Source organism: Paenibacillus guangzhouensis (assembly GCF_009363075.1).
GTDB lineage: Bacteria > Bacillota > Bacilli > Paenibacillales > Paenibacillaceae > Paenibacillus_K > Paenibacillus_K guangzhouensis.
In genome coordinates, this window is record NZ_CP045293.1 from 4,892,501 (window position 1) to 4,950,171 (window position 57,671).

The 57,671-nt window shown below is 43.6% G+C and carries 46 protein-coding genes (2 of these 46 running past the window's edge); 10 read left to right on the forward strand and 36 right to left on the reverse strand.

The window, feature by feature from the left end:
- On the reverse strand, positions 1-841 hold the beginning of the coding sequence (locus GCU39_RS22045; RefSeq protein ID WP_152395444.1) for a glycoside hydrolase family 15 protein. It extends 1,121 nt beyond the left edge of the window; only the first 841 of its 1,962 coding nucleotides appear in the window; it begins with the start codon at positions 839-841; the stop codon falls past the left edge of the window.
- A gap of 5 nt (positions 842-846) precedes the next feature.
- A complete protein-coding gene (locus tag GCU39_RS22050; RefSeq protein WP_152395445.1) occupies positions 847-1,878 on the reverse strand; it encodes a LacI family DNA-binding transcriptional regulator in 1,032 nt (343 codons plus the stop codon).
- A 371-nt stretch (positions 1,879-2,249) separates the two neighbouring features.
- Between GCU39_RS22050 and GCU39_RS22055 the strand changes: the two genes are divergently transcribed.
- The 5 genes from GCU39_RS22055 (at position 2,250) to GCU39_RS22075 (ending at position 9,291) form a co-directional block, all read left to right on the forward strand.
- A complete protein-coding gene (locus GCU39_RS22055) occupies positions 2,250-3,548 on the forward strand; it encodes a sugar ABC transporter substrate-binding protein (RefSeq protein WP_152395446.1) in 1,299 nt (432 codons plus the stop codon).
- Positions 3,549-3,636: 88 nt separating this feature from the next.
- Complete coding sequence (locus GCU39_RS22060; RefSeq protein ID WP_152395447.1) at positions 3,637-4,950, forward strand: carbohydrate ABC transporter permease; 1,314 nt, start codon at positions 3,637-3,639, stop codon at positions 4,948-4,950.
- On the forward strand, positions 4,947-5,795 hold the full coding sequence (locus GCU39_RS22065) for a sugar ABC transporter permease (RefSeq protein ID WP_152395448.1): 849 nt from the start codon (positions 4,947-4,949) through the stop codon (positions 5,793-5,795). Before GCU39_RS22060 ends, GCU39_RS22065 begins: the two co-directional genes overlap by 4 nt.
- On the forward strand, positions 5,792-7,447 hold the full coding sequence (locus GCU39_RS22070; RefSeq protein WP_152395449.1) for an alpha-amylase family glycosyl hydrolase: 1,656 nt from the start codon (positions 5,792-5,794) through the stop codon (positions 7,445-7,447). The genes GCU39_RS22065 and GCU39_RS22070 overlap by 4 nt, the downstream gene beginning before the upstream one ends.
- A gap of 98 nt (positions 7,448-7,545) precedes the next feature.
- Positions 7,546-9,291: a glycoside hydrolase family 13 protein gene (locus GCU39_RS22075; protein ID WP_152397376.1), complete on the forward strand. Its 1,746-nt coding sequence runs from the start codon at positions 7,546-7,548 to the stop codon at positions 9,289-9,291.
- A gap of 80 nt (positions 9,292-9,371) precedes the next feature.
- On the opposite strand, the gene ligA is transcribed toward GCU39_RS22075, so the two are convergent.
- The 30 genes from ligA to GCU39_RS22220 form a co-directional block, all read right to left on the reverse strand.
- A complete protein-coding gene (ligA, locus tag GCU39_RS22080; RefSeq protein WP_407671721.1) occupies positions 9,372-11,366 on the reverse strand; it encodes an NAD-dependent DNA ligase LigA in 1,995 nt (664 codons plus the stop codon).
- A gap of 306 nt (positions 11,367-11,672) precedes the next feature.
- Complete coding sequence (gene pcrA / locus GCU39_RS22085; RefSeq protein ID WP_152395450.1) at positions 11,673-14,036, reverse strand: DNA helicase PcrA; 2,364 nt, start codon at positions 14,034-14,036, stop codon at positions 11,673-11,675.
- Positions 14,037-14,069: 33 nt separating this feature from the next.
- Positions 14,070-14,762 carry a heptaprenylglyceryl phosphate synthase gene (pcrB, locus tag GCU39_RS22090; RefSeq protein ID WP_456093958.1) on the reverse strand — a complete coding sequence of 231 codons (693 nt, stop codon included), beginning with the start codon at positions 14,760-14,762 and terminating at the stop codon, positions 14,070-14,072.
- A 221-nt stretch (positions 14,763-14,983) separates the two neighbouring features.
- Positions 14,984-15,811: an energy-coupling factor transporter transmembrane component T family protein gene (locus GCU39_RS22095; RefSeq protein ID WP_152395451.1), complete on the reverse strand. Its 828-nt coding sequence runs from the start codon at positions 15,809-15,811 to the stop codon at positions 14,984-14,986.
- Complete coding sequence (locus GCU39_RS22100) at positions 15,804-17,501, reverse strand: ABC transporter ATP-binding protein (protein WP_152395452.1); 1,698 nt, start codon at positions 17,499-17,501, stop codon at positions 15,804-15,806. Before GCU39_RS22100 ends, GCU39_RS22095 begins: the two co-directional genes overlap by 8 nt.
- 9 nt (positions 17,502-17,510) lie before the next feature.
- A complete protein-coding gene (locus GCU39_RS22105) occupies positions 17,511-18,059 on the reverse strand; it encodes an ECF-type riboflavin transporter substrate-binding protein (RefSeq protein ID WP_193727000.1) in 549 nt (182 codons plus the stop codon).
- 142 nt (positions 18,060-18,201) lie between these two features.
- Positions 18,202-18,327 carry a hypothetical protein gene (locus tag GCU39_RS32335; RefSeq protein WP_265333413.1) on the reverse strand — a complete coding sequence of 42 codons (126 nt, stop codon included), beginning with the start codon at positions 18,325-18,327 and terminating at the stop codon, positions 18,202-18,204.
- A gap of 50 nt (positions 18,328-18,377) precedes the next feature.
- A complete protein-coding gene (locus GCU39_RS22110; RefSeq protein ID WP_152395454.1) occupies positions 18,378-19,787 on the reverse strand; it encodes an undecaprenyl-phosphate glucose phosphotransferase in 1,410 nt (469 codons plus the stop codon).
- A gap of 38 nt (positions 19,788-19,825) precedes the next feature.
- Positions 19,826-20,686 (reverse strand): glycosyltransferase family 2 protein, encoded by an 861-nt coding sequence (locus tag GCU39_RS22115; protein WP_152395455.1) that lies wholly within the window; start codon positions 20,684-20,686, stop codon positions 19,826-19,828.
- 145 nt (positions 20,687-20,831) lie between these two features.
- Positions 20,832-21,671, reverse strand: a complete 840-nt coding sequence (gene rfbD / locus GCU39_RS22120) for a dTDP-4-dehydrorhamnose reductase (RefSeq protein ID WP_152395456.1) — start codon at positions 21,669-21,671, stop codon at positions 20,832-20,834.
- Between the two features lies 1 nt (position 21,672).
- Positions 21,673-22,692, reverse strand: a complete 1,020-nt coding sequence (gene rfbB, locus GCU39_RS22125) for a dTDP-glucose 4,6-dehydratase (protein WP_152395457.1) — start codon at positions 22,690-22,692, stop codon at positions 21,673-21,675.
- A gap of 12 nt (positions 22,693-22,704) precedes the next feature.
- Complete coding sequence (gene rfbC, locus GCU39_RS22130) at positions 22,705-23,253, reverse strand: dTDP-4-dehydrorhamnose 3,5-epimerase (protein WP_152395458.1); 549 nt, start codon at positions 23,251-23,253, stop codon at positions 22,705-22,707.
- Between the two features lie 12 nt (positions 23,254-23,265).
- The gene (locus tag GCU39_RS22135) at positions 23,266-24,009 is read right to left on the reverse strand and encodes a sugar phosphate nucleotidyltransferase (RefSeq protein ID WP_152395459.1); all 744 of its coding nucleotides are present in this window, start codon (positions 24,007-24,009) and stop codon (positions 23,266-23,268) included.
- Between the two features lie 38 nt (positions 24,010-24,047).
- Positions 24,048-24,419, reverse strand: coding sequence for a GtrA family protein (locus tag GCU39_RS22140; protein WP_152395460.1), 372 nt, complete (start codon positions 24,417-24,419; stop codon positions 24,048-24,050).
- A 25-nt stretch (positions 24,420-24,444) separates the two neighbouring features.
- On the reverse strand, positions 24,445-25,413 hold the full coding sequence (locus tag GCU39_RS22145) for a glycosyltransferase (protein ID WP_152395461.1): 969 nt from the start codon (positions 25,411-25,413) through the stop codon (positions 24,445-24,447).
- Positions 25,410-26,354, reverse strand: a complete 945-nt coding sequence (locus GCU39_RS22150) for an NAD-dependent epimerase/dehydratase family protein (protein ID WP_152395462.1) — start codon at positions 26,352-26,354, stop codon at positions 25,410-25,412. The genes GCU39_RS22145 and GCU39_RS22150 overlap by 4 nt, the downstream gene beginning before the upstream one ends.
- Before the next feature lie 11 nt (positions 26,355-26,365).
- Positions 26,366-28,135: a thiamine pyrophosphate-binding protein gene (locus GCU39_RS22155; RefSeq protein WP_152395463.1), complete on the reverse strand. Its 1,770-nt coding sequence runs from the start codon at positions 28,133-28,135 to the stop codon at positions 26,366-26,368.
- 19 nt (positions 28,136-28,154) lie between these two features.
- Positions 28,155-29,219 (reverse strand): CDP-glucose 4,6-dehydratase, encoded by a 1,065-nt coding sequence (rfbG, locus tag GCU39_RS22160; RefSeq protein WP_152395464.1) that lies wholly within the window; start codon positions 29,217-29,219, stop codon positions 28,155-28,157.
- A complete protein-coding gene (rfbF, locus tag GCU39_RS22165; RefSeq protein ID WP_152395465.1) occupies positions 29,216-30,010 on the reverse strand; it encodes a glucose-1-phosphate cytidylyltransferase in 795 nt (264 codons plus the stop codon). Before rfbF ends, rfbG begins: the two co-directional genes overlap by 4 nt.
- A gap of 30 nt (positions 30,011-30,040) precedes the next feature.
- On the reverse strand, positions 30,041-31,597 hold the full coding sequence (gene rfbH, locus GCU39_RS22170; RefSeq protein WP_227793297.1) for a lipopolysaccharide biosynthesis protein RfbH: 1,557 nt from the start codon (positions 31,595-31,597) through the stop codon (positions 30,041-30,043).
- 195 nt (positions 31,598-31,792) lie between these two features.
- Positions 31,793-33,745 (reverse strand): glycosyltransferase family 39 protein, encoded by a 1,953-nt coding sequence (locus GCU39_RS22175; RefSeq protein WP_193726580.1) that lies wholly within the window; start codon positions 33,743-33,745, stop codon positions 31,793-31,795.
- 92 nt (positions 33,746-33,837) lie between these two features.
- Positions 33,838-34,326 (reverse strand): D-glycero-alpha-D-manno-heptose-1,7-bisphosphate 7-phosphatase, encoded by a 489-nt coding sequence (locus GCU39_RS22180; RefSeq protein ID WP_152395468.1) that lies wholly within the window; start codon positions 34,324-34,326, stop codon positions 33,838-33,840.
- Entirely contained in the window at positions 34,319-35,014 is a 696-nt protein-coding gene (locus GCU39_RS22185; protein ID WP_152395469.1) for a nucleotidyltransferase family protein, read from the reverse strand. The genes GCU39_RS22180 and GCU39_RS22185 overlap by 8 nt, the downstream gene beginning before the upstream one ends.
- Position 35,015: 1 nt before the next feature.
- Positions 35,016-35,603, reverse strand: a complete 588-nt coding sequence (locus GCU39_RS22190) for a D-sedoheptulose 7-phosphate isomerase (protein WP_152395470.1) — start codon at positions 35,601-35,603, stop codon at positions 35,016-35,018.
- Positions 35,604-36,632 (reverse strand): GHMP family kinase ATP-binding protein, encoded by a 1,029-nt coding sequence (locus tag GCU39_RS22195; protein ID WP_152395471.1) that lies wholly within the window; start codon positions 36,630-36,632, stop codon positions 35,604-35,606.
- A 12-nt stretch (positions 36,633-36,644) separates the two neighbouring features.
- Positions 36,645-37,661, reverse strand: coding sequence for a GDP-mannose 4,6-dehydratase (locus GCU39_RS22200; protein WP_152395472.1), 1,017 nt, complete (start codon positions 37,659-37,661; stop codon positions 36,645-36,647).
- 29 nt (positions 37,662-37,690) lie between these two features.
- Entirely contained in the window at positions 37,691-38,545 is an 855-nt protein-coding gene (locus GCU39_RS22205; RefSeq protein WP_152395473.1) for an NAD-dependent epimerase/dehydratase family protein, read from the reverse strand.
- Between the two features lie 9 nt (positions 38,546-38,554).
- Positions 38,555-41,914: a glycosyltransferase gene (locus GCU39_RS22210; RefSeq protein WP_152395474.1), complete on the reverse strand. Its 3,360-nt coding sequence runs from the start codon at positions 41,912-41,914 to the stop codon at positions 38,555-38,557.
- Positions 41,915-41,923: 9 nt separating this feature from the next.
- A complete protein-coding gene (locus tag GCU39_RS22215) occupies positions 41,924-43,171 on the reverse strand; it encodes an ABC transporter ATP-binding protein (protein WP_321575598.1) in 1,248 nt (415 codons plus the stop codon).
- 33 nt (positions 43,172-43,204) lie between these two features.
- Positions 43,205-43,999, reverse strand: a complete 795-nt coding sequence (locus GCU39_RS22220) for an ABC transporter permease (protein ID WP_152395475.1) — start codon at positions 43,997-43,999, stop codon at positions 43,205-43,207.
- A 187-nt stretch (positions 44,000-44,186) separates the two neighbouring features.
- Between GCU39_RS22220 and GCU39_RS22225 the strand changes: the two genes are divergently transcribed.
- The gene (locus GCU39_RS22225; RefSeq protein ID WP_193726581.1) at positions 44,187-46,616 is read left to right on the forward strand and encodes an O-antigen ligase family protein; all 2,430 of its coding nucleotides are present in this window, start codon (positions 44,187-44,189) and stop codon (positions 46,614-46,616) included.
- Between the two features lie 164 nt (positions 46,617-46,780).
- Positions 46,781-47,883, forward strand: a protein-coding gene (locus GCU39_RS22230; RefSeq protein ID WP_407671722.1) for an IS3 family transposase whose coding sequence is annotated in 2 segments (ribosomal slippage) — positions 46,781-46,994 and positions 46,994-47,883 — 1,104 coding nt in all. Because the reading frame shifts where the segments join, the coding sequence is not laid out codon by codon here.
- 70 nt (positions 47,884-47,953) lie between these two features.
- Here the strand turns inward: GCU39_RS22230 and galU are convergent.
- The 4 genes from galU to GCU39_RS22250 all read right to left on the reverse strand — a co-directional run bounded on the left by galU (position 47,954) and on the right by GCU39_RS22250 (position 55,125).
- Positions 47,954-48,823, reverse strand: a complete 870-nt coding sequence (galU, locus tag GCU39_RS22235; protein WP_152395477.1) for a UTP--glucose-1-phosphate uridylyltransferase GalU — start codon at positions 48,821-48,823, stop codon at positions 47,954-47,956.
- Positions 48,824-48,949: 126 nt separating this feature from the next.
- On the reverse strand, positions 48,950-51,574 hold the full coding sequence (locus tag GCU39_RS22240; RefSeq protein ID WP_152395478.1) for a U32 family peptidase: 2,625 nt from the start codon (positions 51,572-51,574) through the stop codon (positions 48,950-48,952).
- 483 nt (positions 51,575-52,057) lie between these two features.
- Positions 52,058-53,953: a copper amine oxidase N-terminal domain-containing protein gene (locus tag GCU39_RS22245; protein WP_152395479.1), complete on the reverse strand. Its 1,896-nt coding sequence runs from the start codon at positions 53,951-53,953 to the stop codon at positions 52,058-52,060.
- 20 nt (positions 53,954-53,973) lie between these two features.
- Positions 53,974-55,125: a S1C family serine protease gene (locus GCU39_RS22250; RefSeq protein ID WP_227793298.1), complete on the reverse strand. Its 1,152-nt coding sequence runs from the start codon at positions 55,123-55,125 to the stop codon at positions 53,974-53,976.
- Positions 55,126-55,560: 435 nt separating this feature from the next.
- Between GCU39_RS22250 and GCU39_RS22255 the strand changes: the two genes are divergently transcribed.
- The 3 genes from GCU39_RS22255 to GCU39_RS22265 form a co-directional block, all read left to right on the forward strand.
- Positions 55,561-56,202 (forward strand): helix-turn-helix transcriptional regulator, encoded by a 642-nt coding sequence (locus tag GCU39_RS22255; protein WP_152395480.1) that lies wholly within the window; start codon positions 55,561-55,563, stop codon positions 56,200-56,202.
- Between the two features lie 91 nt (positions 56,203-56,293).
- Positions 56,294-57,391 (forward strand): alanine racemase, encoded by a 1,098-nt coding sequence (locus GCU39_RS22260; RefSeq protein WP_152395481.1) that lies wholly within the window; start codon positions 56,294-56,296, stop codon positions 57,389-57,391.
- A gap of 34 nt (positions 57,392-57,425) precedes the next feature.
- Positions 57,426-57,671, forward strand: partial view of an N-acyl-D-amino-acid deacylase family protein gene (locus GCU39_RS22265; protein ID WP_152395482.1) — the beginning only. Its footprint extends 1,359 nt past the window's final position; the window shows 246 of its 1,605 coding nt (coding positions 1-246); it begins with the start codon at positions 57,426-57,428; its stop codon lies beyond the right edge, outside the window.

Below are 57,671 nucleotides of genomic sequence, written 5' to 3' on the forward strand. Positions count from 1 at the left end.
TCATCGCAAGCAGCGAACGCTCATAGAGTTCAATGATACGCGGATCATCCATTGGGCAAGATTTAGCTGTTTTCAGAAATTCCATCCAATATTGCGTTGTTTCTGTCGTCCAGGCTTCTACAGGACGGTCCTTCGCTTGGCGCATGACATGCTTCGCTTCATCCAGTGTATGACCCGCTGTAATATAAACGGGAAGAGATACCGTCTCGCCAGGTGCTACATTCGAAAATGTCCACTCCATTGCCCCATCCGGCGCCATTTGAATCCGGTTGCCGTCAAGCGTACCCTGGTTCGCCTGATCCCAAGCATTTGCCGCCTGGAATTTTGTGCACACGTTTGCACTAGAAGCCATAAAAAAATAACGATGCCTAAAATGAACAAGCGAATCCGCTTCAACATCGAATTGTGTCGTATGGTAGTAAGGGCTTTCCGAGACGGTCATGGACGAGTAATGAACAAAATGGAATGTTGCCGGCTGCTCCCCTCGGTTCGTGAAATGGTAATCGAAGACGAGAATATCTTGACCCGGGACGGCAAACGAGACTTTTTCCACCTCAATTGGGCATTGATTGTGCTTCGCATTCACGCGAAACAGGTTCGTACGCGGTACATAAGCTGCTTCATGCTCCCAGCCGTGCTCATGCTCAGCGCTATCAAACCACGACGTTGCTGCACCTTCCATTCGAATACCGGTACGGATTACATCCACATGTTGCGGAAACCCGACGTTCGGCCACCATAAGCGTACCAAACGCCCAGTCTGAGTTAACGAAGCGAGAAATTTCGAATTGCCGATCACTGCATCAACAAGATAAGGTTTACGTTCCAAATGCGTCGTCATCCTGTTCAACTCCTTTTTGATTTCGTATATAGAGAAGATTCGCGAATCATCAACCGGTGCGGAACGATCGTTCTCGCTTGGGAGATGGTCTCCCCCTGGATCCGCTTAATTAATAACTGTGAGGCCATGTAACCGAGTTGGTAGATACCAATATCAATACTAGATAGCGGTGGGGTCGATAATTCAGTCAGCGAAATGTTATTAAACCCGATGATATTCAAATCTTCAGGCACGTTGTATCCCAATTCCGTTAACCCCCGCATAATACCGAAGGATACCACATCATCAATGACAACTAATGCTGTCGGACGTTCAGGTAAGCCCATGAAAAATGACATCGCCCGATAGCCGCTCTCCTGCAGAAACTCCCCTTCGACAATCCATTCCGGCTTCATGTCCAATTGGTGATCAATTAGTGCTTGTTTGTAGCCTTGAAGACGATCTTGGGAGACCGATAAGGATGGTGGCCCACTGACGAACCCAATCCGAGTGTGCCCTTGGGCAATTAAATGACTGGTTGCGTCAAATGCTGCCTGAATATTGTCGTTATCGACACAAAGCACGGTTGGATCGTCTTCGTATCGTCCGATAAGAACGAATGGGAACTGCTGCTCCTGTAAGAAAGCGATGATCGGATCGTATTTGCGCGATTGAAGCAGAATAATCCCATCCACCCTGCGACCCTTTACAAGACGTGTAATCGCTTCCATTTCGTCACTCTCGCTAGAACCCGTCGTCATCAATACATCATATCCATTCCGAGAAGCCTGTGTTGTAATCCCGCGAATGTTCTCTGCAAAGAAATGATTCTGGAACAATTCCTCTGCAGGGCGCGGCAAAATCATGCCTAACGTATATGTTTTATTCGAGACAAGACTACGGGCCATAATATTTGAATGATAGCCCATCTCATTCATAATCCCTTTCACTTTCAACGCCGTCTCTTTACTGATCCGAGGATGATTAGACAAGACGCGTGATACGGTTGAAGGAGAAACGCCAGCTTTCTTGGCAACATCTTTAATAGTAACTGCCATAATGCCCTCCACTTTGTGCAATCGTTTGAATTAATCTATGCCTAATGTTAGCGCAAATTGATGTACATGTAAACAGAATGAACGCATATCCCTGTCAAATTGATACGCTATCATAGATCATAAATAAGTTAGTAAATCAGAGGAATATGGAGATTTCCGAAGTTATCCCCCTGTTTTCTAAGCGAAAATGATTGTGCAAACGGTTTACCAAATTCCAGGTGTTGTGTATGATAGGGCTAATAAAAGCGTTTTCAGACGTCGTACAAACGGATCAAATCGCTATTTTTTTTCGGATTTTGTACAAACGTTTGCACATAAGCGCTTTTCATAAGAACTAGATATGTATCATACCAATTGGAGGGGTACTCACAATGAAAAAAATGTTGGTTCTCATGTTGACTTTGACGATGGTACTCGCAATCGCAGCATGCGGCGGGAAATCGAAAGAAGAATCCTCAACTGAAAAAACGCAACAACCTACCACGCAAACCGAAGAGGCTGCAACAACAGAAGAAGAATTCTTACCAGAGCCTGGTGCTAAATTGGTGGTATGGAGCAGTGGTACAGAGAAAGCGCTCGTTGACGAAGCAGCTAAAGCATTTAAAGAAAAATACGGTATCGATGTCGAGTTCCAAGAAGTTGGTCCAGATAAATCAATCGAGCGCATGACAACAGACGGCCCTGCCGGCGTAGGCGCTGACGTATTCCTTGCGGTTCATGACCGTATCGGTAGCGCGGTACAATCCGGTATTATTCTGCCGAACGACTATCATGAAGAAGAGACAAAAGCAAATAACAGCGAAAAAGCGATCGAAGCACTTACGATTGACAACATCCTATACGGATACCCGAACTCGGTCGAGACAACGGCTGTGTTCTACAACAAGGATCTAGTTCCTGAAGCTCCAAAAACATGGGACGATGTCATCAAGTTCGCAAAAACGTTCAATGATCCGAAAAAACAAAAATATGCTTACATGTGGGAAAACGGTAACGGCTACTGGAACTTCGGCTTCCTCGGCGGATATGGCGCTTATGTATTCGGTAAAGACGGTTCCGATCCATCCGATATCGGTCTGAACAACGAAGGCGGCGTAGAAGCAATGAAGTTCTTCCAATCCTTGAAAAGTTCCGTGCTTCCTCTAAAAACAGCTGATATCACTTCCGATATCAAGAAAAGCTTGTTCACCGAGGGCAAATTAGCAATGAACGTAAGCGGTCCATGGGATACGATCTCCCTTAAAGAAGCCGTTAAGAACCTTGGCGTGATGGAATACCCAACACTACCAAACGGCAAGCCAATGAAGCCATTCTCCGGCGTCAAAGCATTCTTGGTCAATGCAAACACGAAATATCCGAATGCAGCTAAATTATTCGCACAATTGATCACATCGGAAGAATTCCAAATTCGTGATTTCGAATTGCTCGGCAACCTTCCATCGAACAAAAAAGCAGCTGAGAACGATAAAATCAAAAACGATCCATTCGCATCGGTATTCTTGAAGCAGTTCGAGAACTCGGTTCCAATGCCTAAGATTCAACAAATGAATGCTTTCTGGAGCGTACATGAAGCAACCTTTACATCGATCTGGAACGATGGCGTAGATCCGAAAGTTGCACTAGACGACATGGTTAAGAAAATGCAAGATAGTATCGCATCCAGCAAATAATTGCTCAGCTTGATACACTCATATCGGTCTAATTCATCACCCGCCGTTCATCGGCGGGTGACACTGCTCATGGAAGGGATGGATCACATTGAATCGATATGCTAGAACAGCCGGTTGGTTATCTGTTCTGAGTATGGGATTGGGACAGCTCTATAATCGTCAGTGGTTGAAAGGCGCGCTGTTCTTACTCACTCATATCACAGGAATTACTTTAATAACTACAGTACTCAGCAAACATATTGCTGGATTCTTCACCCTTGGGGAACAAGGACAACATCTTGTCAAAGTCGGCAAGATCTATAAGAACGTACCTGGAGATCACTCGATCTTCATGATGATCTATGGCCTATTATCCATAATGGTCGTACTTATCTATCTGTTCATCTACTATATGAATGTTCGTGATGCCGTTGCGAATGGACGCATGCGCGAGAAAGGTCAGCCTACGAAGTCGTTCATCGATTCCATTCGATACGGTGTGAATAATAATTTCCCTTGGCTGATCCTAGCCATTCCAATTATCGGTGTATTGTTCTTTACGATTATGCCGATTCTGTTCATGATTTTTATGGCTTTCACCAACTACTCTGCACCTGAACATATCCCACCGAAGAACCTTGTCGATTGGATTGGACTGCAGACTTTCAAAGATCTATTCACCTTAAACGTCTGGAGCGATACCTTCTTCGGCGTACTAACTTGGACAATTATCTGGGCCATATTGGCGACAGTGACGTGTTATTTTGGCGGAATTCTGGTTGCGCTACTCATTAACCAACAAGGCATTAAGTTCAAAGGATTATGGAGAACATTGTTCATTATCCCTTATGCCATTCCACAGTTCGTCTCTCTGCTCGTTATGCGGAACATGTTAAATGATAAATTCGGACCGATTAACCAATATTTCCGTTTCTTTGGGCTCGATGGCCTGCCATGGCTAAGTGATCCTTTCTGGGCAAAAGTATCGGTTATTGTCGTAAATATGTGGATCGGGATTCCAGTCACCATGGTCCTTGTTATGGGCATTCTGACTTCGATTCCAAAAGATCTCTATGAAGCAGCTGAGGTAGATGGCGCTACACCTTGGGTGAAGTTCCGAAATATTACGATGCCTTTCGTGCTATTCTCAACCGCTCCGATTCTGATCACACAGTTCGCAGGAAACATTAACAACTTTAATGTCATTTTCCTGTTGACCAAAGGTGGTCCATCATCGATTGATTACAACATGGCGGGAAAAACAGACTTGCTCGTAACCTGGCTCTATAAGCTGACGCTAGAGAATAACAAGTATAATGTCGCTTCCGCTGTCGGTATTCTTATTTTCATCATCATCGCATCCGTATCGATCTTCAGCTACACGAGATCCAAATCGTACCGTGAGGAGGATATGATTCAATGAAAACGAAAAGATCGCTACGTCTTTTTTTCAGCTATCTCTTATTGATCTTTATCGGGATTGCTTCCATCTATCCGGCGCTCTGGACGATTATGTCCTCGTTCAAGGTCGGTGACTCGCTCTTCAGCGACACGTTCATCCCGAATCAATTCACACTTAAACACTATTCGGACCTGTTCCATCCTGAGAATATCGCTGGCAAGCAAGTCCCTTATGTGAAATGGTATTGGAACACGCTCAAAATCGCGACGATGAGTATGATCATCGGAACTATGATCCAGCTCTTAACGGCTTATGCTGTATCACGCTTCCGGTTCAAGGGGCGCAAAACATTGCTCTCCACCGTACTCGTCCTCGGGATGTTCCCTGGATTCATGAGTATGATCGCGATCTACGTCTTCCTCGTTCAATTGAACTTGCTGGATACGCCTTGGGCGCTTATTATCGTCTACTCTGCTGGAGCAGCGCTCGGATTGTTCGTTGCCAAAGGATTTTTCGATACGATTCCGAAAAGTCTAGAAGAAGCTGCACGGATTGACGGTGCGAATCATTTCCAGGTCTTCTCGAAAATTATTTTACCTTTATCACGACCGATCATTACGTATATTTCCTTAATGACGTTCACAGGAGCTTGGATGGATTTCATCTTCGCAGGATTGATTCTACGTTCCCGTGATCAATGGACGCTTGCGGTAGGATTGTTCAACCTCGTTGACTCTTACTCCAGTACTGCGTTCACCCTCTTCGCTGCTGGGGCTGTGCTCGTCGCCGTGCCGATTACGATTCTATTCGCATTCACGCAACGATTCCTCGTGGAAGGCTTAACTTCCGGAGCGAATAAAGGATGATGGATCGGGTGAAGTCCAAATGGTGGGTTCACAGTACGCTTGCTCTATTTCTTGTCATGTCCCTGGTTGTAACCGGATGTACCAGTGATCGCGGGTCGGAAAAAGAGGCTGTAGAGGCGGGGACAAAGGTTGCATCGGATAAAAAGACTACTCCTCCGGCAGTGCAGACAACTGACGCTGAGGTAGATGAGCAGCCTTCAAGAGTCTACTACGAAATTTTCGTAAGAAGCTTCTATGATAATGACGGGGATGGTATTGGTGATTTGAACGGTGTCACGGCTAAGCTGGACTACCTGAAAGATCTCGGGGTTGGCGGCATCTGGCTGATGCCGATCAATCCTTCCCCAAGCTATCACGGCTACGATGTCACCGACTATTATGGGATACAGAAGCAGTACGGCACGATGGAAGATTTCAAGAAACTGCTGGATGAAGCACATAAACGTGACATCAAAGTGATCATGGATTTGGTCGTCAATCATACGAGCAGTGAGCATCCTTGGTTCAAGGCCGCTGCCGCTGATGCTAAGAGTCCGTATCGCGACTGGTACACATGGGCGAAGCCTGGTGAGAGCCTCCCCTCGGATGGAGCAACCGGCGCCCAGCCATGGCACAAATCCGGGGATGACCAATATCTCGGGATCTTCTGGGAAGGGATGCCGGATCTTAATTTCGACAACCCAGACGTCCGCAAAGAGATGATCAAGGTAGGCCAATTCTGGCTGAAGCAAGGCGTCGACGGCTTCCGTCTCGATGCCGCGAAGCACATCTATGAGGATTTCAAATCGCAAGGAAATCTCCCTGCGACGAAAGAGAAGAACCAAGCATGGTGGCAAGAATTCCGCAAAGGGATCGAGGAGATCCACCCCGATGCATACCTCGTCGGTGAGGTATGGGATTCCACAGCGAAGATTGGTCCTTTCCTAGCGCAAGCCTTAGACTCTTGCTTCAACTTCGATCTGTCGAAGACGATTCTATCGACGGTTAGTTCGGAGAAAGCGACGGATATTGCTTTTAACCTGGAGCGAATCTACAGCTATTATGCCAAAAATTCAGATGGGAAGTTCGTCGATGCTCCCTTCTTAACGAATCACGACATGAATCGAACGATGTCTGAAGTGAAGGGCAATACGGATCATGCCAAAATGGCCGCTTCCATTCTGCTCACGCTACCGGGTAACCCATTCCTCTATTACGGTGAGGAAATCGGTATGCTCGGGATGAAGCCAGATGAGCAAATCCGAGAGCCTATGATCTGGTCTGCAGCGACTTCGGGTAGTGTAAAGGAACAGACCACTTGGGAGTCTCTTGTCTATAATAAAGACGCAAAACAAGGCGTTACTGAGCAAGAGAAGGACAACGAGTCGTTGTACAATCATTATAAGAAGCTGATTCAATGGCGGAATGACGAACCTGCGTTGCATGACGGCGGTATCGCTTCCTACAAGTTCGACAATGCCAGTGTTCTCGCTTATCAACGCGTGACGAAAGCGACAAAGGCGCTTGTCGTTCACAATCTCTCCAAAGAGACTCAAAAGGTCGTATTGCCGGATGATGCCTACAAGACGTTAGCTCTACAGAGCAAAGATAGTGCTGTATTGAACGGAAAGTCGCTTGAATTGCCGCCTTATAGCACAGTCATTCTTAAATAATTGTGTTCGTGTTGTAAGCTTCGCGCTGACTGAAGTCGGCGCGACAGCTTATTTGCGTTATATACTAAATTTAATGAGATGAAGGAGCTTGATGAATGATGTTGCTAGAAGCGATTTACCACCGGCCCAAGCAAAACTGGGCATACGCCTATGATCATAAAACGATTCATTTGCGTATCCGCACCAAACGTAATGATGTAGACCGCGCCGAAGTCGTCTATGGCGATAAATATTTGCCTTGGGATCAAATGATGACGAAGGATATGCGCATTGTCGGTCATGATGAGTTGTTCGACTATTGGCAGGTTGAAGTGCAGCCGACGTATCGTCGTCTTAGCTACGGCTTCAAACTGCATCAAGGCAAAGAAACGATCTGGTTGACCGAACGCCTTCTTGGCGAACAAGCCCCTACTGGGCATCTTGGGAATTTCGAATTCCCATTCCTTAATCCCGTCGATGTATTCACACCTCCAGCTTGGGTGAAGGATGCCGTCTTCTATCAAATCTTCCCAGAACGGTTCGCGAACGGCGACCCTTCCAATGATCCAGAGGGTGTAGAGCCGTGGGGCGGCAAGCCGACACCAAGCAACTTCTTCGGCGGTGATCTGCAAGGCGTCATCGATCATCTGGATTACATTCAGAAGCTCGGCATCAATGCGATTTACTTCACGCCGGTCTTCGAGGCAACAACGAACCATAAGTACGATACGCAAGATTACATGAAAGTCGACCCTCATTTCGGCACGAATGAGACATTGAAAGAGCTCGTGAAGCACTGCCATACGCGTGGTATTCGAGTCTTGCTCGATGCGGTCTTTAACCACAGCGGACGCACATTCGCTCCATTCCTGGATGTGGTGGAAAAAGGTGCAGATTCCCCTTATGCAGACTGGTTCTACGTACGAGAATATCCATTAACAGTCGTGAACGGTGTACCAACGTATGAGACATTCGCATTTGAACCGAAGATGCCGAAACTCAATACCGAGCATCCGGAAGTGAAGAAGTATCTGCTCGATGTCGCTAAGTATTGGATCGAAGAAGTTGGGATTGATGGATGGCGCTTGGATGTAGCCAATGAGGTGGACCATGCCTTCTGGCGAGAGTTCCGTAAGGTCGTGAAGAGCGTCAATCCGGAAGCGTATATCTTAGGAGAATTGTTCCACGAAGGGATGATGTGGCTGCAAGGTGATCAATTCGATGCGCTGATGAACTACCCGTTTACAGGCGCAGTCCTCGACTTCTTCGTGAACGAAAGCACGGATGGCGCACAGTTCGCCGGCAAAATGTACGGGCAACTGTTCCGTTACCCTCATCAGGCGAATGAAGTGACATTCAACTTGCTCGACAGCCACGATACAGAACGTTTATTGACTTTATGTAAGGGCGATATCCGGAAAATGAAGCTCGCGGCCCTCTTCCAATTCACGTTCCTCGGTACGCCATGTATCTATTATGGGGATGAGATTGGTTTAACAGGTACGCATGATCCGGACTGCCGCAAATGCATGCCTTGGGATGAGGCCGAATACGATATGGACTTGCTCGGATTCTACCAGCGTACAATTGCACTCCGTCATCAATACAGTGCACTTCGCAGTGGGGAATTCCGCTTCCTCTATGCCAAAGAAGGCGACTCGCGCATTGCGTATGAGCGCCGGGATGCAGATGCGACATTCGCGATCCTCATGAGTGTAGGCAAACGTGCGCGTACCATGACACTCGCGCTTCCAGCCGGTGAATGGCAGGATGAAGTGACTGGGGAACGATACACGTCGACAGGCAAGAATATGAAGTTCTCGCTCGCTGTCTATGGCGCATTGGTGTTACGAAAGATCGATTAAATAAAAGCCCACGGGCCGATCCAAGCATAGAATGTCTATGCTGTGGAAAGGCTCGTGGGCTTTTCGGTCATGCGAGTGATCTATTCACCCAACAATTGCAGTAATTCTTCTTCACTATCGATGATACGAATGCCGAGCTGCTGTGCCTTCGTTAGCTTACTACCCGCGCTCTCGCCGGCAATGACGAAGTCCGTCTTCTTCGAGACGCTGCCGGTTACTTTGGCGCCAACAGCCTCGAGCTTCTTCCCTGCTTCGTCGCGGCTCAAGTTAGGAAGCGTGCCAGTAAGTACAACTGTCTTACCAGTGAATACCGTCTCCCGCTTCGGCTCCGATGCCGTCGGCGCTGCTGCCGGGGATACCCCGAGCTCAAGCATCTTGCGAATGCTCTCTTGCATACGCGGATCCGCGAAGAAGGATACGATGCTGTCCGCAACAATCGCGCCAACGTCTGGAATTGTAATCAACTCTTCCGCCGTTGTCGCCATCAGCTTATCCAAGCTGCCGAAGTGATCGGCTAGCGCTTTGGTTGTCGTCTTCCCGGTATTCGGAATGCCAAGAGCGAATAAGAAGGATGATAAGTCGCATTGTTTGCTCTTCTCTAACGCCTCGAGCAGCTTATTGGCTTTCTTCTCGCCGAAGCGATCCAATCCGATCAATTGATCGAACGTTAGGCTGTATAGATCCGCCGGGTCACGAACGCCAACTTCATCATAGAGCTGTTCCGCTGTCATGACGCTGAACGCTTCAACATCCATCGCATCGCGTGATGCAAAGTGCGTAATCCGTCCGATCAGCTGCGGCTTGCAGCCAAGTCGATTGTTACAGAATAGGTGCGCGCCGCGCTGCTCGAGTTCCGAACCGCATGCAGGACAAATCGTCGGATAGACGATCTCTTCGCCGTCGTTCTCTTCTGTTGCTTTACCCAGAATCTCCGGAATCACATCGTTCGAACGACGGATAAAGACACGTGAGCCGAGTGCGAATTTAAGATTTTTGCGCTCTATATCGCCGATATTGTTCAGCGTGCAGTTCTGTACCGTCACCCCCGCCAATTCGACCGCCTCAACACGGGCGACTGGCGTTATTTTCCCTGTACGGCCAACTTCCCAAGATACGGACTCGAGCACGGTCGTCGTCTCTTCCGCTTCGAACTTGAAGGCCACTGCCCAGCGAGGGAATTTGTCTGTGTACCCCAGCACCTCTCGCGTGCGCATGTCTGTCAGCTTAATGACCGCCCCATCAATCAGATAATCCAGCTGATCGCGCTGCGCAACAATGTTAGCGAGCTCCTCGATGGTCCCCTCGATCGTATCGAAATAGGTTACATATGGATTAACCTTGAAATGATTCTCATGCAAGAAGCCAACCATCTCCTGATGATTGCCGAACTGGATCGCATCAGAATAACCTACGTTATAGAAGAAGGCATTCAGCTTGCGTTCCGCTGTGATCTTCGGATTCAAGTTCCGTAGTGCTCCTGCTGCTGCATTACGTGCATTCTTGAGCGGTTCTGCCGCCGTCTCGTTGTACTTGTGGAGTACGGACAAATTCATGATCCCTTCGCCCTGCACTTCAATCGTGCCTTCGCGATAAGGAATCGTGAGCGGCACGGAGCGAATCGTCTTCACTTGCGCCAGTATGCCCTCGCCGACTTCTCCATTCCCACGTGTCGAAGCTTGCACGAGCTTCCCGTCCGTATAAGTCAGGTTGAGTGTCAACCCGTCAAACTTCAGCTCCAGTACATACGATGGATCCGGCAGCGGACTGTCTGGGTTTTTCGTATTGTAGTCGTTGACAAGCTTCATGACACGTGTGTTCCACGTGCGAACGTCTTCGACGTTCTGCGCTTTGTCGAGACTCCAAAGCCTTGCCAGATGGCGATGCTCGGAGAACCCTTTGAGCAGCTCTCCGCCTACGCGTTGTGTTGGGGATTCAGGGAGGATTACGCCTGTCTCCCGCTCCATCGCAACAAGTTGATCATACAACGCATCGTATTCCTTGTCGCTCACGGTAGGCTGGTCTAACGTATAGTACTCATAGTTGTATCGGCTGAGCTGTGTGATCCATGCCTTCATCTGCGCTGCCGTCTCCTGACTGAGTGCTCCTGTACTCCCTTGAACTTCATTCATCCCTGTACGATCCGCCACGCTCGCATCTTCCACCTTTCTTGTTATGGGTTGGCATAAGATCACCGTATGCGCTGTATGCCGCTGCGAGAAATGCTCGACTCCCGGCCGCTGTTGTTCTTGGATTTCTTGAATGATAATGGGTTCGAAGATGAAATCCAATCACAAAGGCGGACGCTACGCTCCTACCGTTCGAGCATTCCTCTTCGCTCTCAGGCCGCTGACTTCCTCCATTCTTACGCCAACTTATCTTATTTATACTTTCGTTATAGGAGCAAATCCTGCAAGCAGACGCTTCACGCCGACCGGTGCCGGGAACGCGATCTGCAGCTCCATATCATTACCTGTTCCTTTGATCGCCACGATGACCCCTGTACCCCATTTGCCATGTGCGACTTTATCACCCGTCTGGAAGTTCTGCGCTCCACCTGTCCCGGTTGATGCAGCACTTGCTGTCGCCTTCGCTGCGTCCATGGAGGAAGTTACAGTTACGCGGCCGCTTGTACTTGTAACCCCGCCGCTGCGCTGACCAAATCCGCCTGCACTCGTTCCGTTACCGCCTAACCCTCCGCCGGATCGATTACCGAACCCGCTGCCACCCCGGCTGCCAAGTCCTGTTCCAAAGGTGGATACGTCCCGTCCGAACCGATCCCTCGACATCGAGGATGCATTCGATTCTTTAAGTTCGTCCGGAATTTCATTGAGAAATCTGGACGGCGCATTGCTCGTCGTCCGACCGAACAAGGTACGCATCCGTGCGCTGGTCAAGAAAAGTTGCTTCTCCGCCCGTGTAATTCCTACGTAAGCCAGTCTGCGCTCCTCTTCGAGCTCCTCGTTATCATTGAATGCACGGCTATGCGGGAAGACGCCTTCCTCAAGCCCGATAATAAAGACGGTCGGGAACTCCAAGCCCTTCGCGCTATGCATCGTCATCAGAACAACGGCATCCTTCACTTCTTCCTCTTCATCATCACCGAGTGAATCAATATCGGCGATCAACGCTAAGTCAGTCAGGAAGGCCACAAGGGACTTATCATCATTATTCTTCTCGAATTCTTGCGTGACAGACAGGAACTCGTCGATATTCTCCATACGTGCCCGGGATTCTAATGTGTTCTCCCGCTGCAGTTCCAGCTTGTACTCGGTCATCTCCAGTACTTTCTCCGTTAATTCGGTCACCGAAAGGAACTCTTGCATCCGGTTCAACTGCTCGATCATCGTGCGGAAATCCCGTAAGGTTCCTTTGGTGCGTACCGCGATGTCCACATCATCCATATTTTCAATGGTATCGTAGATGGACAGATCCTTAGATGCCGCCGCTACATCAAGCTTCGCCAGCGTCGTATCGCCAATCCCACGCTTTGGCACATTGATAATCCGATTCAAGCTGATATCATCGCTTGGGTTCGAGATGAGTCTGAGGTACGCGAGAATGTCCTTAATCTCTTTACGATCATAGAACTTCGTACCGCCGACGATCTGATAGGGAATGTCGGATTTGATCAGAATTTCCTCGATCACCCGGGATTGGGCATTCGTCCGATAGAGAATCGCATGGTTCTGGTATTGCTTGCCTTGATCATAGTTTTTCTTAATTTCACGCGTAATAAAATATCCTTCGTCATGCTCTGAATCCGCATTGTAATGCGTAATCTTCGCGCCTTCGCCTTGGCTCGTCCAGAGCTTCTTCGGCTTACGGCCGGTATTGTTGCCGATCACTTCGTTCGCCGCGTTCAGAATATTCGCTGTAGAGCGGTAATTCTGCTCGAGAAGAATCGATTGTGCATTCGGATAATCTTCTTCAAAGTTCAGGATATTCGTAATATCCGCCCCACGCCAACGATAGATCGACTGATCGCTATCCCCTACGACACAAATATTATGATGCGCATCCGCGAACATTTTACAGAGCATATATTGCGCACGGTTCGTATCTTGATACTCATCGACATGAATATATTTGAATTTCTTCTGATAGAAATCGAGCACTTCAGGCACTTCTTTGAACAATTGAATGGTCGTCATGATCAGATCATCGAAGTCGAGCGCATTGTTCGTGCGAAGTCTTTTCTGATACATGGTGTATACTTTGGCCACGATGCCTTCGAAATAATCCCCAATCTTCTGCTCGTACTGCTGCGGTGTAATCAATTCGTTCTTCGCGGTACTGATCATCGCTTGGACGGCCTTCGGTTCGAATTTCTTCGTATCGACATTCAATTCCTTCATACAATTGCGGATAACCGAAAGTTGGTCTGTCGAATCAAGGATAGAGAAGTTCGAGGTGAAACCGATACGTTCAATGTCTTTGCGCAAAATACGCACGCACATCGAGTGGAACGTCGATACCCAAATATCGCGTCCATCGGGACCTACGAGCTTCGATACCCGCTCCTGCATCTCCCGGGCTGCCTTGTTCGTAAACGTAATTGCTAGAATAGCCCACGGCGGCGCCTTGCGCGTCGCAATTAAATAGGCGATCCGGTGCGTCAACACGCGGGTCTTACCACTCCCTGCGCCGGCCATAATGAGGAGTGGACCTTCGGTGGCTTCAACGGCCTTGCGCTGCTCCGGGTTAAGCCGGGCAACCGCATCATATATATTCATGGATTCATGCATAGGGGGACATGCTCCTTCCTTCACATTCTATTCCTATACCGCTCTTACCGCTTGAACGGTAAGGAGGGCTTGTTCTAATTGATCATATAAAATATTGCCTACAACAATCGTATCGGCAGATGCCGCTGCATCGCGGGCCTGCTCCAGGTTCGTAATACCGCCGCCATAGATCAGCTGCGCTTGGTGAAGCTGCTGACGAACATGTCGAACGAGATCCATATCGCCGAACATACCGCTGTATTCGATATAAATAAAAGGCAGACGCATCAGCCGATCCGCCACTTGCGCGTAAGCAATAACATCAGATGCTGCTAGATTCGCATTCGCCTCGGAGACCTTCGCTGCCGTGGCTTCGCCATTCAGTATAATATAGCCTTCCGCAAAAACAATCTCCCAAGGCAGCATACTGCCGAACTCTCGTACTGCGCGCTGCTGGTGCCCGATCAACCAATCGGGGTTGTTCGTATTCAACACCATCGGGATCAAATAATGGTCGAACCCAGGTACCGCCGCATCCGGATCGGACACTTCGAGTACGCATGGCACTTCGTATTGTCGGATTCGCGAGAGTAATTCTACCGTATTGTCGAACGTTACACCGGACGAACCACCTACCAGAATCGCGTCTGTTCCAGACATGCAGATCTTGTCCAGCGCCTCATCGCTAATGCTACGATCCGGATCCAATTTAAACATGTGCCTCCACGGCATGACTCGTTGTTCCACGGGAGTTCCTCCATCGAATGAAATGAATAATAGTCTAACAGAATAAGTCTAAAGTACATAGGGGGTGGTGTCAATTTGCTGGGGATGATTACATGATTATTCACGAATGTATGTTCTCTAAAGTATAACATATCCCAGTGCTAACAGGGAACAAAGAAATAGACCGTTTACCTTCGGAAGGTTACGGTCTATTTTTCAGGAAATTACGTATGAAAGATGCCCTATAGTGGATACCAAAAACCTTTCAATACCGCGACCTTCAGTACGATCGACCCCACGATCAGCAAGACACTTAACATGCCCACGGTATAATCGATTGCACGAAGCTGCTCCATGGCGTACCATGTGCGTTTCTTATGCTTGCCGAAGCCGCGAAGCTCCATCGCATTCGTCACCACTTCGATACGCTGCAAGGAGGAGTACAACATCGGGAAAGCGATGCTCGTCACGTTCTTCACGCGCTGAAGGAATGGCGCATCGCCTTTGCGGAATCCGAGACCGCGCATCTGCATCGAGTTCGTAATGCTGCGGAACTCCGCTTGAATGTCTGGAATATAGCGAAAGGCGATATTCACGGCATAGGCGATTTTGTACGGAATGCCGATCCGGCTCAAGCTGCTCGCGAAGCGACTAGGATGCGTCGTGAAAATAAATAACAAGCTTATAGGCAGCAGTGTTAAATATTTGGCCGTTAACGTCAGTACGTAGAAGATCGTCTCCAGATTGATTGTATTATAGCCAATGTTCAGAACCGGGGTGTTCGTCCCCGTCAATTCCGTGCCATATACCGGCGTGATCAGCAAGATAAAGGCGGTGTTGAAGACGTTGAAGACGATCATCACCCAGAAAATAACGCGAATCTGCCGAAAAGGAATTTTCGCGGATAACAATAGAACCGTCCCGACAAGGAGCATTACGATAAATACCCGCAAATCCAGAAACATAAACGTTGCAATCGTCCATGCCGCGAAGAGCAGCATCTTAATACTGCCGTCCATCCGATGGAAGACCGAATTGCCGGGTGCATATAATGTCCCCATCTTACTCATGATGCTTCACCTTTTTTTCATAATTGATAAAATGCTGCACGAATCCTTCGGCGGACGGCAATCCCATGGAGCGCGCCAGCAGCGAGAGCGACGTCTCTTTCAGATTCGCCCGTTCAATGACCTCGGTGTTCGTGAGCACGCTCGCCACGCGGTCGCTTGCGATGACTTCGCCTCCGGAGAGGACGACCGCACGGTCCGTATATTCCAATGCCAAATGCATATCATGCGTAATAAAAATAAACGATAGCCCCGTACGCGCCAGATCGGCGATAAACTCCATAAATTCGGTGTAATGCTTGTAGTCTTGGCCTGCCGTCGGCTCGTCCAGGATGATCAGCTTCGGTTCCATCGCAAGCACGGCCGCAATCGTCACCCGTTTCTTCTGACCATAACTCAATGCAGAGATTGGCCAGTTACGATATGGATAGAGTCCGCAAATCCGCAGGACCTGCTCGACTTTCTGATCAACGATCTCTTTGGCGACGCCGCGAACCGTCAATCCAAGCGCCACTTCATCCCAGATCATATGCTGGGTGATCATCTGGTTGGGATTCTGCATGACATAACCGATCTGCTCGCCACGTTGGCGAATGCTCCAGTTCCGCATCTCCTGCCCGTTCAATCGAATGTCGCCCGAGGTCTGCCGTACGATCCCCATGATCAGATGGCTTAACGTCGATTTACCCGCTCCGTTGTTCCCGAGCAGCGCAACAACTTCTCCCTCGTGCACTTGGAAAGATACGCCGCGAATGACTTCTTGTCTGCTGTCGTAGGCGAACCGCACGTTCTGGACGTCGAGCAGCAGCTCACGCGCTGGTGGCGTTGATGGCTCTGCAGCTGTGGCATACCATGCCTTGAGGGCAGGCTCAAATTTCGCAATATGCTCATGGTTCACCTGCGTTAACTCGTCCGCTGCAGACAGCTCACAACCGGCGTATTTTAACGCTTCGATATATAAAGGCTCACGCAATCCATGCTTGCGCAGTACGTCAGAGGCTAAAATCTCGTCCGGCGTTCCGATCGCGCGGATTTCGCCTTCGCTCATAACCACGATCCGGTCGATCGGCTGCTCCAGCACATCTTCAATCCGATGCTCTATAATAATGACGGTCTTGTTCGTCTGACGATGGATGTCGTCGATCATTTTCATCGCTTGTTTGCCGCTGGCGGGGTCGAGATTCGCAAGCGGCTCGTCGAAGAGCAGGATATCGGCTTGCGTCGATAGAATGCCTGCGAGGGAGACACGCTGCTTCTGACCTCCGGAGAGATCATGCGGGCTCTGGTCGATGAACGACAGCATGTTCACGGTCTTGAGCGCACGCTCTACTTCCTGGATCATCTGCGCGCGCGGCACGCCGTTATTTTCGAATGAAAAAGCAACGTCTTCGCCCACGGACAAGCCGATGAATTGCCCATCGAGATCCTGCAGGATCGTCCCGACCGATTTACTAATTTCGAAAATACTCTGCCCTTTAGTTTCTTTGCCGTTAATCGTGAACGTTCCTTCAATCTTGCCTTCGTACGTAAAAGGAATCAGCCCATTGATACAATGGGCTAATGTCGACTTGCCGGAACCGCTCGGACCAGCAATGAGTATTTTCTCGCCTGGCTTGATCGCTAGGTTGATATTGCGCAATGTCGGCTCAGACAGTTTCTGATATTGGAAGCTAAAATTCTGAAAAGATATCATGCTGTACTCCTATTTCTCGATTGTCAGATTCGAACTCTTCTTATTCACACGCAAAATGGCAAGCACGATCGGGAGGCCAAGAACCGCTACCGTAGCGATATTCGCAAGAACGGCGCCCCAGAATTGGACAGCCATCTTATCCACCGGTTCACCCATAAGGAATACATCAAAAATGGTCGCTTCCCCAATCCCAACGATACATCCCAGTACACCAAAAATTAAAATTTGATAGATATGCTTCTTTGTATATAAACCTGCTTTAACATTGAAGTCTTTGCTCATGAAAACAAATCCGCTAAATAGTCCGATTAACGCCGAACCAATCGCCCAGCCCCACCATACAACACCGCCGGCAATCAAATCCGTAATAATGTGACCAATTAGACCAATCAATAAACCAACAATAGGACCGAATAACGCGCCAAAAATCGTTAGAAACGCAACAGCGGGCTTCACCCATGTCTGCGGTCCTACCGTAAATCCAAAAAATCCCAAAAAGCCATACAACGCTGCCCCGATCCCAATCGCAACGACAACGAGCGTGCTGAAATTAAAGATGGATTTCTTCTGATTCATTTAACCGAATTTCCCCTCTCACCTATTAATAAGGCTATACTAAAGCAAAAGTCCCACGGTTTCAATAGGATTTTCCGAATATTGTCGAAATGATCGTATGAAATTGTTTGGAAATGCTCATTTATTATTGAAAGAGCGCCCGAACGGTAAAAATGATGATGATCCAAAGGAGCAGGCTTAGTCCTCCGCCAATAAGCCACCCGCGTCCCGGATTTGTATATTCTTCGTCATGTGCGTCGTTTTGCGGCATAGAAAAACCCCCTCTACTAGATCTCTCTAGTATCGGGAGTTTCGGATGCGTTAATACGCGTTCTTATTGATAAATCCGTTGATGACGGTCTTCCAGATGATCTTCACGTCAAAAAGAATGGACCAATTCTCAATATAAAAGATATCATAGCGAATGCGTTCTTCGATCGATGTATCGCCGCGAAGGCCGTTGCTCTGCGCCCATCCGGTAATGCCCGGGCGAACATGGTGCTTAACCATGTATTTCGGGATCTCTTCCTTGAACTGATCCACGAAGAACGGTCGCTCCGGTCTTGGGCCGACGATGCTCATATGGCCGAGCAGCACGTTGAAAAATTGTGGCAGCTCGTCGAGACTTGTTTTGCGGAGGAATGAGCCGAACTTGGTCTTCCGCGGATCGTTCTCCGTCGTCCACTGGGTGTCGGAGGAGCCTTGCGACTGCACGCGCATGGATCTGAACTTGAACATCATGAAATTACGGCGATTAAGGCCTACACGTTCTTGCTTGAAGATGATCGGACCTGGTGATGTAAGCTTAATGCCGATAGCCGCTAGTATTAAGACTGGCGATGTAAGGATGATCGCGAAAAGTGCAAAGGCAATGTCGAAAGCGCGCTTCAAGATACGGTTGCTCATGAGATCGAGCGGGATATCTCGCACATTGATGAGCGGCATACCCGCGAAATTATCGAACGTTGGCCGCGCCGGCAAGTAGTCGAAGAAATCCGGGATGATCAGCGTTCGGACGCCTGCCTTCTCGCATGTATTGATAATATGCGGGAACCGATGATGCGCCTCGAGTGGAAGCGCGATAATGACCTCGTCGACGAGCCGCTGCTCAATGATCTGCTCCAGATCGTCGATGCTCCCGAGAACTGGCTTGTATTTGATAGCGAATTGCTCATCGATCTCATCACCTTGGTCGTCCAAGAAGCCGAGGACTTCGTACCCCATTTCGGGGTGCTGCTTCAAGTTTCTGTAGAATCGCTTGCCGAGTGTACCTGCACCTAGAATAAGCACGAACTGCTTATTGAATCCTTTCTCACGGAAATGGCGAAGTCCTTTTTTGACCGCAAAACGATAGGTAAGGATCACGATCACGTTGCCGATCATATAAATCGCGAGGTATTCGCGTGAGATATGTACGGCCTTGAAATAGAACAGTAAGCTTAAGAGTACAAACAAGCTGATCAAGTGTACCTGGATAACACGCCAGAAGTCGTCGACGAATCGCTTCTTCCGTTTCGGTGAGTAGAAGCTGCTCATCATGCCAATGGCGACGGCGATACCGCCGTAAATCAGGCTCCATTTGGAGTATTCGACCAGTGGGAGCGGAGATTCGTGCTCCATGAAGCCGCTCTGAAACTTCATCCAATAGGCGAATAAAAAGATAACCTGGATCACTACAAAGTCGGCTAGTATATAAAGTTGCGTTAGAAATCGCTGGTTCTTACGCAGCATGCTGTCACCTCAATGATTTCATAGTATTGCTGTTGAAACTATCGTAACATTTTATTCTTAATGAGTGATGTCGAAAATTTCACCAGTATTCCCGCATAGACTAATCCATTCGTTAGGAACGAATAATGCTGGCGATAGTGTTTGCGATGGAATAAATACATAGCGCGGTGAAACTCATAAATGATCTTGTACGGTTTGCGACGGCTGCTTGCTCCCTTGTAATGCGTAATGAAGGTCTCGGGGTAATAATAGTTCTGCCAACCCGCTTGCTTGATCCGGTAACACCAATCGATGTCTTCCCCGTACATAAAAAACTCTTCATCCAGCATCCCTACTTGGTCCATCGCTTCTCTACGTACGAGCATAAAAGCACCGACGAGACAGTCGATCGGATAGGATTCATCGGGACTGAGATAGCCGAGTTGGTATTGATTGAAACGCGGGTTATCCGGAAACATCTTCGAGAATCCAAATGCGTAGTAGAACGACGCAGAAGGCGTAGGAAAGCCGCGCCGACAAGCCTTATCCAGTGAACCGTCAGGTAGGATCACCTTGCAGCCAGAGGCACCGACATCCGGGTGACTATCCATAAACTGAAGCATCATCTCGAACGTATCTAGCTCGACGATCGTGTCGGAGTTGAGTAGTAATATATATCGGCCTTTGGCGATGCGCATGCCTTGATTGTTGGCTCGGGAGAAGCCGACGTTCTCTTCATTCGCGATAAGTTGTGTTGCTGGATACTGTCGCTGAAAATGCTCGACCGAATCATCGGACGAGTTATTGTCGATCAATATCACTTCGTAGCGATAAGACGTTGTCGAAGCATAAACTGATTGCAGGCAATCTAGCGTTAATTGTCGTGTATTGTAGTTAAGGATAATAATGCTTAAGTCCATGAATAATCTCCATCTCGAGCGTTGATAGACTTATTATAGCATAGAAAAAGACTAGAGTTCGGAATTAACAGGGTTAACCAGCTAAAGTCTTGTTAAAGTTTAGACTTTAGGGCTAAGTGAAAATGTCGATTCTAGTCTTATTTAACTAACGATTATCAATGTATTCTCTCAGTGCCTCTCGCCAAGGTCGCAAATCCTGCAACCCGTTCGTGCGGATCGATAGATGCGCCATCACGGAGTTTTTCGGTCTCGGTGCCGGACGCGGGAACTGCTCCGTCGTACAAGGCAATAACTCTGGCGATAAACCTGCTTCCTCAAAAATCGCCTGTGCAAACTCAAACCATGAACAAGACCCTGAATTCGAAGCATGATATATGCCATATTTTTCAGTCGCTACAAGATCTAGAAGGAATTTTGCTAAATCGACAGTATATGTCGGTGATCCTACCTGATCATGAACGACTTGTAAAGAAGGCTTTTCTGCACCTAGCTTCAACATCGTCTTAACAAAGTTGTTGCCATGCGCCCCATAAACCCATGAGGTACGAACAATAAAGAAGCGCGAAGATAAACCCTGCGTAAGTTGCTCCCCTGCACGTTTGGATTTACCATACACCGTCTGAGGGTTCGTATTATCGTATTCACGATAGGCATCCGATGATTGACCATCAAAAACATAGTCCGTGCTAATATAGCAGACTTTTGCTCCGACCTTCTCCGCCGCGACGCTCACGTTCCGTGTACCTACAGCATTCACAAGATATGCTCCATCCTCATCCGTCTCTGCTGCATCAACCGCCGTATAAGCTGCACAATGAATGATAGCATCGGGTTTCTCTCGAAGTATGACAGATTCACACTGAGCTTGGTTCGTAATATCGAGTTCCTGTCGTGTATATCCTAGCATCTGGTGACCCTTTTGCTGACCGACCAGAACGACATCCTGCCCCAATTGTCCATTTGCACCTGTGACAAGTATTTTCATCTTACTCACCTAAGCGTTCACCGTATTGCTTGGCATAGTATTCTTGGTAGGCACCTGATTGAATCCGAGTCCACCATCCTTTATTGTCTAGATACCATTGAATGGTCTTCTGAATTCCCTTTTCGAAAGGATACTGCGGTTGCCAGCCTAGTTTGGCGCGGATCTTCGTCGCGTCAATCGCGTAACGGCGGTCATGGCCAAGTCGATCAGCTACGTAAGTAATCAGTGATTTCGGTTTACCAAGAGCCTCAAGAATGGTCTCTACAATCTGAATATTCGTACGTTCGTTATTCCCGCCAACGTTGTATACCTCGCCGCTGACGCCTTTATGAATCACGAGATCAATGGCGCTACAGTGATCCTCGACATATAGCCAATCACGAACATTCAAACCGTCCCCATAGACTGGGAGTTGCTTATCATTCAGTGCATTCGAGATCATTAATGGGATTAGTTTCTCAGGGAAGTGATATGGCCCATAGTTATTCGAACAACGAGTGATATTCACATTCATGCCGTAAGTCTCGTGATATGCACGCACCAGCAAGTCCCCACCCGTCTTACTTGCCGAATATGGGCTGTTGGGCGCAAGAGGAGTCGTCTCCGAGAACAGACCGGTATCCCCCAGTGTTCCGTAGACTTCGTCCGTAGAGATTTGAACATATTTGTTCACATTATATTTCCGAGCTGCATCGAGCAATACTTGCGTTCCCATGACATTTGTCTGCACAAAAATGCCTGGGTCCAAAATACTGCGATCCACATGCGACTCCGCTGCAAAGTTAACCACAACATCGATTTGATGCTGCTGGAAGATCTCTTCTACTTTGACTGCATCAGCGATATCACCTTTAATAAAAGTGTAATTCGGTTTATCCTGAACACTTGTTAAGTTCTCAAGATTCCCCGCATACGTAAGTGCATCGAGGTTAATGATCTGGTACTCAGGATATTTATTCACCATATAGATCACAAAGTTACTTCCGATAAATCCGGCCCCGCCGGTAACTAAAAGTTTCAACACGGCTCCTCCTCAATCAAAGTTGATGTCCGCATCACGCAGAACGGGATGCTTCGTATCTTTATCAGATAAGATCGGCTGTTCTACCGGCCAATCGATGCCTAACGCAGGGTCATTCCACAAAATACCTCGATCATGCTCAGGGGAGTAAAGTGCGTCTACTTTGTAGAGTACCTCCGTGTTGGCTTCTGTGGTACAGAAACCGTGAGCGAAGCCCTGCGGCACAAGTAGCTGACGCTTATTCTCAGCACTTAAATGTACACCCACCCACTGGCCGAAAGTTGGCGAGTTACGACGAATATCTACAACCACATCATAGATTGCACCAGCAGCGACACGGACAAGCTTCGTCTGTGCTTTAGGATTCAGTTGGTAGTGCAACCCGCGAAGAACACCCTTCTCCACAGATAGTGAATGATTGTCTTGGACGAACAAATAATCCATATTATATTCACGGAACTTCGCACTGTTGTAGCTTTCCATAAAAAACCCGCGATGGTCCCCATGGACCGCGGGTTCAATGATTCGAACGCCTTGTAGTTTTGTATCGATTATGTTCATGAACTTACACCTCTACAATTTCAATTTTCCAAACTCTTCGGAAAAGGTGATGTTCTGCGCAAGCTCATTTGCTTTAGCCCAAGAGACATGCGTACCAGCATCTGTCCACCAGCCTTGAAGGACATCATAAGTAAGCTCGCCACGTGCGATGTAGGCATTATTTACATCCGTAATTTCCAATTCACCGCGACCAGATGGTTTTAGTGTTTTTACGATATCGAACACAGTACTGTCAAACATATAAATTCCTGTCACTGCGTAGTTACTCTTTGGTGCTCTCGGCTTTTCTTCGATGGAAACAATGTTGTCTCCGTTAAGTTCAGCCACCCCGTAACGTTGTGGATCATGTACTTGTTGAAGAAGAATTTTCGCGCCTGTTTGTTGCTCACGGAAGTTTGCAACATATCCAGAGATGTCATCTTCGAAGACGTTGTCTCCGAGAATAACAACCATTTGATCATCGCCGACGAATTGTTCCGCTAGATCAAGGGCTTGTGCAATCCCACCGGCTTCATCTTGTACTTTATAAGTAAATGTAACGCCCATGTCACGCCCACTTCCTAGAAGGTTTACAACGTCGCCCATGTGTTCTTTACCGGTGACAACTAGAATATCATTAATGTCTGCTTGCATTAACTTATTTACAGAATGAAAAATCATTGGATATTTACCGACCGGTAATAAATGTTTATTTGTGACTTTTGTTAGTGGGTACAGGCGCGATCCAGTGCCTCCTGCTAAGATAATACCTTTCATAACTCCACCTACTTTTCATTTACTCAAATAATTTCTTCTTAATTATTTGTAGCTTTCACTCTGAATACAAATCTCTTATTTAATATATATGACACCATAGACATTGGTAGGATCAAAATCGCGTACGCTATATAGATACTCACAAATTCTTTTAAAAACGTTAATAATGCTAAATTTAATAAATATGTTACTCCATATGTTATGAAAAACTTAATTATCAAAGAATTATCACTACTTTTAAATACAATTCGTCCTGTAGTTTTAAAGTTAAAAAGAATTCCAACAAGGGTAGACAATAAAGATGCTAATGTATAATGCAATCCTACAAAAATAAACAACGAGAAAACAGAGTAGCCAAAGATTGTATTTATAACACCAACTATAATAAATTTTACGAATTGATTGTCCATTAGTTACTCCTTGGCCTTTACTGAATTAACCTTTTACTCTCTCTAGTTCTTGATTGATTATGGTTTCGAAATTTATTCGCTCTTTTTCTACAACCAAAGGCCTCTTCAATACCTGTGTATGAATGGAACCAATATATTCCCCTATAATTCCAATAAAAAATAATTGCACAGAAGAAAATAAAAATAGACCTATCACGAGAGGTGCCAGCCCTAGCGTGAAATAATTCCAGAATACTAGCTTTGCAATCAGATAACCCACTGCAACCAAAAGACTTACAGCTGACATTAAGAAGCCTAGCATAGCAGCTAATCGCAGTGGTATCTTAGAATGGTTTGTAATTCCTAGCATTGCCATATCATATAATGTATAGAAATTATTCTTGGTTATACCTCGTTTTCTAACAGGCTGCACATATTCTATTTTATAACTTTCAAAACCAATATCCGAAATCAACCCTCTAAAGTAAGGATATGGATCATTAATCTCTCTTAAGATCTGAATGATTTTACGATCATATAATCCAAACCCTGTGTTATTTTTCGTTAGTTCAATTTCAGATACCCTGTTAATAAAATTATAATACATTTTTCGAATCGCAAACATCGCAGCACTTTCATGGCTCTCCGTTTTTACACCAAGAACTACTTTATAGCCTTCTTCCCATTTCTCAATAAAGTCAATAATCATGTTAGGCGGGTCTTGCAAATCTGCAACCAATAAAATAACTGCATCCCCATCTGCTTGTAGTAATGCATGATAAGGAGAGCGTATATGTCCAAAGTTTCTGGCGTTAACGATAATCTTAACATTTTGATCCTTTAGTGCTATTCTTTTCAATATTGCAACCGTATTATCTTTCGAAGCATTATCGATGAAGATATGTTCATATACATAACCACTTAGTTCATCAAATACTTCTCTAACGCGCTGGTATAGTTCTTCAACATTGTCCTCTTCATTATAGCAAGGGGTTACTATACTAATTTTCTTCATTTTTCTAGCCTCATTCTAATATATTTATACTCATCATCAATACTCTCTATAGAGCTATACTGTGGGTGAAATCCTACATTTTGTGCCTTATGAAATTCTGAGTAGTAATTGTCCTTGTTACCTGTAACAGATGACTTCACATCCCCCTCAATAATTCTATAGCTCAATTGATGATTATCCTTAAAGTAATTCAGCAAATCAAATTTCGATATAGGGCATTTTGAATAAACGTCAAAAGCATCATTAACTTCAGGGTTATTGATAAGTCGTTCAATAAGTTGATTTAAGTCATGCGGATGAATGTAATCACGAATAATATTAGACGGACTAGTTACAAGCTCATTGCCAGTCCTAATACAGTTAATAATATCAGTCATGAGGAACTTTGAGTTTAGATCAATATACCTGCTAAAAAAGCCAAAAACTCTCAAATCGACAATATTATTCATCAATAAACTTCGATGCTTTGCTTCAGTATACAGCTTAGTTACACCATAATAATCTTTGGTTGAAAAACTATTAATCTTTACTTTATTCGAAGTTGTATATTCTACGGGCTTCATGAAATCTTCACCGTACGCCGCACCACTGCTAAAATTGATATACAATGTTTCTTGTGAATCACGAATCTTCTCTATAATCAAATTATCGAATGATTCTGTTAGATGAAAAATTTTATAAGGATCTTGCTGTAAATCTTGTGGATTTCCGATGCCAACGCAATTTATGATGACATCAAAAAACCGCTCCTTAAAATCATTTAAATCTAGTATGGTTACAACCTCTAAACGCTCCGCTTCAAGAAACTCTACTAACTTTGCCTCAGTACGCGCATATGCAAATATTTCATGCTCTTTCTTTAAACATAACCCTGTTATAATATTTTTGGCTATATGACCTGTAGCGCCTAATACCGCTATCTTCTTTTTAATCACCACCATCAATGGCTCCTTTATTTAGGGACTTCCATTTCTTCAACAAGATCAATGAGCATGACTTCCTTTAACTCTTCTCTATCTAAATGCGGCGACATATCTTCAATCGGACGATTTACAACCAACTTAGGTTGAACTTCTGTATTTTTTTGTAACATGACTTCTATAAAAGCAGGCCCTTCCTCAGCAAAAAACTGTTCGATCGTTGCTGTCTCGCTCAATGATCTAACTTGATATGAAGGAATGCCATATGCTTCGAAAATATCACCAAAGTTCGGATTCTCACTTACCGTCGATTGCTGTCTTCCATCAAAATATAAGTCTTGGAATTGTCTAACCATGCCCAGGCAATTGTTATTCATAACGCAAATTTTGACAGGCAAATTCATTCGTCTAAGGGTATCCAATTCTTGAATGTTTAGTTGAATGCCTCCATCCCCGGCAATAACGAGTGATTCCTGATTAGTGGCTAGCGTTGCACCAATTGCTGCAGGCAGCGCAAAACCCATTGCCCCCATTCCACCCGAGTTAAGAATACGCTGGCCATCTTGGAGTTTAAATGATTGAGATGCCCACATTTGATGCTGACCGACATCTAAACAGATGGCTTTAATTTTCCTTGCATATGAAGATAGTACACCCATAAATTGATTTGGTTCAATTATATCTGCTGATGTAATCCCAGATGAAGTCGGATATTTTGCTTTAAGTGTTTCGATCTTCATTAGCCAGTCTGATAGATCCGGCTTTCTATAATTTTTTAACTTGATATTCATTTGCTTCAAAAATTGTAATAAGTCAGTTTTAATTGCTATATCAACCTGTACCTTGCAATTCAACTCATTAGGGTCAATGTCAACGTGGATTTTTTTCGCTGCTCGTGCAAATGTATCGGGTCTTGTTCCCGTTTGCCTACTATCTAGTCTAGAACCTAGTATAATCAATAAATCACAGTTCGCTAACGTCATATTGCTATATCGATTTCCATACGAGCCAATTAACCCGCAATAAAGTGGATTATCATGTGAAATAACGTCAAGGCCCATTAATGAACTCACAACAGGTATACCGGTTTTCTCTATAAACAAACTAAGTTCTTCATAGGCGTTACTTACTCTCACGCCACCTCCCGCAAGTATTACTGGTCTCTGTGCGTTAGAAATCATTTCATATAATTGGGAGATGATACGAGCATCCAGAACATCGTTCGCCATTGATAACTCTTTGTATTCATCACTGTCAAAGAAACTCTCTAAATTACTCGGATCAATGTCAGCTCTTTGAACATTCATTGGGATATCAATCAGAACTGGCCCAGGTCTACCATTCTGAGCTAGATAAACGGCTTTTTCTAAAGAATATCTAATTTGGGATGGGTCAGTTACTAATGCTGCATACTTCGTGAGTGGTGTTACAACACTTACGATATCCGTTTCTTGAAATCCAATTTGTCGAACAGGTCTATCAAATTTATATTCATATGTATTTACCTGGCCTGTTACAAACAAACAAGGAACTGAATCAAAGAAACAGCTCCCAATCCCTGTCAATAAATTCAACGCCCCCGGGCCGCTAGTTGCCATAGCAACGCCAAGTTTTCCATTCATTCTGGCATATGCTTCTGCTGCAAAAGACGCTGCTTGCTCATGGCGAACCGAGACACATTCGATATCATCTCTTTTTGCAATCGAATCTAAGAGATGTGCAATTGCTCCACCTATAAATTCAAATACATGTGAGACGCCTTCTTTTTTTATAAAATCAATAACGTAATCAGAAAGCTTCATAGCGCATCTCCAATCTAGATCAGCTTTGATATTCCTTAATATGCTTTATACAAACTTCCCGCATATTTTCGTTGTTTCGATATGCCTTAGTCCAACTAACAATTTTCTCAATTGCCGTTTCCAAATTCCAGCGTGGCGACCAGTTCAATATAGCATTCGCTTTAGAACAGTCCAACTTTAAGTACTGCGCTTCATGCGGCTGTGGATTTGAATCAACACGATAGTTCGCTTCCGTTCCCCACTTATTACACATTTCTTGGACAATCCATTCGACTGGTTTGGCATCAATATCGTAAGGGCCAAAATTCCATGCTTCTGAATATTTCTCTCCATCTTCGAATAATTTTTCTGCCAGAAGCAAGTACCCTCCTAGTGGTTCTAAAACATGCTGCCAAGGTCTAATCGAATATGGATTACGAATAATGATCGTTTGATCAGCCATTAATGCCTTAATGCAATCAGGAATCAATCTATCTTTAGCCCAGTCTCCCCCGCCAATAACATTTCCAGCACGAGCTGATGCTACTCCTACAAATCTCTTTTCGTTATGGTAAAAAAATGAGTTTTTATACGCTGAGGTTACTAATTCAGAGCATGCCTTACTACTAGAATATGGATCGTATCCTCCCATAGGTTCATTTTCTCTATATCCCCAAACCCATTCTTTATTCTCATAACATTTATCTGTCGTTACATTCACAACAGCTTTCACAGAACTACAATTCCGGACTGCTTCAAAGAGATTAACCGTTCCCATAACATTGATGCTATAAGTATCCACAGGATTAATGTACGATTCCCTTACTAAAGGCTGTGCCGCCATATGAATAACGATTTCAGGAGATGAGAATTCCATAGCCTCTTGAAGCGACTTGCTATCTCTAATATCTGCGATAAAGCTTTTTTCAAGTATTTCATCAATTCCACAAACATGATACAGGCTAGGCTCCGTATTAGGTATTTGTGCATATCCGTATACTTTTGCCCCCATCGAATGTAACCACAACGATAACCAAGACCCTTTAAAGCCTGTATGACCTGTTATAAATACCCGTTTATTTACCCAAAAGTTTGTGTTTATCATACATTCACCGGATCCCGATCCCAAGTTTTCCATGGTGCTTTACCAGATCCCCACAAATCTTCAAGATAATTTTTATCTCTCAAAGTATCCATTGGTTGCCAGAATCCATCATGTTTATAGGACATTAACTCCTCATTCTTTGCCAGTGTTTCTAGCGGAGCTTTCTCAAAAATTGTGCTATCATCAGCAATATAATTAAAAATTTCGGGTTGCAGTACAAAAAAACCTGCATTGATCCATGAGTTATCACCTTTTGGCTTTTCCTGGAATCCTTTAACTAGATTATTCTCAGTAATATTAAGAGCGCCGAATCTCCCACTTGGTTGAACAGAAGTGACCGTCCCAATTCTTCCATGTAACTTATGATAATTAACTAACTCGGTAATATTCACATCCGATACCCCATCACCATAAGTCAGCATAAATGGCTCATCTTCGATGTAAGGTTGGATTCGCTTCACTCTCCCACCTGTCATCGTATCAAGCCCCGTATTGACTAATGTTACTTTCCATGGTTCTGCCGAATGATTATGTGTAATGATTTGGTTATCATTTCTAAAATCAAACGTTACATCGGACTCATGAAGGAAATAATGTGCAAAGTATTCTTTAATATAAAATCCTTTGTAGCCTAAACAAATCACAAAATCATTAAACCCGTGCTGTGAATACAATTTCATAATATGCCATAAGATAGGCTTTTGTCCGATCTCGATCATCGGCTTAGGCTTTAAGTGCGATTCTTCACTAATTCGAGTACCATATCCACCTGCAAGTATAACGACCTTCATTTAATACCCTCCTTCAAGCTAGACTAATTATCAGTTTTTGGAATACACAAATTCTTTGATTTTATCAATAACGTAATCAATCATCTCATCTGACAAACCTGGATAAACCCCTACGAGAAATGTATCATATAAGATTTTATCAGTATTTTTTAGGCCTCCATGAATTCTAAAGTTAACATTTTGATAAGCTGGCTGACGGATGAGATTTCCCGCGAATAACATGCGAGTTTGAATGCGGTTAGCTTCTAAGTAATCAACAATTTCATTTTTGGTGAAGTTAACTCCATCTCTTAATGTCAAAATGAAACCAAACCAGCTTGGATCCGAGTTCTCTGTTGCTCTAGGAAGAATAAAATATTGGTCGAGCTCCCTCAATCCTGCCAATAAGCGATTAAAGTTATTCTTTCTTGCCTGTACAAACGAAGGCACTTTCTTAAGTTGCTCTACCCCAATAGCTGCTTGCATATCCGTAACTCTCAAATTATATCCAATATGAGAATACGTATATTTATGATCATATCCATACGGCAGAGAGCCTAATTCCCAACCAAAACGTTTCTTGCACGTATTATCACAACCCGATTCACACCAGCAATCACGACCCCAATCCCTGAATGATTCAATAATCATCTTTAATTTAGGGTCATTCGTATAGACTGCCCCACCTTCACCCATCGTCATATGATGAGGCGGATAGAAGCTCGATGTGCCAATATGACCATGAGTACCCGTAAGTTTTCCGTTAAATGTCGAACCCAGAGCATCACAGTTATCTTCTATTACCCATAAATTGTATTTTTCTGCAATTTCCATTACCTTGTCCAATTCAAAGGGATTCCCCATCGTATGGGCTACCATAATCGCCTTAGTTCTTGGAGTGATTGCATCTTCAATACGATCAACCATGATGTTATATGTACCTAACTCCACATCAATAAATACCGGGATCGCCCCATTTTGAATAATTGGAGCTACCGTTGTTGGGAATCCCGCAGCTACAGTGATAACTTCATCACCAGGCATTACACGACGATCACCAAGTTTTGGCGAAGTAAGTGTTGAAAATGCCAATAGATTAGCGGATGAACCGGAATTCGTAAGTAGTGCATACCTTACACCTAGGAATTCAGCAAATTCTTTTTCGAATTGTTTGTTATATCGACCCGCCGTAAGCCAGAAATCAAGCGATGAATCTACAAGACTGCGCATTTCCTTTTCGTCATAGATTCGCCCGCCATAAGAAAGAGAAGATTTCTCAACATCGAATTTTTTGTTTCTATTAGAATGAAAAAGATCATAATAGTTTTCAACCTTTGAAAGGATTTCTAATCTCATTACCTTCTCAAAATCGTGCTCACTTAAATCAAAGATAAATTCAATATCATTTTTTAATACATGAAGTTTATCTCTCACATCTAAAAATAACGGCGTTTCTTTATTAACTTTTATTACTTCATGGAAATTTCCGTTTTGTATTTCTGGAGCATTTTTACTTAGTTTGAATACTTGAAATATATTTTCTAGTTCATATCCAATCAAACCATATTCACCTGTATTTTTAAACTTCACTATACTACCTTGTTTCAAATGCCTACACTCCTTTAAATATTTTAAGTATTCTTCAGCATCAATGATTAACATGGCCTTTAGAATATTATGTAAATAGTAGGTTAAATCATTTCATATTAGTTAACATAAAAAGCATTATTTTTTTACCTTTTCGATAGATGGGTCCTGGAATGTCCCTTTTTAAATAACTCACAATACGCTTACTTATGAACTTTAACGTTGGGCAATACCCAAATCCCCCAATGCAATCCAATCGGCAATATTATTTCCATTTGGTGACTCAACACCAAATGTAATATCAACATTTTTTCCAGAATAGCCCTCAATACTGATTTCTATTTCATTAAAATTGGATTCCTGCGTGACATTGCTTTCATAAATCCTACGCTCATTTCCATTATCATTAATGCTGATATAGAAATTTGCACCATCACTTCCTTTAAGGGGAAGTATTAAATCACCACAAATCTTCGAATCTGTAGGAATAAATATATTCTTATAGGTGTATTTAAATCCACTAATGATTGTTAACGTATTTATCTTTTGAAATTGTGTTGTCCAATCAAATATAAATACTCCTTCCCCATTAGGTGTATCTTCATTTACACTCTGTGGGGTTACCTCACCTTCATGGAAATGGTCGATAAGACTATATTTAATGTTTTTATTCTTACCTAGCGCTTTATTTTTATATAGAATCACCTCGTTGGTGACATTAATAAATCTCTTTTGAGAATCATTCAGTTTTAGTAAAACTACTTTTGTCGGATCAATCTTCGTGAGATCTACATCTAGTATGTTATCAACATATTCAACCTTAAACGTATCATCTCCCAAATAAGGTTTTAAAAACAATGAATCTAATAAAGGCCAATCTATATCCCGATGTTTTTCTATAAAAACTTTGTACTGCCTAATATTCGTACCATACTTTTTAATGGTCTCATCGTAGGCAGAGTCTGAAATCTGCTGAGAATACACAAAATATATATTATGGATATAATCCTTATAATAAGAATTTTGTTTAAGGTTACAACAAGTAAATAAAATCATCAAAATCATCATCAATTTTTTGGAATTTATCTTAGCAAAAAGATATCCCATGTATATAATGAATACTAAGTATGGGGTTTGCAACCATCTCAGTTCTTGATACACAGTAATTGATGAGACTAGCACTAAGGCGCATACAAGCATTAACATTATCAAAAATATTTTGAATTCAATCAATTTTTCTTTTTTATCCTTGCCTTTTATTGCTGCTATAAATACTATCATAGAGAGTATCAGTACTAATACTGATACTATTATTGTTGTTAAATTAACCTGATTTATCGGAATACCATTCAAGTGTTCTGGCCCTATATTAAACCCAAATAAATTTAATAGCCCTCCTATAAAAAACTTTATTACCGAATATACATTAATTTTGATACTTGTATAACCAGTCCCTACTAAAATACTTGATTTAAGAAAAAGCTTTTTGAACATCAGATAAAAAATGATTGGGGAGACAATTAAGCCAAATGCGATAATTTTCTTTTTCTTTTTCTTTTCATGTATTAAGTGAAAATGCATAAACAAAATTATTACTGGAATTATAGCTATAAATCTCTCATGTGTAAAAATAATTAAAAATTCCAGTATAAGTATATATAAAAAACCACTTTTTTTTCCTTTGCAGTATAATAAATACGAATTCAATATTATGAGTATAAGGAATAATGTACAAATAGCCTCCATCAATCCATAAATTTGCAATATATTATAGTAAGCAAAACGGGATGTAATAAAAAGTAAGGAAATAGCATAACTAATATACTTATTATTACTAATCAAGTTTAATAATTTATAAACAAAATAAATGATTATACAATTGAACGTAATATTAAACATAAAATACAATTGATAATTATTATCGAATAATTTATATAATATATATTGCACTAAATTAAACACAGGTCTGTATTTATCAGCGAAGTCATTTAATAAAACAGCCTCCAAAAAGGACTTTCCACGGAAAAAATCCCAACTGTTTAGATCATCACCCATAATCGTGTGATAACCACCTAATTTTATATACCAAAAGAAATTAATAATAAATAGACTACATAATAATATTTTATTAATTATATTTTCTTTCAATTCTAGCCTTAACCTATTCATAAATTTCTATGGCCTCCGCTGAATGTTCTGTTATTAAAGAGTAATGGATTCGGATGATATCACCCCAAATTAATATCACTATATAAACCAGGCTATTTATTCGCATTTATTTTCACATTCATTTGAACTAGTACATTTTCCCCGACTTCAGCTCTTATCCCCGCCTCAATATCACTATCTTTATCTCCAAACAATATTGACTCTCTCAAATCTATATCAAAATCATCTTTTGCTTGCAAAATCATTCCCGGGTTCGGTTTTCTACACCAACTATCCTTTTTATACTCCCCAATTCCGTGCTCTGGATGATAAGGAGAGTAGTAAACTTTAGTAATCTCAATCCCCTCCACCTTAAACCGCTCAATCATCCAATCGTTCAACTTGTGAAAATCCTCTTCTGAGTAATACCCTCTTCCAATCCCCGCCTGATTTGTTATCACAATTAGCAAATACCCCAAAGATTGAAAATGCTTCATTACATCAAATATTCCATCCACAAACTCAAAGTCTTCAATTTTATAGACATAGTTTTTCTCTACATTGATGACTCCATCTCTATCAAAAAACACGGCCTTATTCAAATTTAATCAACTCACTTTGAGCTTTATAATAATCTTCAGGAATACCAATATCAATAAAATACTCGTCTGCAATATATGAATTTACCTGGATCCGCTGTAGATGTTTCTGAAGGAAATCAGTCTCAAATGAAAAGGTCTTCTCAAGATTACAGCCATTAAAAATACTACGATTCAGTATATAAACACCACCATTGATATCACCAAAACTCGTATATTGTTTTTCTTGGAATTTCACTACTCGGTTGTTAACGTGATCCACCTTACCGTAACGTTCAAAGTCACTCATTGGTTTCAATGCCATCGTCATTTCCCCAGCCTGAGTTCTATGGAATAACATCATTTCTTTCAGATCAACATTAAAAAAAGTATCTCCATTAATTACGATGATATCTTCCTCTGTTGTATATCGCATTGACTGTGCAATAGCCCCTCCAGTACCGAGGGGCTCCTTTTCAACTGAATATTCAAGTCTCATAACACCCTGGAAGCACGAACCATAATAGTCTTCGATAACTTCATGCTTATATCCCGTAGACAACAAAACAGAACGAATGTCATACTTTAATAAATACTTAAGTAAGTAGGTTAAGAATGGTTGCCCATTAATAGGTGCCATAGGTTTAGGTACATCATTGACAGCACTTTGCAGTCTTGTTCCGAATCCTCCGGCAAGTATAATAGCTTCCATATTAATTAAATCCTTTCCCGAAAATGCTTTCTTCTACTACAGCACAAATAATATGTCCGATCAATATATGAGATTCCTGGATTCTCGGTGTTTCATCAGAAGGGACTTTTATACAATAATCACAGAACTCTTCCATTCTACCTCCGGATGCTCCTGTGAGTCCCACTGTGATAATACCTTTTTCTCTACATTCTTTCAATGCACTTATTATATTGGGGGAGTTGCCTGATGTTGAAATTCCAATAAATAAATCTCCCTCTGAACCCTGTGCCTGGATTTGTCTAGCAAACAATCGTTCATACCCGTAATCATTCCCTATAGCAGTTAATATTGAAGTATCTGTAGTTAGCGCAACTGATGGAATACCCGGCCGATCAAAATAAAACCGACTTACAAATTCTCCAGCGATATGCTGAGCATCGGCAGCACTACCTCCATTACCTGCTAGCAACGTCTTTTTCCCATTCCGATATACTACAGTTGTCTTTTCAGCAACCTCTTTGATGAGCTTTGTTAATTCAGTGCTCTCTAATATTAATCGCTTAATCTCATAAGATTCTTTTATCTGATTATTAATAAAACTTTGCATCTAATTAATCCTCCAACTCTCTGCACCGTTTTTCGTGAAATGGAAGTTCATTACAACACCATCTAATCTTTGAAGTTCCTTAATAAGATTTATTCGCTTTGCAGGATCAACCATAAACATCATAAATCCACCACCACCTGCACCGGATACTTTACCAGCATAAGCACCCGAAGCTATTGCGATATCATAAACCCTATCAATGGATTGGTTCGTTATCGTTGATGCTGTTCTCTTCTTTGCTTCCCAAGATTTCCCTAAATAGTTTGCGAACGTTCTCAAATCGCCCTTTAGTACCATTTCTTTCATTACTAGTGCATCTATTTTTAATTCATGCATCGCTTCAATGGATTTCATATTTTTACCAGTTGTGTTTTTCACTTGTTCATCAATAATTTTTGCAGATTCTCTTGATGCGCCCGTGTAATACAATACCAATGAGTTTTCTAATTCGTTAACGATCCAACTTTTAACTCGTAATGGATTTACTATGACTCTATCATCGTTATAAAACTCTATAAAATTAATCCCACCAAAAGTTGCAGCGTATTGATCTTGTTTCCCACCACTAAGTCCAACATCTTGCCTCTCGATCTGATAAGCTAACTGAGCAACATCATATTCTCCCAGTGGGAGATTCAACCATTCTGCAAAGGCATGTAATATAGCCACAACCATCGTTGAGGAAGAACCCAACCCCGATCCCGCAGGTGCATCAGAATACGTTGTCATCCGGAAAGATAATGGTACAGATTGATGATATTGCTTAATTATTCGATTGTATATTCCTTTATGCAAATCCAATACACCATCAAACTCCAAGAAATATGTAGAATCATACTCTGTATACTCTTCTCGATCAGTTGCATAAAAGCTTATTTTATTATCACTTGTCGGTTCAATCGTACAATAGGCATACATATCTATAGTTGCATTTAGGACATATCCCCCAAATTCATCGCAGTATGGTGAAACATCTGTCCCACCACCTGCTAGTCCCAACCGTAAAGGAGCTTTTGAACGAATTAACATACTAGCATTCCCCTATCTTGTCAAAAAATTCTGTCCCATTTTGATTCTATCTCTCCAATAATTCAACAAATCTTCCATCGTTGTCTCAAATGGAATTTCAGGAGCCCATCCCGTATGATTCTTAAACTTGCTTGTGTTGGGTACTTGGAGATCCGCATCAATCGGTCTAATTCTTTCTGGATCCGTTTCAATTTTAATATCTTTCACACTTGACATACTGACAAGCGTATTTAACATATCACGCACTGAGCAAGTGTAAGTTCCTCCAATATTATAGTATTCCCCTGCTATTGGATTTACGGTTACTAACATGTAATAAGCTCTTACAGCATCCCTTACATCAGCCCATGTTCGTAAAGAATCTAAATTGCCCGTTTTAACAATTGGAGGAATCATCCCCGCTTCAATCATCGCAATTTGCTTTGCAAAAGTCGATTCAGCAAACACATCTCCTCTGCGAGGACCTGTATGAGTGAACATCCGAGTTGTCATTACTTTTTGACCATATGCCTCAGCATGATATCGACCAATAAGATCAGTACCTATTTTGGAGATTGCATACGGTGATGCAGGATGAAAGGAACATTCTTCATCTATAGGCAACTTTTCTTTTGGAACTCTCCCGAACACTTCAGACGACGCGCACACATGAATCACAGGATCAATGTCATTAAATTTCCGAAGAGCCTCAAGTAATCTAGCTGTTCCCAATATATTCACGTTAAAAGTATCGATTGGGGCATCAAAGCTTGTTTTAGGAAAACTTTGAGCGGCAAGATGAAAGACATAATCAGGTTTGCTTTTTTCGATAACCTCATGCAACGACAAATAATCATTTAAATCTCCATATAAAATATGGACTCGATCTCTCTGATTAATTCTCGGCAAAAGATGTTGCACATTGTCAAACGGGCTTCTCCACCGACACATCCCATATACTTCCCAGTCTGTATTCTCCAATAGATAATCTACTAAATGAGAACCAACCATTCCTGTAATCCCTGTAATTAATGCTCGCTTTTTGCTCATACAAAACCATTCCCCTTCTATACATATAATTAAGAAAACTCTCTACTCATTGCTTCATCAATCTTAATTGGCTTTCTTTTTAGTAGCTTTTCAAAAAAGATCGAGGCCATATCTATCGTTTTAGGTCGAGCTTTAAAAAATGATTCATCTGGTTCAGTCGTACGATATTCAAGTTCATTATTCACATTGAATTTATAAAACTGCACTAAATCCACTCTAGATAGTAAGCTAGGACCGCAAATATTAAAGATCTGATTACTCCATTCATCCCAATCTTGCTCAATAGTAATAATAGCTTGTATTAAATCTTCAATATATACAGTTCGTCTAAATATAGGATGAAATACATCAACAACCTCGCCTTTACGACAACAACCATGGATATAACTTGTAAATTTATCTTCTCTAGAGAAAATATAAGATAATCTAAAAACTTTAAAGTTTGAATAACCCATAAATTTCTGTTCGATTTCCTGCTTCATTAATGCATAATTCCCAATCGGGTTAGTATCAGTATTTTCATCCACCTCAGATTGTTGAAGACCGTACACCGTATCAGAAGACATAAATAATACTCTCGCATTCCTCTCAATACATTTAGATATGAAATAAGCAGTCCCGCTAACGTTAATTTCATATGCCGTATCATAATCACGATTACATATGTCTGGAGAAGAAATAGCAGCTAATAGCACGATAAAATCATTCTCTTTAATCATGCTATAATCAAACGATTGTGGTTCTAACAAGTTTAAATACATAGCTTGTTCTTCAGTATGACTAGATGTTACATTTATGTCTTGATTATCTATAGGATTTGAATCTAAATAGTCTATCAATCTTTTTGCAATATAGCCACTCTTTCCGATAATAAATATACTCATAGGGTCTCCTTAAGGTTGTATATCTTTTTTTAGTACACTTATTGCATAGTCATTGCTTAATTTACTTTGGGCGTAAGATATTTGTTTGGTTCTGATAGTCTCCCAATTCTCTTTATCGTTATACAATTGTATAACATTTTCAGCAAACTCATATTCCTGATTCTGTACATTCAAGAAATCCTCCGAACCACTTATCCCTTCCGCACCAATTTCCGTAGTAACAATAGGTATGCCGTAAGCAATAGCTTCAATGATCTTACCCTTCACCCCCGCCCCAAACCTTAACGGAGCAACCACTAATCTACAATTTGAATAATACGCCATCAATTCTTCATCAGAAATAAAACCAGTCACATGAATATTTTTACTACTCAAATTCAAGATCTCTTTCGTAGGATTGGATCCAATAATATGAATCCGAAGATCAGGTAATTGTTTGGTTATCTTAGGAAAAATTTCTTTAACAAACCACAACACACCATCGATATTCGGTGTATGTGAAAAGCCACCCACAAAACAAATATCTTTACGATTATCAAATCCCAAACTTCCTCCTAGAGGAAGTTCTCGAGTCTCATAAATATAAGTAGGTATGACTACTACTCTTTTATGGGGCAGCTTCTTTGATAACAAATCCTTTTCAAATTCGCTAATCGTATAAACAACGTCACTTGCTTCCATCAGAGCATATTCTTGCACCTTAACTTTTCTTGCGTTTTCCAGAGATTGTTTATTTTTGTCAATTTTATACTTTCTTACTTCTCGTATATAATGTAGGTCAGTTCCATTATAAAAAACTTTAGCCGTGGTATATTTCCTCACGTTCTGTATATAATTAACTGCTATATGCGGTCTAAGCAAATAAACAAAATCAATGAATTGACCATTCGCTTTAAGCCATTTCACTATATTTTTTTGCATATCCACACCATAAAGAACCTCTACGCCCATCTGCTCAATTATCGAAGTATATGGTTCGTGCTTATAGAAATTGTCCCCGATAAATTTCACGCTAAGACCCATCCCTACAAACAATTTAATATATTGGAACATTGTCCTTGAACCAGCATCCTTATCATAATGTGGAACGTAATGATCTATTATAAGTATCGTCTTTTTATCTTTACTACGATCCCTAGCCAGAAACACACTCTCTCCATTTGGAAAATGTTGGTTTTTTAATATTGATCTCCATTTTGAAACAAATTTTTCTTTATTGGCTGCTTGATAGCTTTTGATACCACTACCTGTGTCTGTACCATGCGAAATCCCCTCAAAATGAACGACAACTGACTTTGGTTGCAGCACCACTTTATATCCAATTTGTCTCACTTCAAAAGCTAAGTCAGAGTCCTCAAAATATGCAGGTACATATCTTTCATCAAATCCACCAATCTGCTCCCATAAATTTTTACGAATCATAATAGCAGCACCAGAAATATAATCCACCTCTTTGACATAGTTATATTCTGGTTTTTCAGGATCATCGAGTCGACCATAATTCCAACCACTTGCGTCATTCCAAATAATCCCACCTACTTCTTGTAAGCGACCATCCGGATAGACTAGCTTTGAACCAACCATACCAATTTGATTATCGGATTCTATTAATTCAATTAATGAGGAAAGCCACCCTTCTTGAACATTAGTATCATTGTTAAGAAAGACAATATATTTACCTCGCGCCTGTTTGGCAGCATTATTACAGTTTAATAAGAAACCACGGTTAATCTCATCTCTCACCACTGTTATATTTTGAACTATATCTTTAATGTAAACAGTATCATCCGTTGAGACATCATCTGCAATAATGATTTCATACGACACATCATCTGAATGTTCTAAGATTGATGCCAAGCAAGAATAGGTATAATGCCATTGATTATATACAGGGATAACAATAGAAACCAGTGGCGATTCGACCGTCTGAAAATGTAGTGTTTTACTGGAATCAATATGATTCATTAATGTTATCTCTCTCGGACTATTCGCCGTTGTATGTCGTTCTAAAAAGTTCTCCACCCGGCTATCAAGCATATCTATTTTTTCTGTCCGAAGATATCGTCTGAATTTCTTAATATTCTCTTTATTTAAATGCCGCATTGTGGCCTTCGGATGCCTAAGTGTGCGTACAAGCATTTTAGCAATAAATCTACGTTTACTATTTGGTGGAATCACAAAATCTCTTGTTTGATAGTATCGCTCAAGCAGCTTCCACCCTCCTGATCGATAAATTGCACTTAGTTTTCTTTCTTCTTCAAGTAAAAGATTGATGTGAGCTTGTTGGTTATTAATAATGCTCGTATATTCTGAATCCACTTCATTCAGTTTAATATCCTTTTCTTTTAAAGTAGCCTGTAAATCTTTGGTTAACTCCTCACACTCATCAATTCTCTTTCGTTCTTTTTCAAGTCTATTTTCCAAGTCGACTATGGATCTACCGTTTGCATCTATTTCTTGCTGCAAACGAATAATCAATTCATTTTTAGAATCAATTTCTTCATTTAGTCTTCTTATATGTGAGTTCCTTTCATCTACTTCTTGCTGCAAACGAACAATTAAATCATTTTTAGAATCGATTTCTTCATCTAATTTTCTTATATGCAAGTTCCTTTCTTCCACTTCATCTTGTAGGCAAATAATCCGTTTAGTTAAATGGCTATATTTAACTTTTGTAGATAACGTATAGGAATCTATCGATTGATTAAATATCCCACCATTATTGCATACTGCAATAATATACATACCCTCATTTACTTGAGACGTAGAATCTTCAAGTTGAATATGTTGCACTAAATTTGAGTTTTCACTCGCCATTAATGAAATAAGTTCAAACCTCTGGTAGTAAAATTCAATATTACTGAAATAACTATTTAAAAAATCATAATATTCCTGCTTATAAAATTCTTTAACATGAAATGGATTACTGAAATTACGGAGATCCGAATATTGATATTTGTCTGGTGTAGACATAATCAATATTCCATCTTCTTTAAGAATTCTTCGTACCTCATTCAAGAATAAATGTTGCATTTCAGCATCGATATGTTCTATCGTTTCAAAAGAAACAAAAACATCCACAGAATGACTAGGGATATCCATCTTTTCGACGGAACTCATTATGAATTGAATATTCGGATTCGTATACTTACTTTTCGCATGTATAATCGCTTCGTCACTAATATCCACACCAATAACTTTTTCCGCATACCTGGATAAAATATCTGTGCCATAACCTTCTCCGCAGGCTGCGTCAACAACAACTTTACCTTTGACCAAAGGAATAATTGACATATACCGTTGACGGTGCTCAACCTCCATTGTTGCGTCCTCTTCATTAGGCAAAAATCTTTCACCTGTAAATTTCATAATAACCCCCTAGAGATTCCTGGAGAAATCAATATTATTCATTACTAAACAACCCTCTAATTCAAAAATTTGCTTCTGTATCACATGAAATACGATGGCATCATGAATCCAGCAATGCTGCGTATGATTTCCTTGCGTCCCTGAAGCTATAGCTGGGGAAATAGTATACATCCCATGATTCAGACTAGGAAAATAAAAAGAAAAACTATAGATTGCCATTTCATTATCATGCAAATCATCCATTGGCTGATTTAATACGAAACTATTGGTTTGAAATAATGTAGTCCCCAGACGGTCTTTAACAGATAAACCTACAATGGGATCGGTAATATTTTGATTCGATTTCACTTTAATTGATATCTTAATACGTTGATCTGGTGCAACTAGATCTAATTTCGTACTACTGAGTTCATCAAACATAGATATTCCTACAATTTCAACGCTTCTATCTCCCATTACATCTAGGCTCGGATTTATCGCATCAATATTATCATCTTTTTCAAAACCTAACGAACTTTTACTGTCATTTTTAGAAATTGCAGAATCAATCATAAAAGCCTGATATTTTTTAGCAATTTCAATAGGAGAGCCATCTCCCATCAGATTTCCTTCATTAATCCATATTGCCCGATCACAATATTTTGTGATGGCACTGATATCGTGAGTAACCATAATAACCGTTTTCGTATCCTTAAATTCTTCAATTTTTCTATAGCACTTTTGTTGGAATCGCATATCTCCAACACTAAGAGCTTCATCAACGATAAGTATATCTGGGTCAACATTAATAGCTACTGCAAACGCTAGTCTAGCAAACATACCACTCGAGTACATTTTTACTGGCTGATAGATAAAATCCCCAATATCGGCAAAGTCTAAAATATCCTTTATTTTTGCATCCATTGCCTCTTTACTAAACCCCATGATCGTACCATTTAAATATATATTTTCAATCCCCGTATATTCCGGATTAAACCCTGCACCAAGTTCCAGTAAAGCAGAAATTCGACCATTCACTTGAATTGTCCCTGTCGTTTGTGTCAAAACCCCTGTTATTATTTTCAGTAAAGTGGACTTGCCTGATCCATTCTTGCCAAGAATACCCAAGCTCTCTCCTTTACTTACTTTGAAAGATATTCCATTCAATGCATGAAAATCTGTATAAAACTTTTTACCAAATGGAATTAAGGCCTCTTTTAGTCGATCTGATGGTTTGTCATATATTTTATAAATCTTAGATATATTTTCAACTTTCAATGCGTAGTTGGAAGTCATCATAAAACCTCTCTTCTAGAGTACATCCGCAAAATGAGGACGAAGCTTTTTAAATATAAATGTCCCTGCAGTTAGCAATAGAATAGTAATTATCCAGAAATTAAGAGACAATAACGGATGTTCCCAGAACCATTTATGATATATGAATGTTTCTCTATATCCTTCTACAATATAAAAAGCAGGGTTTAACTTCAGTAAAAAATGATATTTTTCGGGCACTGTGTTGATAGAATAGAAAATAGGTGTTAACCAAAAACCAAACTGCACCAACACCCCTACAAATTGCCCGATGTCTTTCAAAAAAATCACAAGTGAGGAAGTAATCCAAGAAATACCCAAAACAAGTAATATAGAAGCAAATAAATAATAAAATATTTGTAAGTAATATACTGTTGGTAAATAGCCATATACTGCGAACATAATTATCATAAAACAAATAAAAAACAAATGTATAAACAAGGCCGAATATATCCTAACGATTGGTAATATGCTCACACGAAAAACGATCTTCTTAACAAGATAACTATTATCAATAATTGAATTTGTAGCGCCGATAATACTATCAGATATAAAAAACCAAGGAATCATAGCAGAAATTAACCATAGGATAAACGGAAAATTATCCACCGGAGCTGACTTGAAACCTACTTGAAATACAAACCAAAAAATAAGTATTTGAACGGTAGGTTGAATAAATGCCCAAACCACGCCAAGAAATGATCCTAAATATCTTGATTTAATATCTTTTTTCGACATTTCTAAAATAAATTTTTGTTTAATAAATACATCTTTTAAAAAACCAGTTATCATAATAACTCTCCATTTTCTGTATCTAGATTAAATCATTCCTATAACATCTTATCAAATATGTATCCCTAATTCTAGGACGCCATTTTATCTAACTCTTTTGCGACAATTTTTATCCATTTCCCTTCCTCCCTACAGATATGGTAAAATAATGTCGTCATTTCTGAACGAAGAAGGAGATTGTAGAACAATGTCATATCCATCATATGGAAAAATCAAGAACACTACAAGTAAGATATCGAAACATGATCAAACTTCACTGATCCAATGGATTCTTATGGGTGTTCTCGCCCTCTTCTTACTTTGGTCCCCATTATGGGCCGCATTATTTAACGGGCAACAGATTACTTTTGAAAGACCTCTCTATGAGGCCATGCGCTGGGTAGCCGTCATTATGCTAATTACGGGCGTCTATCTATTTAAAAACTGGAGGCCCGGCGACATAAAAGACTGGTATGCAATCCTCGTTTTTGCATTGCCATTGACTTATCTCATATCGCTCATTCCGGCTGCATCGCATTATCAAGCATTAAATATGGTCTATGTCTATCTGATCTATGCCATCATTTTTGTCGTCGGTCTCTATTTTACACGAAATGCACGAGATAATTCGATTATCCGGAATACATTGCTAGTTTCGACATATTTTACGGTTTTTTTCGGACTGTTCCATTGGTTCGGCAACAGCAAATTTATCGCAGACGTATTGGGATGGTTAATTCCTTTAAAATCAGCAGCAGGTACGTACTTAGATGCAGTGATGACGGACTCTAACGGTCTACGTCTCACATCATTTTTCCAGTATGCGAATACGTATGCCGCATTTTTGATTGCGATCCTATTTGCAAGTGCGTTTCTTCTCGTTAAAAGCCGGAAATGGTATGTATCAGCGATCCATGCTTTTATGCTGGTACCGATCATCCTGTCCTTCTTTTTAACGTTATCCCGTGCGGCATATGTCATTTTGCCGGTAGTATTTCTAATCGTAATTCTATGCCTCAAGCCTTATCGGCAAATTATGTACACGGTACATATGGCGATTGCATTCATCGCATCGATGGCGATCTTAAATAAAGTAACGACTATTGGGATTTCAGTAAACGAACAATTTAACGGGTCGGAATCATTGAAAGGTTGGATGCTAACGCTCGGGGTTTCACTCGCCGTTGCCATCCTTGCAACGTTATCGCAGCAATTTGTTACGCCATGGTTGCAGCAAAAGCTTAACCAATTCGGGCAGCGCAAAGCATCTTCGCTAATCATGCCTGCCGCCGCAGTTATTTTAGGCGTGGTCATGGTGTTTGTTTTCATCGGAACAAGCGCGAAAAACTTACTTCCTGAGAACGTAAAAATTCGTCTTGAGAACATCAACTTTAATCAGCACAGTGTCCTCGAGCGCGGAACCTTTTATAAAGATGCCATGAAGTTAGTAGCCGATTACCCTGTCTTCGGCGCAGGCGGCGGCGCGTGGTATTCCATGTATGAGAAATATCAACACAATCCGTATATAAGTCGTCAGGCGCACAGCTTCTTCTTCCAGAACATTGTTGAGGTAGGGATTGTAGGGTTCAGTGTTCTAGTTGGGCTTCTGATTCTATTCTTCTATACTTATCTTAAAAACTTTGTCCGAAGTGAAGAAAACGATCGTGATTCACATTTCTACTATTTCATTATTGCCATTGCGCTTCTCATCCACAGCGCACTTGACTTCGATCTCAGTTACGTATATGTAGGCGTACTGCTATTCTTATGCCTAGGTGCCATGCTGGCGAACATCAAATCGCAAGAATCCGTCAAACTCAAGAAGCTTACAGGTTTGAAATGGGCATATCCATCCTTCATCTCTGTGCTTGCCCTAGTCATGTTTATTTTTGCTCAGATGTCGCTAAGTGCGAATGCCAGTTTCATGACATCGCTCACGATGGTTCAACAACAGACAAGCAATGATTACAATCAAATTGTTACGCCGCTGAATAAAGCGCTCGGGCTCCGCGAGAACCCTGACTATACGCAGCTCAAAGTACAATTGCTTCAATCCGTTTATAGTCAAAATCAGAACCAACCATTCTATGATGAAGCGCAGTCCCTTTTAGACAAAACACTTAAGAAAGAGCCATACAACTTCGGGTTAATTAGTCTTCAAATGAAACAGTATGATCTCATCGGTGATAAGAAAAAACAACTTACGCTTGTTGAGGAACAATTAAAGAATTTCCCTTGGAATATGACGTTATATGAGAATGCTATACAACTAAATATAAATTCCGAAAACTACGACGCCGCACTTGCTACTTATCAAAAAATTCTCGATCAAAAGCAAGTACTTGCATCCTTACCGAAAGAACAATCTCAAGGTCGGGCATTTGATATCACACCAAAAACCAACTTAGACATTGCTAAAATCTATTTTACTCAAGCCAATTACGAAAAAGCTTCAGCATTTATCAAACCACTTCTCACTGCGGATTATAATGATGCAGTGAACAAAGATATGGCTCGCTATTATGTAATTTCCTTGCAAAAACAAGGTACAACAGACCAAGCCGTATATGACGCTCTTGTAGCAACGGGTGTTAATGAAAAAGATATCATCGATGCTATAGCAGCCGACGCAAAATAATTAACAAAAAAAACGCCTTGCGCAGATAAATGGGACTGACCCCATAGTGTGAGACAAATCAAAACACCTTCAAGTGAAATCTACTATGTCGTAAGATATAGGGACAATCTTGGAGGTGTTTTTGTAGTGGCAACAAGAGAGTGAGTTATCCAGAAGAAATAAAGATGAAAGCTATAGAGATGAGATTGGCTGGTGTTCCAGTGAGAGAGGTTATGGAGCAGCTTAATGTACGAAATAAGACGCAATTAAAAACTTGGATGAGATGGTATCGTAATGGAGAACTTCATAGACTGAGGCAACCTGTTGGCAAACAATATAGCTACGGTAAAAGTACTGAGATTACTTCGGAATTAGAGAAGCTAGAAAATCGTTATCTTAAGTAGCAGATGGACGTGCTAAAAAAGTACAAGGAGTTGGAAAGGAGGTGGAAGCAGAACTCGTAGTAGCTTGTATAGCGTCTTTTCAAGGCGAATTGAGTGTTTTACAGGCTTGTGCATGGCTAGGAGTCCCACGTTCAACATACTATCGCTGGAAAGCTAGAAACAAGGACATGAATGAATCTAACATTGTGGAGAGAATACGTGAGCTATGCACTCAACATAAATTTAGGTATGGATACCGAAAAATTACAGCACTGCTCCGCTTTGAGCATCAAATTAATCACAAACGGGTTCAGCGAATTATGCAACAAGAGCAATTTCAATGCCGAGTAAAAGTAAAGAAACGTAAACCAACGGGTCAACCTGTACAGGTCGCAGAACATCTACTCAAGCGTCAATTTCAAGCAACAGGACCCATGCAAAAGCTAGTGACGGATATTACGTATCTGCCATTTGGTAATAAAACGTTGTACTTATCGAGCATTTTAGATTTGTACAACGGAGAAATTGTCGCGTACAATATTGCAGATACACAAGATACATCCTTTGTTTTAGATACGCTAAATCAGCTTCCAGATCAGCAAGGTATGATGTTACACAGTGATCAGGGCAGCGTGTATACGTCTCAAGCTTATCAAGGGACTGTAAAAGGAAAAGGCATTACCATGAGCATGTCCCGTAAGGGAACACCCGCTGATAATGCCCCTATCGAATCGTTCCATTCCACACTAAAGTCTGAAACGTTCTATCTCGAAGGGCTAACCTGCACAACGACGGCAATCGTTGAACAGACCGTTCGAGATTACATTAGTTATTATAACTCAATTCGCATTCAAACGAAATTAAATAACCAGTCGCCGATACAATATCGACAACTGGCTGCTTAAACTTGCAAGGTGTTTTGATCCCTGTCTCACAAACGGGGGTCAGTCCCATAAACTTGCCAAGGCGTTTTTATCATTTCGTCTCTACAATGCCACGCATAAACTCTCTCAACTCGTCTCTCAACTCTTCCTTTTGCAACGCATACTCAATCGTTGTTTTAATAAACCCTAACTTCTCCCCGACATCATGCCGCTTGCCAAGAAAATGATAAGCCAAAACTCGCTCCTGTTGATTCAATCGAGCAATGGCATCCGTTAGCTGGATCTCTCCCCCTGCACCCACATCTTGCTGGTCAAGGATATCGAAGATGGCAGGTGTAAGTATGTATCGCCCCATAATGGCTAAATCCGAAGGAGCTTGGTCTACAGGCGGCTTTTCCACAAACCCTTTCGCTTGATATAAACGCTCACCTATTGCTAACCCATCTACAATACCGTAACGCGATACTTCTGCGTGTGGAACAGGTTGGACGCCTACCACGGAAGCTTGATGCTGGTTAAACACTTCGATCATTTGTTTTAGACAAGGATCACCGGACTGTACGATGTCATCGCCAAGCAGCACGGCAAATGGCTCGTTCCCGATGAACTTGCGTGCGCACCAAACGGCGTGGCCAAGTCCCTTTGGTTCTTTCTGGCGAATGTAGTGAATATCAGCCATTTGTGACGACTTCTGCACTTCCCCTAGAAGCTGAATCTTACCTTTCTCTAATAATGTATGTTCAAGTTCAAATGAATTATCAAAATGGTCCTCAATCGCACGTTTGCTCTTCCCAGTTACGATAATGATATCTTCTATTCCGGAAGCAACCGCTTCTTCTACGATGTACTGAATGGTCGGTGTATCCACGATCGGAAGCATTTCCTTCGGCATTGCTTTTGTTGCTGGCAAAAAGCGTGTACCTAACCCTGCTGCAGGGATAATAGCTTTACGGATTTTCATGATTGTGCCTCCTTCAACTATGATTATCCATATTATACAGGATTTCATAGAAAGAAACTTCACTGTGTAATTGAAATAAAAAAGAGTCTTCACGCAAATGCGTAAAGACTCCTTCATCTCAACTACCTACTTCACCAACTGCCCCCGCGTTACGCCGAGCTGATTCGTTGCCTTCAACGTCTTCCAAACCTTCGTACCGCTGATCTTGCCTTGCAGCGCACGGCTGTAGAGATCGATGACCTCATGGACTTGGTCTGCCGTTTCTTCCAAGAACTCAACACGATAGTGCGTAACGCCGAGCTCGAGGAAATTCTGAATGTACTCCGCACCCGACTGCTCGATAGCGTTGTAGACCGTGTTGCGGCAGCCTTCGTCGACGCGTACAGGATGAGACATCCCAATACGGTCCTGCAAGGAAGCACGATGCTCTTCGCAAGGACGGCCGCAGTTCGTGTAGTCCGTGCCTTCACTCATGAAGGTACAGTACACGCAGTGCTCGGTATGGAACATCGGGAGATGCTGATGGATAACTACTTCCATCTTCGATGTATCCGCACGACCGAGAAGATCGACCATTTGTTGAATATTCAAATCGTAGGAAGGCGTGACCAGGTCACAACCTGCCTCCACGAATAGATCTGCTGCTTTGTGGTTCGCGATATTGAGCGAGAAGTCACCGATCAAGCGCGGGAATTTCTCCATCTTCGCGAACGTGTCTGCGAGGCTGCCTGTCGAGATATTCGATGGGCCAACCGCAGTGCCTACATGCAGAATATCGCCACTAGCCACTGCATTCACATTCATGCCGTTCTTCATCGCTTCAAATTCCGCACGAGCACGCATGTAGAAGTATAGTGCACCCGTGTTGCGCACAAGAATCGCATCCGGCTGCAGCTTCAGGATGTTGCGATGGTAACCGTTCTCGTTCGGCATATGGATGCGCGGTGTCACAAGAGCAATCTGCTTGCCGGCTGCACGAGCCGCTTCCACCGCTGCCGGGAACTGCTTAATGAACTCGAAGTCCGCATAGATCATGCCGACTTCACTCGCAGCCGCTGCCTGCACTTGTTCTAGCGTACGACACAACGCGGTCAGCTTGGAATGCACCGTGCCAGGCGCGTGTGCCTTCGCGTCTGCGTACACCTCTACCGCCCGTTTCACGTATACGGGCGGCTTCGGGCGCTCGCCAGCGAGCTGCTCCACCGCAGAGCGGCGCAGCGCGTTCAGCTCGCGCATCGGCAAGATGACCGCGCCCTCTAGGTGCGCGTCCATCGCCTCCAGCTGGAACAGCGTACCGCCGAGACGGCCCAGCTGTTCCTCCAGCAAAGCTGCGTCCATCGGACGCTTAAGCGCCTCTTCGAGCAGGAGCTCCGAATCGACCTGCACGGTCACGCCCTTCTGGACGTCCGTCCACCACGTACGCAGCGGCTCGCCTGCGCGGCCCTCGACGCGGACGTGAACAGGGAACACCCGATACGGCTTCTCTGTCTCGAATGTCTGACGCAGACGCTTATCGAGTGCCGGATCGCTCGTCTTCCAGATTCGGTCGCCGACATGCACCTTCTGCAGGTTCACGTCGTTTCGACCAGGCACGATGTCGATGATCCACCCTTCAGCCGCTTCGCCTTCCAGCTTCACGCCTTGACGACGCACGTCATAGACGCGTCCGCCCTCTTCCTTCTTCGTCGGATCTCCGGCGTCGAATACGATCCCGTCTCCACGTTTCAGTGGCGCTTCGATCTTACAGACAACGCCGTCGCGAAGAATCTTCTCGACACGACCAAGGTAGACGCCACGTGATTTCGGGAACGTCCCTTCGACCAACTTCTTGTTGTTTGTACCTTCCAAGAATCCGTGCGTGAACCCACGCGAGAAGCTCTGCTGCAATTCACGGATTTCTTCCTTCGACGGCCCTGAACGATCGCCCGCAAAATACTGGTCAATCGCCTTCCGGTACTTGCTCACGACGTTCGCAACATACTCAGGGCTCTTCAAGCGCCCTTCAATTTTGAACGACGTCACGCCCGCTTCAATCAGCTCCGGCACGATATCGATCGCCGCAAGATCCTTCGGCGAGAGCAAATACGCCACATCGCCCATTGGCTTCTGTTCGCCATCCACCATCAAGTCATACGGCAAGCGACAAGCCTGCGCGCACTCCCCACGGTTCGCAGAACGGCCGCCCCACATCTCGGATGTGAGACATTGCCCTGAATACGATACGCAGAGTGCCCCATGCACGAATACTTCCATTGGAAGCTTCGCTTGATCACCGATCATTTTAATCTGCTTCAGGTTATTCTCGCGGCCTAATACGACCCGCTCCATATCCCAAGGCTTCGTGAATTCAACCGCCTCCGGGGACGTAATCGTCATTTGCGTTGAACCGTGGATCGGGAAGTCCGGCGAGATCTCACGAATCATTTTTACAAGACCCAAATCCTGCACGATCACCGCGTCAACCCCGGCATCAATACACGCGTCAATCAACTCTTTCGCATCCGGCAACTCTTCCTCGAAGACGAGAATGTTGAACGTTAAGAACCCTTTAACCCCATAACTATGCAAAAACGCCATAATCTCAGGCAATTCATCCATCTGAAAATTGTTCGCCCGCGCACGCGCATTAAATTTCTCCACCCCGAAGAAAATCGCGTCCGCACCATTTGCCACCGCCGCACGCATACAATCCCAATCGCCTGCTGGTGCGAGCAGTTCAATATCCGCCCGTGTGAGCGTTGTCTGACTCATTTCGTTTACCCCTCTATTCCTATCATCCGCAGATGACTAATCTTCTAAAAAAGCTCTACTCTCTAGTTTACCAAAGTTTCCGCCTAATAATCTATATGAATTCATAGGAATTATTCCGACGGCTATGCTCTACCTCACACATCACTCCTCTTCTTTACGCTAACGAACCCCAGTAACCTTATTTGCCCTATTTTGTCCATTTTCAAAATCTAACGAATCCCTATATTGCTATTCTCTCCGAATCGACGCCAAACGAGCCATACAGAGCACAATAGTATGACCACGATTCGTTAGACCAGCCGATCCCATATTTTCACCCAAATAAGCAATCTACGATTCGTTAGCCTCCGAGCTGCTAGGACGTGGAGTCTCAGGAGACGCATGCCCACCACGCACGTTTTTCATTCACAACACACCCCCTCCGCCTCAACGCACAAAAAAACCGCAACCCCCACCGGGAGCTGCGGTCATTCGAACTTATCCCTAATTCGTCCACTTCAACGACTGGAACACACTCTGAATCGCCTTTTCGTTCACGTCCGTCCGATTTGCCTTCATGACCGTCGATAGCAGCGAGTATACCTTGCCATTCTTCACAATGACGTACTGCTCGTAATGCGCCTCTTTGCCGTCCAGCACGATCTTGTAAGCCGGTTGGCCTGCAAGCGTCGTCGAGTCCGTGCTCGTTACCGTGTAATTCTTATACAAAATGCGTTGCTGCTCGTAGACATACTTGTATGCTTCGACCTCTTCGCTAAGCGTACGATCCGATGGATTAACCGATACTTCGAATGAACCGCCTGGGAAATGGTACTGTACTTTCCCCGGATCGGATGCACCGTACTCACTCTCGATACGCGTCCAATAATTTGGAATTGTTAAGGAATATGCATTCTTCTTGGACGATTTCACCGTCGTAAGGCTACGGTCGACATAAGCCCGTGTATCCTCGAGGAAGCCAAAGTTGCTGCTCAGTTCTTTCGTATTCAGCTTAATGCCCTTCACCAACGTACCGAACAAACTGTCGGCAGCCTTATTTTTCGCATCATAATCATATTGAATCAGATACTTGTAAGATCCGGCAATCAAGAAAATCTCCGACTGCACGTACGTATCTTCACCGGTAGTGAATTGATATTTCTTCAGCAAGCCCTCTTGCCCATCCACCTTAATCGGCTCGGTCGTCAGCAGCTTCCATGCGTCCGGTACGAACACATCTTTGAAATATTGATCCATCTGGCCTGCCCACGCATCCAGCTTGAGTCCTGATGCAGCCGATGAGATATCGAATGTCAATTGCGCAGTACCGTCATCATTGCCGAAAATCAAATCCTCCGGATACAATTCCCACGAAGCCGGCACATTCACCGTTACGCCGTAGTCGCTATTGACGACTTTGCGCATCCCGCCTACAACCGTAGACAAATCTTTCAGCTTCGCATTCCCCTTGTCATACGCAGGTCGGAACGAATTGAGCAAATCATTGTGCTTCGCCAGATCCTTATAGTTCTTCGCTAAGCCATCGCTGTAATACAGCTCATAATATGTATCATTCGCGTAATATCCCCGGATCGCGCTATACACGCCATCCTCACCTTTGGAGATCACTTGCGCATACGGGGTTGTCCCGCTCTTCACTGTCTTCTTATCAACGACCAAGCCGTTCTCCGAGAGCGCAGCATTCGTCAATTGCTTTAGAAGATCATCATCCGTCATCTTGTCATCGACCTTCGAGACGGATACAGCCAGCAGATACGTCCCCTTCTCATCAGTAAAAGAAACATAATCATCCGCTTCGCTCTGGAATTGCTTCACGAGGCCCGTCGGATAGCGCATCGACCAGGAATAGTAGCTGTCGCCAATCATCGTCTTGCCCGCATCGCTATCGATGCCGCCAATCGCCCCGGTTCCCGCATTCCCATCCAAATTGGCGGTAATGACAATCGTGTGATCCGCATCCACCTTAACGTTCGCAGCGAGCGCATCCGTGACGACGCGCATCGGCACCATCACGACGCCGTTAACCAACTGCGGTGCTGCCCCGGTTGGGACGGTACGTCCATCAACCGTCGCATTTGTACTGCCGATCACGAATTGAATCGTATGGTCACCGGAAGTAATCGTAATTTTTTTATTATTTTCGAACGAAAATTCCACTTGGAACGCCTTCGTAATCAGCGAGAGCGGTACCATCGTCGTCCCCTTCTCCGTATAAGGCTTCGCAATACTGATTCGCTGACCATTCAATGTTGCGTTTGTGCTGCCCAGCTTGAACTTCAATTCTACACTGTCACCCGCACCTGCCATTGCAACGCCTGGCATGACCATCGTGAACGCCAAGACAAGACAGATTAACCAACCGCTTAACTTTTTCCCCATCGCTGCTTCCCCTCTCACTTCTAGCTCTGCTCCGTTAATTGAAGCTTACGTTCGACCAGATCGCCGCCGGATTGCATCATCAGCTTCACGGTCTGGCCAGGCATATATCCCTTGAACATTTCATTGATATCAAGCATGGTCGTCACTTGTTTGCCATTGATCGAATAAAGCACATCGCCTGCCTTCACCCCAGCTTTCGCTGCCGCATCTGAATCGACGCGTGTTACCGTAAGCGGTTCGTTCGTCGGCAGACCGACAATCGCAGACCAGCTCTCCTCCATGTCGAACCCAAGCGCTGGACGTTTCACTTTGCCATATTGCATGAGCTGATTCACGATATACTGCACCGTGTTCGTCGGTATGGAGAAGCCCATGTTCTCAACCCCGATAGCGGAATACTTCAGCGAGTTGATCCCGACGACCTCACCCTTCATATTAACGAGCGGACCGCCGCTGTTCCCCGGGTTAATCGCCGCATCTGTCTGAATCAGCTTGTAGATCGAATCCACACTGCGATTTAAGCCACTGATCACCCCTACCGTTGCCGAGTTCCGGAATGAAAACGATATCGGCGTTCCCAGGGCCACAACCGACTCCCCTACCTCAACGCTGGCCGTGGATGGAGCGAATACCGCCGGGGTCAGATTTTTCGCGTTAATCTGAATGATGGCAATATCGCTAACCTCATCGACGAACTGCTTCACTATCGTATAGGACTTCCCATCCGACATCACAACCACGGCATTCTTCAAGCCGCTGACGACATGAGCGTTCGTGACGATCCACCCGTCCTTCTTCAGCACCACACCTGTTCCATGCGCAAGATTATACCGGTCGGATGTATCGACCTCACCGCCTTCGGATACTTTACCAATGATCGCGACAACCGAAGGAGATAGCTTCTTCACAATCGAAGGAACGGAATTCCCCGATTTATATTGATAGGTTTGGCTCTTCGCGTCATAGACGCCCTGTCCGCCCAGCTGGCTGACGAGAGAGCTCGCCTTCACATAGACTTGTCCATCCACGACTTTCGCTTCTAGCTGTGCATCGCTAGATTGACCCGCCGCGAGCACACCTGCTGCATTGCTGAATACCATCAGCGCAATCGCACTCCCACATACCATCCGGCGCATCCGCGCGCGATTCCCGCTCTTCATTCCTGACATCATTTGGCCTCCTTGTCCACTTTCCTAACTTGAGATACAAGTGGAATCTCGCACTCTCGCATTCTTGTGATTATACTCTTTTTTCACAGCATGAAAAGACTCAAATTGAACCCTTCGTTACCATACGAAATCGAAGAGCGGTTGGATGCATCATTTTGGAAAAAAGACGTATCTCAGTTGTAGCACACTCTTCCATTTATTTCAAAATAAAAGAATGTATAATTTTAGCGAATATCCTGTTCCACCCTTCATCCTTGATTTGAAAACCTCTATCATCCTACGCATCCACCCGAAGCAATATGACCTCTACACATCATCTTTACATAAGCGATATAACTTTCTTTTAGTCTAACAAACTTTTTGTTTGATTTTGGTAGATCTTGTGCTATCATGTGAACCATAACCACGTTATCAATAGAACGGAAGTGATGAATACACATGGAACGTATTGAAGCCGAATTTGAATTTCTGTCCTCACTCGTTCGCGGGATTGCCGCCCAATTCGGGGAGAATTGCGAGGTTGTGCTTCATGATCTCACGAGGCCATACGACAGCACCATCGTCGCGATCGAAAATGGTCATGTCACAGGACGCAAGGTCGGTGACCCCGGCACGAACCTCGGCCTTGAGCTGCTGCGCGGACAATCGGACAGCGGTAACAAGATCAATTACGTCACGCAGACGAAGGACGGGCGGATTCTGCGCTCGACGTCGCTCTATATGCGGAATAGCGAAGGCACCGTCATCGGCTCGCTCTGCATCAATTACGACATTACCGATCTGATGATGGCGGAGAAGACATTACAGTCCTTGACGGCAAGCGGACTTCAGCCTGAAGTGCGTGAGAGCTTTGTCTCCAACGTCTCCGATCTACTGGATCAATTGATCCAAGAAGCGCAAGAGCAAGTCGGCAGACCTGTCGCCGCGATGACCAAGGAAGACAAAATGCGGCTCATCCAGCTGCTCGATCAGAAAGGCGCTTTTCTTATTAAAAAGGCGGGCGAAAAGATTTGCGGTTATTTGAATATCTCGAAGTATACGCTGTATAGCTATTTAGAAGAATCGAAAACAAGCGAATAGAGCCCTCATCGTTCACGTGCTTGTCTCCAACATCGATTCAGGCACATCGCGAAGGTTCGAATACGAACACTTATATGGAAGGAGAATCGCCATGTCCACACATTTGGAAACCCCTTGTATCGTGATCGATGCAGCCAAAGTACGTCAGAATATCGATCGGATGGCTCAGACCATCCAGTCGCACGGCGTGAAGCTTCGTCCGCATGCCAAGACGCATAAGATGCCCTCTGTCGCACAGTCGCAGCTCGAGGCTGGGTCACACGGTATTACCGTCGCCAAAGTCTCTGAAGCCGAGGTGATGGCGGCTGGTGGCATCACCGACATCTTCATTGCCTACCCCCTCGTGACGCCATCCAAAATTGCACGTGCGATTGAGCTCAGCCGCTCTATCCGTCTCATCATTGCTGTTGATAGCCTCGAGGGCGCACGTCGACTCTCCGAACAAGCTGCAGCGGCAGGAACCTCACTCGAAGTTCGCCTTGAGATCAATACGGGTCTTCGCCGTACCGGCGTGAACCCGGATCAGGCCGTCGCTTTGGGGCAACAAATCGATGCCTTCGACCATCTCCGACTCACCGGCATCTTCACCTTCCGCGGCGCGCTCATCGACGGCGCAGCGACACTCGATCTAGAACGTGCCGGCCGCGATGAAGGTGAATGGATGGTCCGAATCGCGACAGCCATGCGTGATGCTGGGCTGACCATTGAAGATGTGAGCGTCGGTTCTACCCCCACGGCGGCTTACGCGGCGGCGGTACCTGGCATTACGGAAGTTCGTCCTGGTACCTATGTCTATCAAGACCGGATGCAGGCCGCATTTGGTGTATGCGCTATCAACGATTGTGCGGCCAGCGTGCTCGTCACTGTCGTGAGCAGACCCAGCCCCGACCTCCTGGTGATCGACGGCGGCAGCAAGACGTTCGCGACCGATGTCCAGCCGGGTACGGCTCCACTGCATCTCGTCGGCTTCGGCCATGTGATCGGTACACCAGAGGCCGTGCTTGAGCGGCTGAGCGAGGAACATGGCATGCTGCGCGTTCCAGCCGATTGTCCCTGGCAGGTCGGCGATCTGATACAGATCATCCCGAACCATATTTGCAGCACCGTGAATTTGCATAATCAAGTCATTTGGCAGGACCAAGGCGAATGGACAGCGATGCCTGTTCTAGGCCGCGGAATGCTGGAGTAGTTGAATATCGTAGTTTACAAAGGAGTGCAGCGCGATGCTCGATCTCATGTTGAAAAACGGCAAAATTGTTGATGGAACTGGAAACCCCTGGATCGCTGGCGATGTAGGGATTAAGCAAGGGCAAATCGTACAGGTTGGACAGCTCCAGCAGGAAGCCCACCGCACGATTGATGTACACGGTCAAGTCATTGCCCCAGGATTTATTGATGGCCACTGCCATTCGGATCTGATGATCCTCGATCATCCTTATAGCGAGATTAAGCTTCAGCAAGGCGTGACG

Bases quoted from the DNA above. Each gene is read 5' to 3' on its own strand.
- GCU39_RS22050 (WP_152395445.1), bottom strand. From the start codon at position 1,878: ATGGCAGTTACTATTAAAGATGTTGCCAAGAAAGCTGGCGTTTCTCCT.
- GCU39_RS22055 (WP_152395446.1), top strand. From the start codon at position 2,250: ATGAAAAAAATGTTGGTTCTCATGTTGACTTTGACGATGGTACTCGCA.
- GCU39_RS22065 (WP_152395448.1), top strand. From the start codon at position 4,947: ATGAAAACGAAAAGATCGCTACGTCTTTTTTTCAGCTATCTCTTATTG.
- GCU39_RS22070 (WP_152395449.1), top strand. From the start codon at position 5,792: ATGATGGATCGGGTGAAGTCCAAATGGTGGGTTCACAGTACGCTTGCT.
- GCU39_RS22075 (WP_152397376.1), top strand. From the start codon at position 7,546: ATGTTGCTAGAAGCGATTTACCACCGGCCCAAGCAAAACTGGGCATAC.
- ligA (WP_407671721.1), bottom strand. From the start codon at position 11,366: ATGAAGGCATGGATCACACAGCTCAGCCGATACAACTATGAGTACTAT.
- pcrA (WP_152395450.1), bottom strand. From the start codon at position 14,036: ATGCATGAATCCATGAATATATATGATGCGGTTGCCCGGCTTAACCCG.
- GCU39_RS22095 (WP_152395451.1), bottom strand. From the start codon at position 15,811: ATGAGTAAGATGGGGACATTATATGCACCCGGCAATTCGGTCTTCCAT.
- GCU39_RS22100 (WP_152395452.1), bottom strand. From the start codon at position 17,501: ATGATATCTTTTCAGAATTTTAGCTTCCAATATCAGAAACTGTCTGAG.
- GCU39_RS32335 (WP_265333413.1), bottom strand. From the start codon at position 18,327: ATGCCGCAAAACGACGCACATGACGAAGAATATACAAATCCGGGACGC.
- GCU39_RS22110 (WP_152395454.1), bottom strand. From the start codon at position 19,787: ATGCTGCGTAAGAACCAGCGATTTCTAACGCAACTTTATATACTAGCC.
- GCU39_RS22115 (WP_152395455.1), bottom strand. From the start codon at position 20,686: ATGGACTTAAGCATTATTATCCTTAACTACAATACACGACAATTAACG.
- rfbD (WP_152395456.1), bottom strand. From the start codon at position 21,671: ATGAAAATACTTGTCACAGGTGCAAATGGACAATTGGGGCAGGATGTC.
- rfbC (WP_152395458.1), bottom strand. From the start codon at position 23,253: ATGAACATAATCGATACAAAACTACAAGGCGTTCGAATCATTGAACCC.
- GCU39_RS22135 (WP_152395459.1), bottom strand. From the start codon at position 24,009: ATGAAAGGTATTATCTTAGCAGGAGGCACTGGATCGCGCCTGTACCCA.
- GCU39_RS22140 (WP_152395460.1), bottom strand. From the start codon at position 24,419: ATGGACAATCAATTCGTAAAATTTATTATAGTTGGTGTTATAAATACA.
- GCU39_RS22145 (WP_152395461.1), bottom strand. From the start codon at position 25,413: ATGAAGAAAATTAGTATAGTAACCCCTTGCTATAATGAAGAGGACAAT.
- GCU39_RS22150 (WP_152395462.1), bottom strand. From the start codon at position 26,354: ATGGTGGTGATTAAAAAGAAGATAGCGGTATTAGGCGCTACAGGTCAT.
- GCU39_RS22155 (WP_152395463.1), bottom strand. From the start codon at position 28,135: ATGAAGCTTTCTGATTACGTTATTGATTTTATAAAAAAAGAAGGCGTC.
- rfbG (WP_152395464.1), bottom strand. From the start codon at position 29,219: ATGATAAACACAAACTTTTGGGTAAATAAACGGGTATTTATAACAGGT.
- rfbF (WP_152395465.1), bottom strand. From the start codon at position 30,010: ATGAAGGTCGTTATACTTGCAGGTGGATATGGTACTCGAATTAGTGAA.
- GCU39_RS22175 (WP_193726580.1), bottom strand. From the start codon at position 33,745: ATGAATAGGTTAAGGCTAGAATTGAAAGAAAATATAATTAATAAAATA.
- GCU39_RS22185 (WP_152395469.1), bottom strand. From the start codon at position 35,014: ATGGAAGCTATTATACTTGCCGGAGGATTCGGAACAAGACTGCAAAGT.
- GCU39_RS22190 (WP_152395470.1), bottom strand. From the start codon at position 35,603: ATGCAAAGTTTTATTAATAATCAGATAAAAGAATCTTATGAGATTAAG.
- GCU39_RS22195 (WP_152395471.1), bottom strand. From the start codon at position 36,632: ATGTTAATTCGTTCAAAAGCTCCTTTACGGTTGGGACTAGCAGGTGGT.
- GCU39_RS22200 (WP_152395472.1), bottom strand. From the start codon at position 37,661: ATGAGCAAAAAGCGAGCATTAATTACAGGGATTACAGGAATGGTTGGT.
- GCU39_RS22205 (WP_152395473.1), bottom strand. From the start codon at position 38,545: ATGAGTATATTTATTATCGGAAAGAGTGGCTATATTGCAAAAAGATTG.
- GCU39_RS22210 (WP_152395474.1), bottom strand. From the start codon at position 41,914: ATGAAATTTACAGGTGAAAGATTTTTGCCTAATGAAGAGGACGCAACA.
- GCU39_RS22220 (WP_152395475.1), bottom strand. From the start codon at position 43,999: ATGATAACTGGTTTTTTAAAAGATGTATTTATTAAACAAAAATTTATT.
- GCU39_RS22225 (WP_193726581.1), top strand. From the start codon at position 44,187: ATGTCATATCCATCATATGGAAAAATCAAGAACACTACAAGTAAGATA.
- galU (WP_152395477.1), bottom strand. From the start codon at position 48,823: ATGAAAATCCGTAAAGCTATTATCCCTGCAGCAGGGTTAGGTACACGC.
- GCU39_RS22240 (WP_152395478.1), bottom strand. From the start codon at position 51,574: ATGAGTCAGACAACGCTCACACGGGCGGATATTGAACTGCTCGCACCA.
- GCU39_RS22245 (WP_152395479.1), bottom strand. From the start codon at position 53,953: ATGGGGAAAAAGTTAAGCGGTTGGTTAATCTGTCTTGTCTTGGCGTTC.
- GCU39_RS22250 (WP_227793298.1), bottom strand. From the start codon at position 55,125: ATGATGTCAGGAATGAAGAGCGGGAATCGCGCGCGGATGCGCCGGATG.
- GCU39_RS22255 (WP_152395480.1), top strand. From the start codon at position 55,561: ATGGAACGTATTGAAGCCGAATTTGAATTTCTGTCCTCACTCGTTCGC.
- GCU39_RS22260 (WP_152395481.1), top strand. From the start codon at position 56,294: ATGTCCACACATTTGGAAACCCCTTGTATCGTGATCGATGCAGCCAAA.